The sequence below is a fragment of the Psychromonas sp. MME2 genome (assembly GCF_040566515.1).
GTDB lineage: Bacteria > Pseudomonadota > Gammaproteobacteria > Enterobacterales > Psychromonadaceae > Psychromonas.
Genome location: NZ_JBEWXI010000002.1, coordinates 634,388 through 692,058 on the forward strand (window position 1 = coordinate 634,388; position 57,671 = coordinate 692,058).

The window sequence follows — 57,671 nt, forward strand, 5'->3', positions numbered from 1 at the left end:
TGTCCGTGGTGGTCGATCATTACTCCTCCACAACTATAATGTGCAGCAGGAACGATAGGGATAGGTTGGTGAGCGATATCAATCCCAAGCGCTAAACAACGCCGATAAATAGTCGGAAAATGTTTCACGAGAAACTCTTTCGATTTATGGCTGATATCCAAATACATACAATCAGCACCAAGACGTTTCATTTCATAATCAATCGCACGAGCCACTATATCTCGTGGTGCAAGTTCACCTCTGTCATCAAAATCAAACATAAAACGGGAGCCATCAGGTCGCACAAGATGCGCCCCCTCTCCGCGCAATGCTTCGGTTAACAGAAAGTTTTTTGCATCAGCATGGAATAAACAGGTAGGGTGAAATTGGTTAAATTCCATGTTGGCTATACGACAGCCACTACGCCAAGCGAGTGCAATACCATCGCCACTTGATACATCGGGATTACTTGTATATTGGTATACTTTACTGGCGCCGCCAGTTGCGAGTGTTACAAAATGTGCTTTTATGGTTTCGACACGTTCTTCATTGCGATTCCAAACATAGGCACCAAGTATACGGTTCGCGGGTAAATTTAATTTTCGACTTGTGATTAAATCAATCGCATTATAACCTTCTAATAAGGTTATGTTTGCATGTTTTTGCACCGCTTCGAGTAAAGTTGTTTCAATTTCTTTTCCGGTTGCATCTGCTGCATGTAAAATACGACGATGCGAATGGCCCCCTTCGCGGGTAAGATGATATTGAGTTTTCCCATGGTCATCTACTTCAGTATCGAAATTAACCCCTGTGTCAATTAGCCACTGCATACTTTCTTTGGCATGACTAAGTGTAAAGCGAACCGCATCTTCATCGCATAAGCCAGCACCGGCAATGAGGGTATCTTGAACATGTGATTCAATATTATCTGAATCTGAAAACACTGCTGCAACACCGCCTTGAGCATATAGCGTTGAGCCTTCAGATAGTTTACCCTTACTAAGCACCTTTATTTTTGCAAAAGGAGCAAGTTTTAAGGCAAGAGAAAGTCCAGCTGCGCCAGCGCCAATAATTAAGACGTCACACTCTTGTTGATGTTCAGTTATTGATTTACTTTCAGTCATGACACTATATGCTCTGTTATTAATGTATATAATTGATTAAAAATTCATTATATACATAAGCGACTTGATAATAAATGTGAAGTTCATCGGAAATATAAGCTCTTTCTATATTTTCGGGAACTTTTTCTATTATTCAAAGTCTTAACTGTGAACGCCACAAGGCTCACCATGATTATAGGTAGAAAAGCTCAATGAATGAGCGTGATTTAGATTTTCAATTAATTCAGCGTATTCAAAATGGGGAGCAGCAAGCTTTTACATTGTTGGTGAAAAAGTACCAGAATAGGGTCGCCAACATTTTGACTCGTTATATTCGTAATAGCGGTGATATTGCTGATGTAACACAGGAAGTGTTTATAAAGGTATATCACTCATTAGAGACGTTTAGAGGGGATAGTGCGTTTTATACTTGGCTATATCGTATTACAGTAAACACAGCTAAAAATTATTTGACGAGCCAAAGTCGTCGGCCATCGTCATTAGATATCGATACACAGACCTTCGAAAATGAAGGGTATGATGGAGGGGAGGCGTTAAGAGAGCCTGATGATCCTGAGTCGATACTACATGCACAGGAAATAAAACATGTTATTTTAAATACAATTGAACAATTGCCTGATGAATTAAAGAGCGCAATAACGTTAAGAGAGCTCGATGGGATGAGCTATGAAGAAATTGCTAGCATTGAAAATTGCCCTATTGGTACTGTCCGTTCAGAATATTTAGGGCTCGAGAGTATATCGATAAGCAATTACAACCTTTATTAGAAAATTAGTTGGGAAGATAATGAAAGAAAATAATGAACAATTGTCAGCCATGATTGATAATGAAGCTATTGATAATAAATTAATAGACGAGCTTCTTTTGGGTGAGCAACAGCAAGCTCTTTTTTCTCGCTATCATCTAATGGGTGATGTAATACGAGGTGGTGATGACGCTTTTATCAATATTGACGTCAGCGATAAAGTGATGGCTGAAATCAACACAATTCCTTCTGTTTCGTTTGCTAAAACTAATGTTGAATCAATCTCTCCGCAAACAAAGAAGAGTAATGTGCTCTCTTTTGGTAAACGTTTTGCTCAGTATGCGATTGCAGCCTCAGTAGCTGGTGTTGTTTTACTTACAAGCTTTATCAGCTCTCAACCACAATTTAGTGATAATGGTAATGGTATAGAAGTCTTAAATACCATTCCATTTGGTGGCGGAGCTGCTCCTGTTAGTTTGCAAACTAAATATAAGTACTCTCAGGAAGAGATAAAAAAATATAATGAGCGACTCGATGCTTTATTACAAGATCATCAATTACAATTGCAAACTCAACCTTAACTATAAGCATATAAGTAAGAATTGGTGAGTGACATAAGGCAAATAATGAAGTTACGGCGTTTTATTTCAATTTATCTTGCAATTTTTTTTGTTATTAGCCATACCGTGAAGGCTGATGGTGCGAAAACTCAAAAAGAAGAGCTAACGGCTATAGAGTATTTGCAACTCATGCAAAAAGCATATAAAGAGGGCAATTATGAAATTATCTATGTTAATAGTGTAAATAATAAAATTGAACCTAAGCAGCTTATACATGGTGTGGTTGATGGACAAGAAATTGCGTATTTTCGTTTTTTAAATGGTGCAATGAGGGAGTCCTTACAATATTCACAAAAAATAAGTTATTTCGAACAGGGTTCCCCATCATACACGTTACAATCGAAGCATAATCGTAGTGTATTTGCTAGTATTGCCAATTATGATTATGAAAAAGGCAAAAATAGTTATGATTATCTGATATTAGGCAAAGGAAGAATTGCAGGTAAACAAGCCGTTGCTATTCGTATGATTAGCAAAGATGAATACAGATATAGCTATATAGTCTGGTTAGATGTTGAGACATTTTTACCATTACGTTTAGATACAATCAATAACGCGAATATAATATTAGATCAAGTAATGGTTGTTTCGTTGTTAACATCAGATACAGTGAATCCCTGGTTAGAAAAATTAAGTCATCAGGAATTACCACAATTATTGGAATTACCAGTGGTAGCACAAGCAGAGCTATCTCAATGGGATTTAAATTGGCTCCCAACTGGTTTTGATATCATTAAAAGCGATTGACATAAACTCATTATGCATGAAAATGAGCCTGTATCGTATTTTATGCTAAGTGATGGAATAGTTAATGTTTCTATTTATATATCAGCTAAGCAAATCAATTTAGATGGTAAAAAACAAATAGTTAAACGTGGAGCTACTATTTTATATACCTATCAACAAGATGATTATGAAGTAAATGTAGTTGGAGAAATTCCAGTGGTAACTGCAAATAAACTCATTAAGTCAATTTCAAGGAAGCATTGATGGTTAAAGAAACAGCTCGAATAATTGCAGTTGAAGAGCATCAAACAGGTAAAGTGGCCATTTTAGAGTGTGTATCTAAATCAGCCTGCTCGGCTTGTAGCAACAAAAGCAGTTGTGGGGTCGGGGCAGTTTCAAAAGCATTTACAGATAAAACGCACCGATTTACAGTGCCATATGCAAGCGGCATGAAAATTGATGAATATATTGATTTAGAAATAAATGGACGTGATTTAATAAGTAGTGCCATTTATGTTTATTTATTACCAATCGTATGCTTCATTGCAGCAGCATTGATCGCACAATTTTTTTTCCCTACGGATGAAGGAAAGGTGATACTAAGTGCATTTTTAAGTGCAGCCACTGTTTTTATGGTTATCAAACTAGTATCTCCATTTATTTTTACAGAGAAAAAAATGAATAACGTAATAGAAGCAAAAATAAAGCAAGGTGATTAAAACTATTAATATGGATAAGTATCCGATTGCCATGTTGGTTAAATAATAGATAATAGCGCGGCATTCAATCGCAATGCCATGCTATTATTCAATCATGCACATTGCACTTCTTTGCTTTTTTCCTCGTTAGTTATGACCACAATATCATGAGTATTGTGCGAATTAGTATAACAAACGCTCATCTTGATTGGTAATCATACAAACGGTTGCTTGTTTTGAATAATCTCTCAAAAAACGCTTGCCAATGTGATCGAAACCCCTATAATGCGCATCCACGGAAACGGGCTGGCAACTGCGCCAACAGTGATTCCTAAAACAATTTAAGGTGCTTTTTAATGACTCATCGAGTTGATTAAAAAGAAATTAAAATCTTGACATTGTTTGCAGGTGGCGTAATATGCGCACCTCGCCGCAAGGCAGCTCTTTAACAATTTAATCAAACAATCTGTGTGGGCACTTATTGTTGATGTGATTTCAAATAATCAAAAAGTAACGTTTCTGCTTGCAGAAAGTTACACCTAACTTGTTTAGGTAACATCAATAGAAGTGACACACGAATTAATTCATTAATTCAGAATAACAAAAAGAACGTAAGTTCTTTAGTTTTAGTCAGTAATATTGAGTCGTATCGAAAGATACAAATTAAACTTTAAATTGAAGAGTTTGATCATGGCTCAGATTGAACGCTGGCGGCAGGCTTAACACATGCAAGTCGAACGGTAACAGAGAATAGCTTGCTATTTTGCTGACGAGTGGCGGACGGGTGAGTAATGCTTGGGAATTTACCTTGTTGTGGGGGACAACAGTTGGAAACGACTGCTAATACCGCATAATGTCTTTTGACCAAAGGTGGCCTCTATTTATAAGCTATCGCGACAAGATGAGCCCAAGTGGGATTAGCTAGTTGGTAGGGTAAAGGCCTACCAAGGCGACGATCCCTAGCTGGTCTTAGAGGATGACCAGCCACACTGGAACTGAGACACGGTCCAGACTCCTACGGGAGGCAGCAGTGGGGAATATTGCACAATGGGGGAAACCCTGATGCAGCCATGCCGCGTGTGTGAAGAAGGCTTTCGGGTTGTAAAGCACTTTCAGCGAGGAGGAAAGGGTGCAGGTTAATACCCTGTATCTGTGACGTTACTCGCAGAAGAAGCACCGGCTAACTCCGTGCCAGCAGCCGCGGTAATACGGAGGGTGCGAGCGTTAATCGGAATTACTGGGCGTAAAGCGCGCGTAGGTGGTTAATTAAGTCAGATGTGAAAGCCCAGGGCTCAACCTTGGAACTGCATTTGAAACTGGTTAACTAGAGTTTTGTAGAGGGTGGTAGAATTTCAGGTGTAGCGGTGAAATGCGTAGAGATCTGAAGGAATACCAGTGGCGAAGGCGGCCACCTGGACAGAGACTGACACTGAGGCGCGAAGGCGTGGGGAGCAAACGGGATTAGATACCCCGGTAGTCCACGCAGTAAACGATGTCTATTAGAAGTTTGTGGCTATATGCCGTGGGTTTCAAAGCTAACGCATTAAATAGACCGCCTGGGGAGTACGGCCGCAAGGTTAAAACTCAAATGAATTGACGGGGGCCCGCACAAGCGGTGGAGCATGTGGTTTAATTCGATGCAACGCGAAGAACCTTACCATCCCTTGACATCCAGAGAATCACCAAGAGATTGATGAGTGCCTTCGGGAGCTCTGAGACAGGTGCTGCATGGCTGTCGTCAGCTCGTGTTGTGAAATGTTGGGTTAAGTCCCGCAACGAGCGCAACCCCTATCCTTATTTGCCAGCGGGTCAAGCCGGGAACTCTAGGGAGACTGCCGGTGATAAACCGGAGGAAGGTGGGGACGACGTCAAGTCATCATGGCCCTTACGGGATGGGCTACACACGTGCTACAATGGCAAATACAAAGGGTTGCTAACCTGCGAGGGTATGCGAATCTCATAAAGTTTGTCGTAGTCCGGATCGGAGTCTGCAACTCGACTCCGTGAAGTTGGAATCGCTAGTAATCGTGGATCAGAATGCCACGGTGAATACGTTCCCGGGCCTTGTACACACCGCCCGTCACACCATGGGAGTGGGCTGCACCAGAAGTCATTAGCTTAACCTTCGGGATGGCGATGACCACGGTGTGGTTCATGACTGGGGTGAAGTCGTAACAAGGTAGCCCTAGGGGAACCTGGGGCTGGATCACCTCCTTACGTAAAGAAATTCACAATAATGAGTGCTCACACAGATTGTTTGATTAGACTGAAGAAGTGCAGAAGTTCTATGTCCCCATCGTCTAGAGGCCTAGGACACCGCCCTTTCACGGCGGTAACAGGGGTTCAAATCCCCTTGGGGATACCACTACGATAAAAAAGATATTCAATCTTTTTAACCATCCATTGGTAGGAACTGAGTTTACGTTTTAAGTGAAAGTCACTTTATAAACATTAAGTTTTAATGCTTATAAAGTGTTTTTTAACACTGCTCTTTAACAATTAGGAAAGCTGATAAAGTTCTGTTTGAACGTATCGATATAGATATCAATATGTTTAAACGAAACGAAATTGTTCTCAATGATTAATTTATTAATCATTGTAATCAAGCAAAAATAAAAAGTTCATTTTTCACGTAGTGAAATGTGAACAGTACGTATCTACTCAATCATATGATTGATAGGTGCACGAAAAACGAATGTTGTTTTTTGTATTGTAAAATATGAGAAATCGCAAGCGTCTTGGAAACGACATACAAAACAAAAATCAGTATTAAGTAGTGATGCCAAATGGTGTTGCCCACTCAGACATTGACAAAAAGACGTCAATCTCTTGTTGGGAACAACACCTAAAACGCGTCACTGCGTGACACTTTTTAGGTGTTGTATGGTTAAGTGAATAAGCGTGCACGGTGGATGCCTAGGCAATTAGAGGCGATGAAGGACGTGGTAATCTGCGATAAGTCCAGGGGAGTTGATAACAAGCGTTATATCCTGGAATTTCCGAATGGGGCAACCCGGCACTTAGTGTCATCGTTAAGTGAATACATAGCTTAACGAAGCGAACGAGGGGAACTGAAACATCTAAGTACCCTTAGGAAAAGAAATCAACCGAGATTCCGAAAGTAGCGGCGAGCGAAATTGGAACAGCCCTTAAGCTGTTTAGAAGTTAGTAGAATGGTCTGGAAAGTCCGACGATACAGGGTGATAGTCCCGTATATGACAACTTCTTTGCAGTGAAAACGAGTAAGACGGGACACGAGAAATCCTGTTTGAATATGGGGGGACCATCCTCCAAGGCTAAATACTCCTAATTGACCGATAGTGAACCAGTACCGTGAGGGAAAGGCGAAAAGAACCCCTGTGAGGGGAGTGAAATAGAACCTGAAACCGTGTACGTACAAGCAGTAGGAGCCGACTTAGTTCGGTGACTGCGTACCTTTTGTATAATGGGTCAACGACTTAATTTCAGTAGCAAGGTTAACCGTATAGGGGAGCCGTAGGGAAACCGAGTCTTAACTGGGCGAATAGTTGCTGGGATTAGACCCGAAACTTGGCGATTTAGCCATGAGCAGGTTGAAGGTTGAGTAACATCAACTGGAGGACCGAACCCACTAATGTTGAAAAATTAGGGGATGACTTGTGGCTGGGGGTGAAAGGCCAATCAAACCAAGAGATAGCTGGTTCTCCTCGAAAGCTATTTAGGTAGCGCCTCGTGTATCACTGTTGGGGGTAGAGCACTGTTTGGGCTAGGGGGTCATCCCGACTTACCAACCCCATGCAAACTCCGAATACCAACAAGTGCAATCACGGGAGACACACGGCGGGTGCTAACGTCCGTCGTGGAAAGGGAAACAACCCAGACCGCCAGCTAAGGTCCCAAAGTATATGTTAAGTGGGAAACGATGTGGAAGGCTTAGACAGCTAGGAAGTTGGCTTAGAAGCAGCCATCTTTTAAAGAAAGCGTAATAGCTCACTAGTCGAGTCGGCCTGCGCGGAAGATTTAACGGGGCTAAACATATCACCGAAGCTGCGGATGCTTATTTATAGGCATGGTAGAGGAGCGTTCTGTAAGCCGTCGAAGGGAAAGCTGTAAGGCATCCTGGAGGTATCAGAAGTGCGAATGTTGACATGAGTAACGATAAGGGGGGTGAAAAACCTCCCCGCCGGAAGACCAAGGGTTCCTGTCCAACGTTAATCGGGGCAGGGTGAGTCGACCCCTAAGGCGAGGCCGAAAGGCGTAGTCGATGGGAAACGGGTTAATATTCCCGTACCCTTATATTTTGCGATGGGAGGACGGAGAAGGCTAGGTGGGCCTGGCGATGGTTGTCCAGGTTTAAGTATGTAGGTGGAAGACTTAGGTAAATCCGGGTTTTCTTAACACTGAGATACGATGTCGAGTCACTAAGGTGATGAAGTCATTGATGCCATGCTTCCAGGAAAAGTCTCTAAGCTTCAGAAATATAAGGATCGTACCCCAAACCGACACAGGTGGTCAGGTAGAGAATACCAAGGCGCTTGAGAGAACTCGGGTGAAGGAACTAGGCAAAATGGTACCGTAACTTCGGGAGAAGGTACGCCGCTGACGGTGAAGTCCCTTGCGGATGGAGCTATTGGCGGCCGAAGATACCAGATGGCTGCAACTGTTTATTAAAAACACAGCACTGTGCTAAATCGCAAGATGACGTATACGGTGTGACGCCTGCCCGGTGCCGGAAGGTTAATTGATGGGGTTAGACTTAGGTCGAAGCTCTTGATCGAAGCCCCGGTAAACGGCGGCCGTAACTATAACGGTCCTAAGGTAGCGAAATTCCTTGTCGGGTAAGTTCCGACCTGCACGAATGGCGTAATGATGGCCATGCTGTCTCCACCCGAGACTCAGTGAAGTTGAAATCGCTGTGAAGATGCAGTGTACCCGCGGCTAGACGGAAAGACCCCGTGAACCTTTACTACAGCTTAGCAGTGAACTTAGAGCCTACATGTGTAGGATAGGTGGGAGGCTATGAAGCGTTGTCGCCAGATGACGTGGAGCCGACCTTGAAATACCACCCTTGTATGTTTTGAGTTCTCACCATGGCCCCTGAATCGGGGTTTGGGACATTGTTTGGTGGGTAGTTTGACTGGGGCCTCCTCCCAAAGAGTAACGGAGGAGTACGAAGGTTGGCTAATCACGGTCGGACATCGTGAGGTTAGTACAATGGTATAAGCCAGCTTAACTGCGAGACAGACACGTCGAGCAGGTACGAAAGTAGGTCATAGTGATCCGGTGGTTCTGAATGGAAGGGCCATCGCTCAACGGATAAAAGGTACTCCGGGGATAACAGGCTGATACCGCCCAAGAGTTCATATCGACGGCGGTGTTTGGCACCTCGATGTCGGCTCATCACATCCTGGGGCTGAAGTCGGTCCCAAGGGTATGGCTGTTCGCCATTTAAAGTGGTACGCGAGCTGGGTTTAGAACGTCGTGAGACAGTTCGGTCCCTATCTGCCGTGGGCGTTTGAGAATTGAGAGGAGCTGCTCCTAGTACGAGAGGACCGGAGTGGACGAACCGCTGGTGTTTGGGTTGTCATGCCAATGGCATTGCCCAGTAGCTACGTTCGGAATCGATAACCGCTGAAAGCATCTAAGCGGGAAGCGAGCCTCAAGATGAGTTCTCACTGGGACTTTAAGTCCCCTGAAGGGCCGTTGGAGACTACAACGTTGATAGGCAAGGTGTGTAAGTGCGGTAACGTATTGAGCTAACTTGTACTAATTACCCGTGAGGCTTAACCATACAACACCTAAGACGTGTTGATGTAACCAAGAAAAAGTACGTTTGCGACAATATATTTTACAACTTGCAAGATTAAAGAATAATAGACAGCTTTTCTAATTAACTTTTTGTCTAGCAACCATAGCGCTGTGGTCCCACCTGATCCCATTCCGAACTCAGAAGTGAAACGCAGCTGCGCCGATGGTAGTGTGGGGTCTCCCCATGTGAGAGTAGGTCATTGCTAGACGCCTATTTAGAAGAAGCCCTGATAGAAATATCAGGGCTTTTTTGCTTTTTAGAGACGATAAAAGTGGCCCATCAACGTCAAGTAAGGACTAACGGACCTTACTCTCCTTCCCATTCCGAACTCAGAAGTGAAACGCAGCTGCGCCGATGGTACTTAGTTGCATTGAAGTCTCTTGAACCTCGTTCAAGGGACTTCAATGCAAAAGGGTCTCCCCATGTGAGAGTAGTGCGAGTATCGCGATAGCGATGTGTCACGAGCTTCGGTTCTGCGCCGACCTTCCATCGCCAAGCGCTTAAACGAAAAATCCCTGTTGACGATGTCAGCAGGGATTTTTTCGTTTAAGCGCTTGATGATGACCACTTGAACATGGGGATTATAAAAGGCATGCCGAAGGCATTTCCTTTCATGTTAGGGCTGCGAATTTGGCGTTAGCCAAGGTCTATGAGCGGGCTAAGCGTGCTCTGGTTGTTTGCCGACAGGTAAGTGTCACGAGCAGTGTTCACTCATCGCTCAAGTAAAAAAGCCCACTATGTGGGCTTTTTGTTATTAAGGGTATATTACAACTTGCATCTATTCTTCGAAAAGCTCTTTGATATTTGCAAAATCACTTTTACCATTTTTGATCTCATCAATCGATAAGCCCGTTACTTCATGTGGAAACACTAACCACTCTTCTGATTCATGGATATAGTAATCAGGTACGATTGATACTGCTTTATTCTTGGGTTTGTAATATGGCGTTGCGATGCGTACATCTTTTGGCATATTTAAGCGCATAAGTTCATTGAGTTTTTCTGTAAGAGCAACGACACTGCGACCAGAATCAAATACATCATCAACGATTAGTAAACCATCATCCGCATTAGCATTTTCTATTATGTAGTGTAAACCATGTACTTTAATTGTTTTGCTCTGTTTACCAATTCCATAGTATGAAGAAGTTCGTACTGCAATGTGGTCTGTTTCAACTTTTTTATAATCAAAGTATTCTTGGACAGCGATGCCTATAGGTGCGCCTCCACGCCAAATTCCAACAATAAATTGTGGGCGGAAGCCGCTTTCGTAAACTTGTGCGGCAAGACGAAATGAGTCTTCTAGTAGTTGCTGAGCAGTGATAAATACTTTGTCAGACATTTTGTAACCTCTTCTAGTTAATTTAGGCGGAATTTTAGACTAACCTGTTAAAATAACAATCTTAAAGATACTTTTTTATTGTTCTTTAAAAGTAAACTATTTACCAATTTGTGGTCCATCGATAAGCTTGTGAGCAGGATAATATTGCACATTATTATCCTGAAACACGGCAATATAAATTTTAAACTCACCTTTTATAGTCATACTACTTCTATATACATGTCAGGAGGAAGAAAAGCCCCTGACAAAGTATATTGAGGTAGTGTGGCATGCATTTTAGAAATATGAGCACGACCATTTTTATTAATGTAAAGAATGAGCAGAGTAAGTTAGCAACTATAATTTATTCTATTGTAGTTGTAGCAAAAGTTTTAATTTACTTTATTACCATTATCTTTGCCTACTTTATAGCTTTCTAGATTATTGAGAGTTGTTTGCGCAATGCTTGCCAATGCCTCATGTGTTAAAAATGCTTGATGCCCCGTAAATATCACGTTATGACAAGCCGATAGGCGTCTAAATGTATCATCGCCAATAATTTCATCGGAATGGTCACCAAAAAAGAGTCTATCTTCTTCTTCGTATACGTCTAAACCTAAGCTACCAATACGCCCGCTTTTTAGTGCCAAAATCGCCTCTTCTGCATTAAGTAATGCACCGCGACTTGTATTAATAATCATCACACCATCTTTCATTTGCGCAAAGGATTTACTACATAGTATATGATGATTTTGTTCAGTAAGAGGGCAATGTAGAGTAATAATATCACTTTCTTTAAAGAGTGTTTCTGCTGTTACATACTCAGCTCCTAATGCAATAGCTTGTTCTGATGGGTAGGGGTCAAAAGCGAGTATTTTACAACCAAAACCTTTTAGTATATTCATGGTTGCAATACCGATTTTACCCGTACCAATAACGCCAACTGTCTTGCCATGCATATTGAAGCCAACTAAACCTTCTAAGGAAAAATTTGCATCGCGGGTACGTTGGTAAGCTTTATGAGTTCTGCGATTAAGCGTTAACATTAATGCGATAGCATGTTCTGCAACAGCTTCCGGTGAGTATGCGGGAACACGCATCACTGTTTGTTGCAAATTTTTGGCGGTATCAAGGTCGACATTATTAAAACCTGCACAACGCATCAGGATTAATTTTACACCGATCTCTGCTAGTGCTGTTAGTACGGGAGCGGATAAATCATCATTAACAAAAGCACAAACGGCGTCATAACCAGAGGCAAGTTGACAGGTGTGGATATTGAGTTGGGTATCGAAATATTTTATCTCTGCATCAGTCTGTTCTATATGTAGGTTAAATGAGTTGATGTCATAACTGCGTGAACTGAACATGGCTATTTTCATTGTAAGCTCCAATTTTATAAGTATATTAGCCCCATGTTACCTTAATATGCTTGGTCAGGCACTAGCTCGTATACCTGAGCAAGGCACAACGTAAGGTTATTGCTCTTGCTGATTTTCTGACTTTGCATCTTGAAGTATCATGGGTATAACATCTTATAAACATTTTTGTTTCAATGAGCAATCCATTGCTATATAAGCCGCAATTATGGAAACTTACGGCTTCGGTTCACTTAGTTGTTATAGACAACAGGTCTCTTTCAGTTGTGGTCCAGCAGCAACTAACGCTTGCCCTTCGCTTTTATCGGTATAACGCGCAAAGTTTTCAATAAATAGTGTGGCTAGCTGCTCAGCTTTACTTTCCCATTCCGCCTCACTAGCATAGGTATCTCGCGGATCTAATATGTTGCTATCTACGTTTGGTAAAGCTAATGGCACTTCCAGATTAAAATAAGGGATTTGCTTGGTGTTGGCTTGCTCAATTGAACCGTCTAATATGGCATTGATTATGCCGCGTGTGTCTTGAATTGATATACGTTTACCTGATCCATTCCAACCAGTATTCACTAAATATGCTTCTGCACCACACGCTTCCATCCGTTTTACTAGTTGTTCAGAATATTGAGTGGGGTGTAATGTAAGAAAAGCAGCACCAAAACAGGCTGAAAATGTTGGTGTTGGTTTCGTAATGCCTCGCTCAGTACCGGCAAGTTTGGCTGTAAATCCTGAAAGGAAATGGTACTGCGTTTGTGCTTTAGTCAGTTTCGCTACTGGTGGTAAGACGCCAAATGCATCGGCGGTTAAAAAGATAACTTTTTGTGCGTGCCCACCCTTTGAAATGGGTTTGACGATATTTGTAATGTGATTGATTGGATATGAGACTCGTGCATTTTCTGTTTTGCTGGCATCATCGTAATCGACCACACCGTCCTCATCTATCACCACATTTTCCAATAGCGCATTACGTTTGATTGCATTATAGATATCGGGCTCAGCTTCTGGGCTTAATCGGATTGTTTTCGCATAGCAGCCACCTTCAAAGTTAAATACGCCTTCATCGTCCCAACCATGTTCATCATCACCTATTAAAGCGCGCTTTGAATCGGTTGAAAGGGTTGTTTTACCGGTTCCTGATAAGCCGAAGAAAATCGCGGTATCACCAGCTTCCCCCATATTCGCCGAGCAATGCATCGATGCCATGCCATTAATCGGTAACAGATAATTCATCACTGAAAATAGCCCTTTTTTCATCTCACCACCATACCAGGTACCACCGATGACTTGAATTTTTTCAGTGAGATTAAAGGCCACAAAGTTCTCTGAATTCAGGCCCTGTAGTTGCCACTGCGAATTAGTGGTTTTAGCGCCATTGATAACAACAAAATCCGGTTCAAAATCGATAAGTTCTTCTGCTGTTGGGCGAATAAACATATTTGTTACAAAATGCGCTTGCCATGCAACTTCCATGATAAATCGTACTTTTAAACGTGAATTTTCGTTGGCACCACAAAAAGCATCAACAACGAATAGGCGTTTATTACAAAGGTCTTCTGTAACGATTTTTTTTAAATAATTCCAAGTTAATTGATCAATTGCTTTATTGTCATTTTTGCCTTGATAGCTCCACCAAATAGTGTCGCGAGTTGTATCGTCTTTAACGATATATTTATCCTTTGGAGAGCGACCTGTGAATATGCCTGTATCGACTGCGACAGCCCCGCTTTGAGTAATGATTCCTTTCTCAAAACCTTCTAAGTTAGGGCTCATCTCTTCGGTGAATAGTGTTTCATAGCTTGGGTTGTATACAATTTCTGATACACCCGTGATGCCATATTTACTTAACGCATTGCTAGATAAAATTGCCGCTTTTGTCATATTCAGTTCCTCTTAAATGATTAATAATTTTTAAAGATCCTACATAATGCCAATATTTAGAGTAGGGGATTAATAAAATCACATCGGAGATCTAGTTCAAATAATCGAAGTAAAGGTATAAAATATGTCATTGCTGTGCGCATTGTCATGAAATTTATTGCTGGTTGCTATTATGTTAACCAAGAGATTATGCTAATAACTAGGCGGTATAGGTACACTTGCGTGTACCTGATTGTGGCACTAATGTTCGGTATTGTGTTGATCGTTTAGCAATATTTGTAAGTCATTTAGTTCAAAATGGTAATCGCTGCCGCAGTATTCACAGTGCATATCAATGGCGCCATTTTCATGTAACATCTCGCGTATCTCTTCTGGCGCAATAGAAGCAAGCGATGATAAACAACGTTCCTGTGAACAGTTACATTTAAAAGAGATACTGTCAGGTTCAAATAAGCGCACTTTTTCTTCATGGTATAAACGATATAGTAGCGCTTCATTGTTTAAGTTAAATAACTCTTCGGCTGTTATTGTTGCTGCTAATGTTGTGACATGCTGGAATTGTGCTTGGTGATTTTCATCCACCGCAGGTAGTGTTTGAATTAATAGTCCGGCAGCTTTTGTTTCATCAGTATTGCTTGCATGGAGAATAATACAGGTTGGTAATTGTTCAGATTGTTTAAAGTACGCTTCTAGGCAACTACTAAGCGAATCATTATTAAGCTCTACAATGCCTTGATAGCGTTCGCCATTATCCGGTGTAATTGTTATCACCAAATGGCCTTTACCCACTAATTCTTTAAAGGAAAGACCTGTCGTTTCACCTTCAACTCGTGCTGCACCGCGTAACTGTAAATCTTTATTGCCATTCACCACTGCAAACTTTAAGGGGCCATCGCCTTGTATTTGTACTGCGATTACACCTTCAAATTTTAATGTTGCCGTCAATAGGCTGGTTGCAATTGCAAGCTCACCAATAATGTTTTCTACTTCTGCGCCGTAGTGGTGGTTTTTGATTATTTCATGGAAGCTATTATCTGCATGGGCAATTTCGCCGCGAATTTGGTAATCATCAAAAATGAATCGTTGTAATTGATCACTCATATCTTTATCTCTCTGCTCTATTTAATTTAATCGTAATTTGCGCTATTACGCTGTGTTTTTGCCTGTATTAACTCTCTACGCTCTTTCTTGTTTGGTTTACGATCCGGATGAGGGGCATTTTGTAAACTTAGTTTACGTAGTGTTTGGTATTGTTCTCGTTTGCTGATACTTTCTTGAGTTTCATTATACAGCGTCTCCGCAATAGGGGCACCGCAGCGCTGCTCAGATAAAACCTCAATGCGGACTTGTTTGATTATATCGCCCTGACGAATAGATAGAATTGCACCTATTTCGACTATTTTACTCGCTTTACTGCGTTGACCGTTATAATGAACTTTACCACCTTGAACCATTTCTCGGGCGATACTACGTGTCTTATAAAAACGAGCAGCCCATAACCATTTATCTAAGCGAATCTTTTTATCTGTCATTTTCACTCTTCTTTTTATGCGTTTGAATTAAGTTTGATATTTTGATGAAGACAAACGATGTTTATTTATGACAACATGGTAGCGAGTATAGCAAATTGCCTTGCCAAACCCGCAGTAAATATCGAATCAAATGTTTTGCTTGGGTTGTTTTTGATTCGTGTTTTTTCTTTAATGTCAATCCTCAAGGGGGTTTATTGTTCACTCACGAGCGATATAGCGCAGAATTGTAACTCTATACTTGTCGCAATTAGATGGCTATTGTAGCATGCTCAAATACTTCGTTAATATGCTTACTGAGTTTAGTGGCATATTGAACTAAAATTAAGCAGGCAGCATGGTCGTTCCATTATCAATTATATTACAAAAGGCATTTAAGCCCGTACTGATTATTTTATCTGCATTGATTGCGTATCAAATTGCGCTATTAACATGGTCGCTATTGCCACAAAAAGAGCCGCAATCGCAATGGATTGCGCCGCTGGTAACAAGCGCAACTGTGGATAATAAAGTTTCAACCGTTCAACTACAAGGGCTGCACCTTTTTGGTAAGGTGGCGATTGCAGAAGAAAAGATCAAACCTACAGAAGAAGTCCGGGATGCGCCTAAAACCAAGTTAAATTTAACATTAGTCGGCGTGGTTTCAGCCAGTAACCCATTATATTCCAGTGCAATTATTGTTTATCAGAATGCACAAGATAGTTATTTTATTGACTCTATTATTGAGGGGACGAAAGCTAAAATTTCTAAGATACATCAAGACCGGGTTTTGCTTGATGTTGATGGCGAATTACAAACGTTAATGTTAGATGGCGTCGAAATGTTAGAGCAAAAACAGCAAGAGCATGGGGCCGTGGTATCTGCGCCTTCTGCTAAAATTTCCAGTAATCGTAGTAAGTCTGAAGTGAAAACGATTTCCATCGATAGGGAGGCTCTGCTAAAAGATCCTGGGAAAATAACAGACTATATTCAAATATCTCCCGTTCGTGAAGATAATGAAATTAAAGGGTACCGTGTTTCTCCTGGTAAAGACAAAGATTTATTTGAAGAAGCTGGTTTACAAAGTGGCAATCTTGCAGTTGAAGTAAATGGTGTTGATTTAACGGATATGCAAGAAGCTTTGGGGCTAATGAAAATGCTTCCTACAATGAGTGAAATCACCCTAACAGTAGAAAGAGGGGGCGAGTTGCATGAAATATATTTCACTGTTCCATAGTTATGCCCATATAACCTCAAGCTGCATTGTCAGATGCTAGTTCAGATAGCAGAGCAAGACGTAATATGGGTATATGAAATAATATTGATCTGTCGCATTATGAATAATCATTCAGATTCATCACAGAAAATCATGGAGTGTTAGTTAATATGATGTTTTTAAGGATAAAAAAGCAGTTAAGCAAACTTCTGCAAATTAGTTTGTGTGCTTTTATGATTCACGGCTTGGTGAGTGAATCGGTATTAGCAACAGAATATTCTGCGAGCTTTAAAAATGCTGATATTAAAGAATTTATTAATATCGTTGGTAAAAATTTAAATAAGACGATTATCTTAGATCCTGCGGTACGAGGTAATATCAATGTACGTAGTTATGATTTATTGAACGAACAGCAATATTATCACTTTTTCTTAAATGTGTTAGAAGTGTATGGTTTTGCCGTTGTAACTATGCCAAACAATATTATCAAAGTTATCAAATCAAAGGATGCGAAAACATCGGCCATTCCCGTTGTTGATGACGGTATGCTTAGTGGCGATGAGATGGTGACGCGTGTTGTACCTGTTCTTAATGTTTCCGTGCGTGAGTTAGCCCCTTTGTTGCGTCAACTTAACGATAATGCCGGTGGTGGTAATGTTGTGCATTATGATCCCTCTAATATAATTATGCTCACTGGCCGTGCTGCAGTGGTCAATCGTTTAGTGAAAATCATTCAGCGGGTTGATAAAGCGGGCGACCAAGAAGTTGATATTGTTAGGTTAAAATACGCCAGTGCATTAGAAATGGTAAAAACAATTACCGCCATTCAAAAGCCTGCAGCGGGTTCGAAAAGTAACACGCCGAGTATTTTAGAGCCGCGCTTAGTGGCTGATGAACGAACCAACTCACTGATAATAAGCGGAACCCCAAACTCGGACACGCATTGTGGCATTGGTTAAATCGCTCGATGAAGAGTTGAAAAATGACGGTAATACGCGTGTTTTTTATCTCAAATACGCGAAAGCCAAAGAGGTGGTTGATGTATTAAAAGGGGTAAGTAAAAACCTTGAAAAGGCAACGGGACAATCGAATAGTAAAACTGGAACGGATTTGAGTATTGAATCTCATGAAGGCACCAATGCCATTGTTGTCTCTGCGCAACCTGCATTAATGGCATCCTTGGGGAGCATTATTCGTCAACTTGATATTCGCCGTGCACAGGTTTTAGTTGAGGCGATTATTGTGGAAGTCTCGGAGGCTGACGGTATCAAGCTTAGTACACAATTTGCGACGAGTTCTGGTGGCACATCATTTAATGACAATGGCGTGAGTACAGGCGAAGTGATTGCTGCAATCAATGATGATAGTAGTGATAATGAGGCTGCACTAAACGTACTCAACAAACTATCAGGTGGAATCATCGGCATTACCGGTTCTGATTGGGGGGTTTTATTGCAGGCTATCAGTACGAGTAGCAACTCTAACATTCTTGCAACACCGAGCCTGACAACCTTAGATAACCAAGAAGCGAGCTTTATTGTTGGTGATGAAGTACCTGTTCTTACTGGCTCTGCTGCTAGTTCAAACAATGATAATCCATTCCAAACCATTGAACGTAAAGAGATTGGTGTAAAACTGAATGTAACACCGCAAATCAATGAAGGTGATGCAGTGCAAATGGTGATTGAGCAAGAGGTTTCAAACATCAAAGGGCAAACCTCGGTCGATGTTATATTCGCAACACGAGCCGTAAAAACAACGGTGCTCGCTAAATCAGGGGAAACGGTCATTATTGGTGGTTTAATAAATGAATCCGTTAATGAAACTGTTGATAAAGTACCATTACTGGGTGATATCCCCTACTTGGGGCAACTATTTCGTTCAACTAAAAGTAGTACCGAGAAACGTAACTTAATGATCTTTATACGTGCAACGATTATACGTGATGATCAAACGATGAATAATTTGAGTACTCGTAAATATAGTCTAATCCGTGAAGTGCAAATGGGGGAGCGAGATCGCGGTATTAATTTAATGCCAAACAGCTTAGCGCCAGTATTACCTGCGTGGGGGAAAGTCATGAAATTAATATTGAGAGTTTTATGAATAAAGAAGGTTTACGTAAAGTTAAAAAAGAGCTACAAGAAATGGACAGGTCGGCGCAGGAAGATAAGTAATGGATGAGCTGAATGTAAATGCACCAGTGACTGATGAAGAGGCGGTTGAGTTTACACCTCGAGGGCAGTTACCTTTTACTTTCTCTAAAAAGTATGGGTTAGTAATGGGATTTTCAGACCATGCAACGGAGCTTTGTTATAAACTTCTTCCTAGCGCGGATCTATTATTAGAAGTGCGTCGTGTCATTGGGCATCCGTTTACCTTAAAAAAAGTGGATAATGAACACTTTGAAAGTTTAGTGACCATTGCCTATCAGTCTTCTTCATCGGAAGCACAGCAATTAATGGAAGACATTGGTAGCGATGACTTTTTTACCCTGGCGGAGGAGTTGCCTAAGGATGAAGATCTTTTAGAGACGGAAGATGATGCCCCCATCATTAAATTGATCAATGCGATGTTGGGGGAGGCGATTAAAGAGGAAGCCTCAGACATTCATATAGAAACCTTTGAAAATTCACTGGTTATTCGTTTTCGTATCGATGGTGTATTACGTGAGATTTTAAAACCGCAGCGTAAACTCGCTGCATTATTAGTGTCGCGTATTAAAGTAATGGCGAAGCTTGATATTGCAGAAAAACGTGTCCCTCAAGATGGTCGTATTTCACTTCGAATCGGTGGGCGAGCAGTAGATGTACGTGTATCAACGATGCCTGCAAGCCATGGTGAACGTGTGGTGCTACGTCTATTGGATAAAAATGCGATAAAATTAGACCTTGCTACACTGGGTATGACCAACAAAAATCATAAACTACTACAAGAGCTTATCCACAAACCCCATGGTATTGTTTTAGTCACTGGGCCAACGGGGTCGGGTAAAAGTACGACTTTATATGCCGGATTATTAGAAATCAACTCTAAAGATCGCAACATTCTCACCGTAGAAGATCCAATTGAATACGCTATTAGTGGTATTGGACAAACACAGGTAAACAGCAAAGTCGATATGACCTTTGCGCGAGGTTTGCGTGCCATTTTACGTCAGGATCCTGATGTGGTAATGATAGGTGAAATTCGTGATCTAGAAACTGCGGAAATAGCAGTACAGGCAAGTTTAACAGGGCATCTCGTTTTTTCAACATTACATACGAATAGTGCCGTTGGTGCGGTAACGCGTTTGCGAGATATGGGAGTCGAGCCATTTTTGCTCTCATCGAGTCTGTTGGGAGTGCTCGCACAACGTTTAGTGCGTCGTCTATGCTCAAGCTGTAAAGTGCCGCATAATTGCACCGATAGAGAGAAACAGATCTTAGGCCTTGGCGAAAATGAGCAAGCAGTTGTTTATCGCCCGGTTGGATGTCCGCAGTGCAATCAAACAGGTTACAAAGGAAGAACGGGAATACATGAACTGTTAGTCGTTGACGATAATGTTAGAGAATTAATTCATACGGGAGCTGGTGAGCAGGCCGTTGAAAAAGTGATTCGTCAGCATACGGCGAGTATTCGAGATGATGGTTTAGCTAAAGTATTGCGTGGTGAAACGACCCTTGAAGAGATTTTACGTGTGACCAGAGGAGATTAGCGTGGCGACTTTCTCTTATAAAGCAATTGATGCACGGGGAAAACCCAAAAAAGGGACATTAGAAGCGGATTCAGCGCGTTTGCTTCGTCAACAATTACGTCAGTCAGGTTTAACCCCTTTGACGGTTGAAGCTGTTGCAAATAAAAGCTCCAAAAATTCAACATCATTATTTAGTAGTAAAATTAAAACTGCTGATTTGGCATTAATCACTCGTCAACTATCTACATTAGTTGCTTCCGCTATTCCCATTGAAGAGTGTTTGTATGCGGTTGCAGAGCAATGTGACAAGCCGAAAATAAAAGCCATGTTAGCCGCGGTTCGTGGTGGTGTTATTGAGGGGCATAATTTAGCAGATAGTATGCGCGCTTTTCCGCTTATTTTTGATGATTTATTTTGTGCTATGGTTGCCGCTGGCGAAAAATCGGGGCACCTTGATAAGGTCTTAGAGCGTTTGGCGGATTACGCCGAGCAACGCCAAGAGATGAAAAGCAAAATGATGCAGGCTTTAATTTATCCTACAGTATTAACCTTAGTGGCCATTTCAGTAGTGGCTATTTTGCTAACCTCCGTGGTACCTCAAGTTGTCGGACAGTTTGAACATATGGGCGCGGATTTACCGGCTTCTACACGATTTTTAATCGCCAGTAGCGATTTATTAAGTGCCTATGGCCTCTATTTGGTGTTATTTATTATTGTGGCTCTGTTTGCCTTTAAGCAATGGTTAAAGAAACCCGCTAATCAACTTCTATTTGATAAGAAACTGCTTACCATTCCTGTTATTGGAAATGTTGCCAATGAACTCAATACAGCCCGCTTTGCGCGCACTTTGAGTATTTTAAATAGCAGTGCTGTACCGCTTCTTGAAGCATTAACCATTGCCGGACAGGTATTAAGTAACCTTTATATTCGCCAACAAGTCGGTGAAGCAAGTGAACGAGTGCGAGAGGGGGTTAGTCTTGGGCGGGCATTAGAAAGTACTAAGCTATTCCCTCCGATGATGTTACATATGATAAGCAGTGGCGAACGTAGTGGGGAATTGGGTAATATGCTGGAACGCTCAGCGGATAACCAAGATAAACAGTTCTCGGCACAGGTAACCATTGCATTAGGGGTGTTTGAACCCGCATTAGTTATCTCAATGGCAGGCGTTGTTTTGTTTATTGTTGCCGCTATTTTACAACCTATTTTAGAGCTTAATAATATCGTTGCTGGTTAACATCAAGGTGATATGCTTAAGTGTCTCAAACAAGAAAAATTTATAATTAGAAACTTAAGGGGAATATAATGAAAAGTTCACTGCAAAAAGGTTTTACCTTACTAGAAATCATGGTGGTAATTGTTATTTTAGGTGTATTAGCTTCAATGGTTGTGCCGAACTTAATGGGCAATAAAGATAAAGCTGATCGCCAAAAAGTAATCTCAGATGTTATTGCTTTAGAGAACGCCTTGGATATGTATCGATTAGATAACAGTGTTTATCCAACGACAGAGCAAGGGTTAGAAGCATTGCGAGAAAAACCAACTAGTTCTCCTGAGCCACGTAACTATCGTGAAGATGGTTATATCAAACGTTTACCACAGGATCCATGGGGTAATGATTACATCTTAAATAGCCCTGGTGAAAACGGTAAAATTGATATTTTATCCGTTGGGCCTGATGGTGAAGAGGGGACTGATGATGATATTGGTAACTGGAATCTTGATGGTAAAGAATAGACTGTAACTCAGTGTTTATTGGTGTGAATAAGAAGAATAACCAGCAAGGCTTCACGTTACTCGAAGTGATGCTGGTTTTATTACTAATGGGAATGATATCGGTTGGCGTTGTCATGACCATACCGAGTAATTTAACTTCAGAACAGAGCGTCCAATGGCAAGCACAACGTTTTAGTACCCTATTACAGTTTGCTGAAGATGAAGCGATGATTTCCGGTGTCGAATTGGGTTTGTTGTTTACGGATAATAATCGCTATCAATTTGCTTTCTATGATTATCAAAGCAAAAAGTGGTTACCGATTGTAAGTAAACAGATCCAGAGCATTTTTTCTCTGCCTGAATCGATAGAGATTGAGTATGCCTTATCGGGATCCGTTTGGGATGAAGTGGAAACGCAAGATAACGATGATTTTATAGACGATACATATCTAGTCGATGTTGATATAGGAGAGCCGAGCGTCGTTTCCTTGAATCCTCAGGTTTATGTTATGTCTAGTGGTGAGGTTACCCCCTTTACATTGACTTTTTCTGCCTACGATGGAGAGCATAAAAAAGAGACGTTAACTGTTTCAGTTAGCATGAGTGGTGCGATTACTTTTTCCGAGTTAGTCAAGCCATGAAAAAAGTAAATCGAGGAATGACCTTACTAGAAGTGATGCTCGCCCTAGTGATTTTGGCAACGGCAGGTTTAGCGGTGATGAAATCGGCTTCGGAATCATTAAATAACCAAGCCTATCTTCAGGATAAAACCTTTGCACTGTGGGCTGCAAGCAACTATTTAGTCGAGCTTAAATTACAAAAAAAATGGCCCTCAAGTAGTTGGCAATCCGATACGCAAGAGCTTGCCGATTGCACTTGGTATATCCGTTATCAGGGTGTACAAACTGGTGATAGCAATTTTATTGCTTTAGATATCGAGGCGAGTGAAAAATTAGATGGCCCCGTATTAGCAGATATTAGGACTTACCTTGCAAAATAAGCGACATATTTTATCTCGCAGAGTAAATCAAGGCTTTACATTACTCGAGGTCTTAATTGCTATTGCCATTTTTGCACTGTTAAGTCTAACCGCATACCAAGTGCTGAAAGGCGTGATTGAAAGCGGACAAATTAGCAAAGAACACAGCGATTCATTAACACAATTGCAACGGGCAATGTTAATTATTGAGCAGGATTTTAGTCAGATAGTGGCTCGCACTTCCCGAGATGATGGAAATATAGAGGAGACGTTATATGTCATTCGAGCTGCTAAATCGTTATTTGAATCCGATGATCAAGGTATCGAATTCAATCGTTTAGGGTGGCAGAATCCGCTGGGGTTATTGCCCCGTTCAAATATTTTACGCGTACGCTATCGCTTGCAAGAGGGGCAATTACAACGTTTATACTTTCTTCATCCCGATATCGTTGCAGGACAGGAGCCGGAAGTACAAGTTTTATTAGAGGATATTGAAACACTTAGCTTTCGTTTTTGGCTCTCTGGTTGGCAAAACAGTTGGAATGATAGTAAGAAGCTACCCCAAGGGATTGAAATTAGCTTTACTAGCAAGCATTACGGGGAACTTCACCGAACATTTATTATCGCAGCTGGGGAGGTGTTGTGATCATGACGGCTGTTGGTAAGGGAAAGCAAAATGGCATTGCGTTGATTACCGTCTTGTTGATTTTAGCGATAATGGTGACCATCGCAGCAACAATGACAGGTCGCTTAACATTAAGTTTGAAACGCACCGAAGGGCTCGCTTTTTCACAAAAAGCCTACTGGTATGGGCAATCCGCCATTAGCTTAGGGACGATGATTTTAAATCAAGATATTGGTGACAGTGACGTTATTAGTCTCGATCAAATTTGGGCGACGCCCGGTATGATATTTCCACTTGAAAACGGTAATTTTGCTGGAGAAATTAAAGATTTACGTAGCTGTTTCAATATTAATTCACTTGCAGAACAGGATAAAAACAACATCACTGCTTTAGGAGTGCGCCAGTTTCAATCATTATTAGAGGCGATTGGCTTAAATGATTATAGTGCCGAGATGATAGCTCAATCAACACGTGATTGGATTGATAGTGATGATCAAGCGAGTGCTTTACAGGGGGCGGAGGATAGTCATTATCAAGGACTTGCCGTTCCACTTTTGGCGGCTAATAATTTTATGGTCGACCTTACTGAGCTTCGCTCTGTACAGGGGGTGAGTAAAAATATCTATGAAAAAATTGCACCTTATTTATGCGCAATTCCAGCAAATGAACAAAATATAAATGTGAATACGGTTAGTCTTGACCATCCTGAAATTTTATATGCGCTATTTAAACCAGATCATGATTTTACCATTTCTGATTTTAAGCAGCTCTTAGAAGATAGACCAATCAGTGGCTGGAATAATATTAGTGATTTTTTCGCGATGGATCTATTTAATGGGGTTGCCATCTCTGAAAAACAAAAAGGTCAACTTTCAGTTTCCAGTGATTTTTTTCAACTGAATGGGGTGGTTGAATATGAAGAGCGACTTTTGGCGATTAAAATTTTATTTCAGATGAAAGATAAAAAAGCAAACGTGATCCGTTACCAGTCCGGCGGCTTTAGTGGGGGTAATATTAGTGATTAAGGCAAGTGTAATTAAAAGAGATGGAGATTGTCAGTGACGGAACGATTAATTATTCGCTTAGCAAGTACAGCTTCGCAAAAAAATCATTGGCTAATATGGTCTGACAGTGAAAATGAGATTATTGCCTCTGGGCAAGTCGACACCGCTAAGCAGCTAGATTTATTAACGGAGAAAGCACAACAGCGCAAAGTTATCTGTTTATTACCAAGCGTTGATGTGTATATCAAGGACATTAAGATTAATGGTACTTTTAATCGTCAAATGCAGCAGGCGTTGCCCTATATTGTTGAAGAAGAATTGGCGACAGATGTTGAGCGTTTGCATTTTTCCGTGCTCGCGAAGCAAACGGATTTAGTCACCGTTGCTATCTGTAATAAACGCAAAATAGAGGATTGGTTAAGTTGGTTATCCGCCGCGCAAATTAATTGCCAACAATTTATTCCTGAGGGGTTAGCATTGCCGATTGGTAATGACCAAACATGGCAAGCGCTGCAATTAGATGATCAATGGTTAATACGAGAGGACCCATATCACGCATGGGCTTGTGACAGCAGTATGCTTGAGATCCTTTTAGAGAGTAAATGCCAAGCAGCAAGTCAACAAATTACCAGTTATAGCCCTCGACCTGAAATAACATTAGCAGAGTGGCTTGAGGCTCCGCCGATGTTACCCATGGAACTGCTTGTAAATGGAACTTTAAACAATAAGATTAATTTGCTCAGTGGGGAATTCTCACCTAAAAAGCCACCGAATAAACATTTAAAAAAATGGCGAATAGCAGCCATTATGGCAGGATTTTTATTTGTCTTGGTGGCGACGAATCGTTATTTGCACTATCTACACATAGAAAAACAGATACAAAATGTGAAGCAGCAGGTTGAAGTGGTCTACCAAAAAGCATTCCCTTTACAAAATAAATTGCAATATACCCGTATCAAGAAAAAAATTAAGAGCATGCTTAATGAAACTCAGGGTGGCAGTGACGATTCTCAATTCTTACTCATGCTTAATGAATTGGTGCCAGCATTTGCTGCAAATTCAGAGCTTCAAACCAATAGTTTGAAGTTTGATGCGAGTAAAAATGAGCTTCATTTACAAATATCAGCGAATAATTTCCAAGCATTCGAAAAATTTAGTAACTCATTGCCGAAACATTTTGATGTTCAGCAGGGCGCATTAAATAGTAGCAAAGATCGTGTTAGCGGTTTGCTGACCATAAGGAAAAAATAATGTTAGAAAGATTTCAAGCATGGTGGCAGAGCATTTCTCAACGCGAACAACAATTATCATTGTTAAGTGCCGTGTTTTTACTCGTTGCCATGGTCTATTGGGGCGGGTGGCAGCCATTAAATAAACAATTAGATGAAAGTGAAATGCAGTTGCAGCGTACCCAGCAGACACTACGTTGGGTGGAAGACAAGTCCTCGGAATTAGTGCAAGCAGGGATGGGTGAAAGCAGTAAGCCCCTGCGTAAAGCAAGTTTAAGCAATGTGCTTAATGTGAGCGCTAAGCAATATGGCATTGAATTTTCGCGTATAGTAAATAAAAAGGATGAAGTCGAAGTGTGGATTGATGATGTAGCATTTGATCGCTTCATTGCTTGGCTAACTGAGTTAAATAACCGCTATGGGGTAGTCGTTATGAAAAGCGATGTCACCAGTTTGGATGATTCAGGTAAAGTTAAAATCAACCGTTTATTAGTAAGTTATTAGGGCAAGCAAAGAGACGTTTCCATCTATGAAAATTAAACTTATTTTATTATTTATTTTTTTCTATGTACTTTCCCTATTGCTAACTCTCCCAGCGGCAACGGTTGCGAATTTTATTCCGACCAATGCAAACGTGACGGTTGATAATGCACAGGGGGCGATTTGGCATGGTAAAGCGAAGCAAATTTTAGTACAAAAAAAATATAAGCTAGAAAATGTAAAATGGCAGTTTGACTGGGCTGCGTTACTTAAACTGCAGGTGAAAGTCGCGCTACAATTTTATAACCCAAATGGTGTCTCTGGCGAGGGAATGATTGGTTGGGGTGTTGGTGGATTGTTTGCTGAAAATCTAATGGTAGATTTAACCGCCCCTGAATTGCTTTCATATATCTCCTTACCTGTTCCAGTGGATATTAATGGTTCGATCTCTTTATTGATTAATCATGCCACACAAGGTAATGCCTATTGTGAGCAACTTGATGGCTATCTGATTTGGCGAGATGCCAATATAATTAGCAAGGCAGGCAATGTTGATCTGCAAACGGTAGATGTCAATTTAAGCTGTGTTGATGGCAATATTAATGCAGATTTAAAACAACTGTCAAAACAGATGAATAGCTCGCTGAACTTTTTATTACAGGAGGGGAACGCTTACCATTTGCAAGGTTCAATAAAAGAGTCACCATCCGTTGCCCCTGCTATTAAAAATGCTTTATCTTGGCTTGGCGGTAAAAATAGTGAAGGTGCAACCATTATTAACTTTAAGGGCAAGTTGTAATACCAATTCGGATAATACTATGGTCATAGCTTGTTGAGGAAAAATGATGGAGAACAAGGCGCATGATTGAGTAATAGCGCGCTATTACGATTGAATGCAACGCTGTTATCTATTATTTTACTGGTTAAAATAACTTACTTTTTTGTTGTAAGTTTCGCAAAGGTAACAACCATTTGCGTCAACTTTCGCCTCAAATTAAGCCATTTTTCTGCGCAAAATTTAGATAACATATTTAATCCGATTGGTATAAATTATTTTTGCATGAAAAATAATGAGACTTCAATTGTATGCCTCGCATCTCGCTACGCTTGTTCTTATTGACTTTGCTTCTTGAAGTATCATGGGTATAGATATACACTGTTATTATTTACAGTTCATAGGTGATTTATGAAAGAGCTAACTAAACGTCAGAGCGAAGTTTTGGCGGTTATTAAAGATTGTATCAATAAAACGGGTATGCCTCCGACGCGTGTTGAATTAGCTAAAATGCTGGGATTTCGCAGTGCAAATGCCGCAGAAGAGCATCTCAAAGCCCTCGCTCGTAAAGGGGCTATTGAAATATTATCGGGAACTTCTCGGGGTATTCGCATTTTAGGCGAAGATAAAGCCGACCCCACCGAGTACGAAGTCAGGGATTACCTTTAATCGGTCTAGTTGCCGCGGGTGAACCTATTCTTGCACAGGAGCACGTTGAAGCGCATTACAATGTAGATCCTTCTTTGTTTCATCCTCAGGCCAATTTCCTGTTGCGGGTACAAGGTGAGAGTATGAAAGACATTGGCATTATGGATGGTGATCTACTGGCTGTGCATAAAACGCAAGATATTAAAAATGGCCAAGTCGTCGTTGCCCGGGTGGAAGACGATGTTACTGTAAAGCGTTTTTATCGTGAAGGAGATCAAGTGCTATTAAAAGCGGAAAATAGCTTATTTGATCCCATTAAAGTAGATTTACAATATCAGCCGTTTGCAATCGAAGGTATCGCTGTAGGCGTGATCCGTAATAGTGACTGGATGTAGAAAATGAAATTAGGGATGATTTTTTTTGTAGCGGTTTTGTTGATTGCTAGCTGTATTGCTGGTGGTCTTCAAAGTTATTTAATAACGACATCTAATGCAGATGTTGAGTTGCAGGAAAAAGGAAAACGAGTTCCTCCCTTTTCATTTACTGCTTCATCGGGTGGATTTTTTTCTAATAACGAGTTAGCGGATAAATGGACGCTTTTTTTTATCGGTTATACTTTTTGTCCCGACATTTGTCCGACAACATTAGCAGACCTCGATCGTATCTATCCTAAATTGGTCGAAGCGCAAGGTAGTCAGACTCAAATTGTTTTTATTTCCGTTGATCCCAATCGCGATAAAGCGGCCCACCTCGCTGATTATATTCATTATTTTAATCCGAACTTTATCGCATTAAGTAGCACTCATGAACAACTTATCCCCTTTACACAAGCGCTTGGTTTAGTCTATAGCATAGTTGATGAAGGATATGAAGGTCCCTTTTATTTGATTGACCATAGTGCTTCTTTGGTACTTATTAACCCCAATGGCGAGCATCATGCGACCTTTAAGGCGGGGGTGAATGAGCAAGGGATTGCGCACGTTGATATGGATGCAATGGTTGACCATATTCATCGCTTTCAGCAACAGTGGTAGTCACCTTTTTACATAACGAATAACAAAGTAAATGTCTTTATTTGATTTTTCGATACATAAAAAAATATTCGCTATCGCTCTGCCGATGATGCTTTCAAATATTAGTGTGCCACTGCTTGGACTGGTGGATACTATGGTTATAGGGCATCTGCCTGAATCATATTATTTGGCGGGGGTTGCTGTCGGCTCCATGATTGTTACGCTGCTGTTTTGGATATTAGTATTTTTACGAATGTCGACGACAGGTTTAGTTGCACAGGCCTATGGGGCAAATGATTTTTCACTTATTTTACGTTTATTAATGCAATCAATAGCCATCGCATTACTATTAGCGATGGTAATTCTATTATTACAGTTTCCCATTGCTGAACTTGCTTTTTATTTTGTTGATGGCAGTGAGCAAGTGCTGCGCTATGCGCGCCAATATTTTGATATCCGAGTTTGGAGTGCGCCTGCGGCATTAGTTAATATGGTGCTATTGGGGTGGTTATTAGGCATGCAGAATGCGAAAGTCCCCATGTTTTTATTGATTGTTACCAACCTGGTTAATATGCTGCTAAGTGTCTTATTCGTTGTCGTTTTTAAATGGCAAGTCGCAGGGGTTGCCTGGGCATCATTAAGTGCTGATTATATCGCCTTAATGTGTGGTTGTTATTTTGTTTTTAAGCGACTTAGACCGCACTACCAAAAGGGAGATCTTACAAAATCCTACCATCTATTAATGCAATTCACCTCCTTAAAACGCTTTATCACATTAAACATGGATATATTTATTCGCACACTATGTTTGCAGATAACCTTTGCCTTTATGACGATGCAAGGGGTGAAGTTAGGTGATGATATTGTCTCTGCGAATGCTGTTTTAATGCAATTTTTACTAATCATCTCATTTTCTATGGATGGCTTGGCCTATGCCGTAGAGGCATTGATAGGCAAAAGTATTGGTCAGCGTAATTTATCGTCATTAAAACAGAGTATCAATGCGACCTTATTTTGGGCCTTTCTATTTTGTCTCATTCAATTTGTTGCTTTTTATAGCTATGGTGATTGGATTATTGCGCAAATAACATCCATTAAACATGTGCAAGATGAAGCAAATCACTACTTGCCATGGTTGATTATTGTTCCAATAACGGCGATGTTAGGATTTGTTTTTGATGGTGTCTTCATCGGTATGACACGCGCTAAAGAGATGCGCAATAGCATGATATTTTCCTTGGTCGTAGTATATTTCCCCTTTTGGTTGCTTTTTTCAGGGCAAGGTAATCACGCGCTTTGGATCGCGATGAATGCTTTTATGTTATCGCGAGGGGTAAGCTTGTTGTGGATATATAGACGTATTGATAGGCAGGGAAGGCTTTTGCTTCCCACCTAAATTTATTTGTTGAGAGATTTAGTCCAAAAAATAGCACTTCCATAAGCGGGATCTAATTGATAACCTGAAAAGCCTTGTTTTTCATAGGCTTTCTTTGCTATCTCGTTTCCTTCTAGTACTTCTAAAGTAATTTTGCAGCAATCTCGAGAATGGGCAATGCGCTCTATTTCAGAAAAAAGCAGTGAGGTTAACCCTTGACCGCGAAAATCATTATGCACTACGACATCATGGATATTAAATAGCGGTTTGCAGGCAAATGTTGAAAATCCTTCGATAGCTGTTAATAGTGCCGCGGGCGTTTTATCCTTAAAGACTAAAACAATAAAAATATCAGACCGTTTTAATAGTGCAGCAACCAGATTCTGTTTGGCAAAATCAGATAGATCTTCACCGCCACCCATAGGATCAGAGGCATAGTGAGACATCAGTGTTAAATAAGCTTGTGCATGGTCAGCATTGCTCAAATCAGCTTGCATAGTGGTAAACATTGACAATCCTTTACTAATAAATAGGTTAAATAGTTTTTCATAATATCATTAAATTTAAAGCTTTGTTGTATTGGTCATATTGAGTTAGACTTCTAGATGTCTAAAACTATTACATCTATTCTGTGGAGGTTATATGCCTATTCGTATTCCTGATGATTTGCCGGCGGCGGGCATTTTAAAGTCTGAAAATATTTTTACTATGTCTGAATCACGTGCAAGTCACCAGAATATTCGTCCATTGCGTGTGCTGATTTTAAATTTGATGCCAAAGAAAATTGAAACCGAAACACAGTTGATGCGTTTGCTCTGAACACACCATTACAGGTTAATATCGAGCTTATTCGTGTCGATGCGCGCGCATCAAGAAATACACCGACAGAGCATTTAAATAAATTTTATAGTGATTTTGAGCGAGTCAAAAATCAGAAATGGGATGGTTTTATTATCACAGGTGCGCCCTTGGGTAGCGTTCCCTTTGAAGAGGTTTACTACTGGGATAAATTTAAAGAGATAGTTGAATGGTCTCGCCATAATGTAACCTCAACCATGTTTTTATGTTGGGCGGCACAAGCTGCACTTAACTATTTATATAATTTAGAAAAAGTAACGCGTAAAACAAAGCTTTCTGGTATTTATCAACATACGACTTATAACCATCACCATCCTTTAGTACGAGGATTTGACGACCAGTTTTGGGCGCCATTATCACGTGTTGCTGAATTTGATTCGGAGTATATTTCAGATCATACTGATTTAACGATATTTGCTGATGCCCCCGGTGCTGGTGTCTATTTAGCGGCGAGTCCAAAATGTCAGCAAGTGTTTATTACAGGCCATCCAGAATATGATGCCAATACCTTAAATAATGAATATTTACGAGATCTGGATGAGGGATTGAACCCTAATTTACCCGTTAATTATTACCCTAATGATGACGAAAATGAATTACCACGGGCGACTTGGAGAAGTCATGGTAATTTACTTTATAGCAACTGGTTAAATTACTGTGTTTATCAAGTGACCCCTTACGATTTTGGTAAACACAATAGCGATTAAATTAATTGTGATCTTGCTTTGGAAATTTTAATTAAAGTTACTTGAAATAGTAGCAATAGAGAAAATCAAGACTACACTTACAATGTTAGAGTAGAGGAAAAAAGAGTACCTTTAGCGCAACAAGCGTGAGAGTTTGTTGATTATCTTAAAACAGTTTTGGAGGGATTATTATTACTTCATATCGTTTTTTGGTGAGATTGTTATCCAATCAGGAGTTGCGTTAGGTAGCTCGTAGGCCTGAGGGCAATAGGATAAAATCTTTTATTTTGACGCTTTTATAACAGTGATAAGGTGGAAAGTAAGAGTAGAACGCTAGTTGTAGATTTTTTCATAAATAGGGAGGAATTAAATATTATTACTTCGTATCAGTTTATTAAAGATGGTAATCAAATCAGGAGCTTGTGATTAACAACAGCTCATTGCCAGAATGGCGCCTAGGTTAACCGTCTTTTACAACGTGATAGTCGATGGCATGTTAAGTTTATTTTTTATTATCTGTTTAGGTTGTTAAAGCTCTTTTTGATTGAAAGTCTGTTTCTTAATAAGCCGTTGTTGTTTGTATTTTAGGTTTATACAGATAATGGAGTAGCAAGCTGATGGATGGCGGAAGAGTCAGTCCGATGATATTAAATAATATTTATAGTCATGACATTACAATGCTCTTTTAAGTTAAAAGCGAGCCCCTGCGGTTCGCTTTTTTTATGTTGATAGAAAATAACTCATAGAACTATTTTGTTAATACCAATTGGATTAAGTATGTGATCTAAATTTTGCGCAGGAAAAATGGCTTAATTTGAGGCGTAAGTTGATGTAAATGGTTGCTCCCTTTACGAAACTTACAACAAAAAAGTAAGTTATTTTAACTAGAAAAATAGATCAGCCATTTACTCCGGCGGGTATAACCATTTGATTTTATGTTGTAAATTATCTCCGTTATCTCTTTCGATAAATATAACCGTATTTCCCCACAATTAATTCTTCGGTTTTTGGCTTGATGTTGCTGCCACTCTGTATTACTTCTAATAATTTATTCATTATTTATAACAAAAAATTTCAATTAGTTATTACTTTTATGGCGTAAATCCAGACGGCTTTTATGTTAACATGCTGTTCAATTATTGTTGTTGCAGGGAAATATATGTCAATTAGTGATCGCAGTGCGCTTATAAAAGCGCAATTACAAAAACAGATTCTTCTTATTGATGGTGGCATGGGCACCATGATCCAAGATTATAAATTTGCAGAAGAAGATTATCGTGGTGAACGCTTTGCTGATTGGCCCTGTGATGTTAAGGGAAATAACGATCTTCTCGTCTTGTCGCAACCTGATGTAATTGCAGACATTCACCGACAATATCTTGATGCCGGTGCAGATATTTTGGAAACAAACACCTTTAATGCTACGACGATTGCGATGGCTGATTATGAGATGGAATCTCTTTCGGCTGAAATTAATCGTGAAGCCGCACGTATCGCTCGCCAAGTGGCAGACCAAAAAACAGCAGAAACGCCAGAGCGGCCGCGCTTTGTCGCTGGCGTACTTGGGCCTACAAATCGCACTTGTTCTATCTCTCCCGATGTTAATGACCCCGGTTTTCGTAATGTTAGCTTTGATGAGTTAGTCGTTGCTTATACTGAATCGACACTGGCGTTAATTGAGGGGGGGTGTGATCTGCTGTTAGTGGAAACCATTTTTGATACCCTTAATGCCAAAGCGGCTGTTTTTGCGATTAGTGGTGTTTTTGAAAAGATAGGTTATAAATTACCAGTAATGATCTCTGGGACGATTACCGATGCCTCTGGACGCACGCTTTCTGGGCAAACGACAGAAGCTTTTTACAACTCATTACGTCATATTGAACCTCTCTCATTTGGCTTGAATTGCGCTTTAGGGCCCGATGAATTGCGCCAGTATGTGCAAGAAATGTCTCGCATCTCAGAAACCTACGTGTCGGCACACCCTAATGCAGGTTTACCTAATGCCTTCGGTGAATATGATTTAGAAGCTGATGAAATGGCTGAGCATATTAAAGAGTGGGCTGAAAGTGGTTTTTTAAATCTAGTCGGTGGTTGTTGTGGTACGACTCCTGCGCATATTAAAGCAATGGCTGATGCGGTTGCAGGTGTCAAGCCTCGCGAAATTCCTGAAATTGAAGTTGCTTGTCGTTTAAGTGGTTTAGAAGCATTAACCATTAAAAAGAGTTCATTATTTCAAAATGTGGGTGAACGGACCAATGTGACCGGTTCGGCACGTTTTAAGCGTTTAATCAAAGATGAACTCTATGATGAAGCGTTAGAGGTTGCGCTACAGCAAGTGGTTGCGGGTGCTGATATTATTGATATCAACATGGATGAAGCGATGCTTGATTCATTGTATGCGATGCAGCGTTTCCTTAATTTATGTGCTTCTGAGCCAGATATTTCTCGTGTACCCATTATGGTCGATTCGTCAAAATGGGAAATATTAGAAGCGGGTTTAAAGTGTGTGCAAGGTAAAGGAATTGTCAACTCCATTAGTATGAAAGAGGGGGTTGATAAGTTTATCGAACAGGCAACATTGATACGTCGTTATGGTTTTGCTGTGATTGTCATGGCCTTTGATGAAGTGGGGCAGGCCGATACGCGTGCTCGTAAATTTGAAATTTGTCAGCGCTCCTATGATATTTTGGTGAATCAAGTTGGTTTCCCGCCTGAAGATATTATTTTCGATCCTAATATATTCGCCGTAGCGACTGGGATTGAAGAACATAATAATTATGCCGTTGATTTTATCGAAGCGGTTAAGGATATTAAAGATAACCTGCCCCATGCGATGATTTCCGGTGGTGTTTCGAATGTCTCTTTCTCATTCCGTGGTAATAATCCGGTGCGTGAGGCTATTCATGCCGTCTTCCTTTACTACTGTTGTAAAAACGGGATGGATATGGGGATCGTTAATGCTGAGCAGTTAGCAATTTATGATGATATTCCCAAAGAGTTAAAAGATGCCGTTGAAGCAGTGGTGCTTAATACTAGCCCCGATGCTACCGATGCACTACTCGACATTGCTGAAAAATATCGAGATTCCGGTGTCGAAAAAGTGGACGATGGCAAGGCGTTAGAGTGGCGTACACTCCCTGTTAATGAACGTATTGCCCATGCCCTAGTCAAAGGGATCACTGAATTCATCGAACAAGATACCGAAGAAGCTCGTCTCTCGTTTGCTATGCCGATTGAGGTTATTGAAGGTCCTTTGATGGATGGCATGAATATTGTGGGGGATTTATTCGGTGCGGGTAAAATGTTCCTCCCTCAGGTTGTTAAATCCGCTCGCGTAATGAAACAAGCGGTTGCCTACCTCAATCCCTATATTGAATTGACTAAACAGGCTGGAGAGAGTAACGGTAAAATAGTCATGGCAACGGTCAAAGGCGATGTCCACGATATTGGTAAAAATATTGTGGGGGTTATTTTGCAGTGTAATAACTATGAGATCATTGACTTGGGTGTGATGGTGCCGACGGACAAAATAATCAAAACGGCGATCGCGGAAAATGCCGATATTATTGGATTGTCGGGCTTGATCACTCCTTCTCTTGATGAAATGGTTTATGTTGCCAAAGAGATGCAACGTCAAGGATTAACATTACCTCTACTCATTGGTGGTGCAACAACTTCCAAAGCCCATACCGCAGTGAAAATAGAGCAAAATTATGACCACCCTGTTGTCTATGTTTCGAATGCTTCGCGAGCAGTAGGGGTATGTCAAAAGCTATTAACGCCGAAACATAAAGAAGAGTTTGTTGCCAAATTAGATGAAGATTATCGCCGTGTACGCGAGCAGCATGCAAATAAACGGCCACGTAGTGCGCCTATTTCACTACAACGCGCGCGTGCCAATAGCGCTAAAATTGATTGGGCAAATTACCAACCACCTGTACCGAATAAACTTGGTGTACAAGTGATCACTAAAATGCCGATCGCGGTACTGCGTGACTATATTGACTGGACACCTTTCTTTATGACTTGGGGCTTAGCGGGAAAATATCCGCGTATTCTACAGGATGACGTTGTTGGTGAAGAGGCTACGCGTCTGTTTAACGATGCGTTAGCGATGTTAGATACTATTGCACAACAAGGTGAGATTTCTGCGAGTGGTATTGTTGGTATTTTTCCTGCCAATAGTAATGGTGACAGTATTGAAATATATAGTGATGAATCGCGTCGTGAAATATTACAGGTGAGTCATCAATTACGTCAACAAAACGAGAAAAAACCGCCTTTTGTTAATCACTGTTTAGCTGACTATATTGCGCCAAAATCATCGGGTATCGCCGATTACTTTGCAGCCTTTGCCGTAACCGGGGGGATAGGTGAAAAAGAGGTGGCGAATCGTTATAAAGAAGCACATGACGATTACAATGCAATTTTAGTACAAGCGGTCTGCGATCGCTTAGCCGAAGCATTTGCCGAGTATTTGCATCAAAAAACGCGCAAAGAGTACTGGGGCTTTGCTGCCGATGAGACTTTGCAAAACGATGATTTAATTAGAGAAAAATACCAGGGAATTAGGCCCGCGCCTGGTTACCCTGCTTGCCCTGAACACAGTGAAAAGCAGGTTATTTGGGATCTGCTTGATGTTGAGGAGCAGATCGGTATGCAGTTAACCTCCAGTTATGCGATGTATCCGGGAGCGGCTGTATCTGGGTGGATATTCTCGCATCCAGAGAGTAAATATTTTGCAGTTGCACAAATCCAGCAGGATCAACTTGAAGATTATGCGACTCGTAAAGGTTGGGATTTGGCGACCGCTGAACGTTGGCTTGGTCCTAATTTATCGTAAAGATTAAACTTCGATTTAGCTACGCTTACTTATCGACAGTAAGCGTAGCTTTGTTGTTATACCCATACTACTTCGTTAATTTCCCTTATCGCCTTTGCTGTTTAATCATTTCTCGACAAATTTTAGAATTATCCTTCCCTTATTGAGTTGACCTCTTTATCATTAACGATCCATTTTTTAGAGTTGAGTAGACAAATGCCCAAGATAACCGCGCAAGATATTTCTACAAGTTTTGGTCGTAATATTATTGACCGTGGCACACGCTATTTTAAAGAGAGCCGAGTGTTATCTTGTGAGTATGATGAAGTATCTAATAAATTAAGTGGTTATGTAAAAGGCAGCTCAGAAACTCCATACCAAACCAGCGCATCGATTAAGCCATCTAACAAAGGTGGTTTCATTATTCATAGTAATTGCACCTGCCCGGTGGGGTGGAATTGTAAACATGCTGTTGCTCTATTGTTGGCCTACCAAGCAGATACGCCCAATTATAATATTGAAAATAGTTACCAAACTTGGTTTGAAGTGCTGCAGCAACAATTACAGAAAAAACAGAAGAAAAGTGACCCCAGTGCCTACGAAGGCTATTTTCGCCTCTCCTTTAATAAAAATAGTTATAACCATAAATTCCAATATTTGCAGGTTGAGTATGGTGCGGCTCGTTTTTTAAAAAGTGAAGATGCGCTGGTTTTTACAGAAAAAGATCTCGTTGCCGTAGCCGAAAATGAATTATGGATGGAGAGTTATAAATGGGTGACTGCCGAAGATGTTAGTATCTTACAGCTGCTGTTGGCGAAAGAAGGTCGCGTCACTAAACTCGCCAAAACAACCATTTTTAATGAGCATGACCAGCTTGCTTTACAAAAAATATTAGCAACAGGACGCTGTTTTTGGGAAGATATTTCCCTTCCTTTAACTAAGGCCGTAAAAAAATCACTTTCATTACAATGGCTTGAAAAGGATGATGAGTTAAAACAACTACAAGTTTCATTACAGGATAGCCTGCATTGGTTACTGATCCCCACGCCTACCCCTTATTTTATTGATACTGATAGTGGAGAAGTCGGTGAAATAGAGAGCGAGTTTGACCGGGACTGGATTTTATCACTTTTACAAACGCCACCTTTAGCCGCGAAACAATGTCAGCATTTTACAGAAAAAGTATCGTTGCGTTTTCCGCAAGCCATTTTTCCAAATCCGATCATTTATCCGACACATACTATTAATGATAAGTTACAGGTGGTCTTTTCTCTGAGCGATAAACAGATCAAAGGTCAGTCACTATTCATTGCCCGTTTAACATTTCATTACGGTGATTTAACGCTTGATCCTGATGTACTCAGTGAGCCTTCGCGTAACCAGTTTATGCTAAACAATGAAATTGTCACAATATCGAGAGACCTTGCTTATGAAACCGAGGCGTTGCGGCAGTTTGATAATTTGTGTTTATTGGATCTGCGGATGTACGATTCCAGTCAACCTGCAACGACCGCCATGCTTGGCATTTTACCTCCAGAATTAGGGGAACTCAGCAGTTTCAGTGGCTATCTTTACTCACCGCCCATAAAGCACGACTAGAGGTACTCGGGTGGCGTTTTGACATTGCACCAGAGTTGGCATTAGAGAGTGAGCAGATTGACAGTATTGATATTGCCGTTGAAGAGCAGGGGCATTGGTTTGACCTTGGGGTATCAATTGAAATAGAAGGTCAACGTATCGAGTTATTGCCGCTATTATTAGAGTGGTTACGTAATAATGAAGATTGGCAACAACATGATCACGATATTCTTTTGGCGCAGGCCAACGGTCGCCCTTTGCGAGTCAAACGAGAATCGATTCAGCCTATTCTCTCTATTTTGCAAGAGCTAGGGGAAGTCAATCATGACACCATTCATCTTCCACAGAGTCAGGCGGCTTTACTAGCACAACTACCGGAAATCAACCGTTGGGTCGGTGGTGAGCATGTTAAGGCGCTGGCGGACAAGTTGAGCAATTTTACGGGTATCAAAGAGGTTGTGCTGCCCGAAGGCTTGCAGGCAACACTGCGAGATTATCAGCTTAGTGGTTTAAATTGGTTGGTATTTTTAAATGAATATGGCTTTTCTGGCGTGCTGGCAGACGATATGGGACTAGGAAAAACTATCCAAACACTAGCCTATCTGCTCTATAAAAAACAGATTCAACAGCTTGAGCAACCTGCATTGGTTATTTGCCCAACGTCACTGGTTGGCAACTGGTTAAATGAGGCGACCAAATTTACGCCTAGTTTGAAGGTGTTGCTTTTGCATGGCGCAGATCGTAAACAATATTTTTCTGCCATTTCGGATTTTGACTTGGTGATAACGACCTATCCCTTAATCGGGCGCGATTTTAGTGAATTAGAGCCATTGCATTTCTCTGATATTATTCTCGATGAAGCGCAAACGATTAAAAATCCATTGGCAAAAATGACCAAAAGTATCAAACAGCTTAACGGCAAGCAGCGACTGTGTTTAACGGGCACACCGATGGAAAATCATTTGGGCGAGCTCTGGTCTCTATTTGACTTTCTAATGCCTGGTTTTCTCGGGACAAATAGTACTTTTAATCGCTTTTATCGCAAAGGGATTGAAGGGGAAGGAAATGTGCAAATACAAAATTGGCTATTGCAAAAAACCCAGCCATTCCTGTTGCGTCGTACTAAAGATGAAGTCGCAAAGGAGTTACCAGCTAAAACGGAAATAGTACATAAAGTTGTCTTACCTAATGACCAGCGCACGCTTTACGAAAGCATCCGTATTACCATGGAAGCTAAAGTACGGGATCTGCTGAAAGAGAAAGGTATGGCACGCAGTCGTATTGAGTTTTTAGATGCTTTATTAAAGTTACGCCAAGCTTGTTGTGACCCGCGCTTAGTGAAGCTTGAACATGCTCAAGGGATTAAGAGTTCCGCTAAATTAGACTTCTTGATGGAAATTGTTCCCGAGATGGTTGAAGAGGGTCGCCGGATTTTGATTTTCTCACAATTTGCCCAAATGTTAGGGTTAATTGAACAATCACTGCAAGAGCGTGGACTCGATTTTGTTAAATTAACCGGACAAACTCGTAATCGCAGTGAAATTATTGATAAGTTTCAAGCTGGTGAAGTACCTATCTTTCTTATCTCCTTAAAAGCGGGGGGGTGGGGCTGAATCTAACGGCCGCAGATACTGTTATTCACTATGATCCTTGGTGGAACCCTGCTGTTGAAAATCAAGCAACCGATAGGGCTTATCGTATCGGCCAAGATAAACCCGTTTTTGTTTATAAGTTGATTTGTGAGCATACCGTAGAAGAGCGGGTTTTGGCTCTACAAGCACATAAGCAAAAACTCGCTGATAGTATTTATGGTCTTGATAAAGAAGATAAACTTATCCCTGACAATAGCGATGCCCTATTGAAACTATTTGAGCGTTATTGAGCGTCTTCTAGTTTGTCTTGCTTAATCAGCTTTAAAAATAGCGGCGTGACCTCTTTATAGAGAGGATCCATTTTTATCATGCTGCTATTTTTGTTCATTTTGCCGATGCATTTCATGGTCGGACGAAAAATCAATTGATAATATTTGTCGTCTTGCTCGACACAAAACTCATCATCAATATAGAGATGATCGTTTTTCTTAGTGTAGGTATCAAAAATATCGACCAGTGCCTTCATACTGGAGCCAGAGACTTTATGCTGAGCCAAGGTCATTCCCGCAGCGTTAGAGAGAATTATTTCAAAGGGATTGGAGCGATAAGCTAAAACACTATAGATTTTGCGTAATTGTTGTGAAGTTGGTTTACAGGCTGTGTGGATTTTACCATCAATACAAAAGCGAACTAATTGCTCTTTAGCCATAAAAGCTATCATATCGGTATCGATTATGGAGTGCTCTTGGCCAATAAAATCGGGTAACAGTTTTAATACATCAAGGTGATTTTTACGTTTAAAGCAGTTGCTACGATCTAGGTGTAACAAACGACCATCGGGAAGAATATATCCAGCTTCGTTTATATTATTGGTGATACCTAATAAGGCTATCAATTTATCCGTATCATTTTCGGGTATGGTTGCATGGTCATCTGTTGTCATTATCATCTTCTCAGCGGTTAATACTAATGTCTGATAACGGAATAGTACTGCAAGCTAATACATAGCCTTGCTCTATCTCTGTGTCCGTTAACCCCTCTTGATTAAGCGTTGTTACCTCTCCTGCAAGTAATTGTACCTTGCAGCGTCCGCATTTTCCGCCTCGACATGAGTGGGGAATATTAATTCCCGCCTGCTCTGCCTGATTCTAATAGTAGTTGCTGATTATCACCATGGGCAACAAAATCGGAGCCTTGAAAATGAATATTGAGCTCTTTTTTGTTATTAACAGCATTATCCTTTAAGGAGCTATAGAAAGGAGCGGCCTGCGTGGCTAATACTTTTACTTCATCGCCTGCGCGAATCATACCGCTATTCAAAGGAATAAGGTTTTGACCGAAGTCGATATCGCCTTGGTGGTAGCGAAATGTGGATAATGTCGCCAATGGTTCATTGTCCGCTGAGTGACCGGTTTTAGGGTCAACATTGGTAAAGGGGCAGCGTGAGCAGGGTTTACTAACCTCAAATTCTACCTCGCCGATTTTAATACGAGCCCAACTATCTTCAACAAAGGGGAAATCCCCTTTCACAACAATATTAGGACGAAAATGTAATGCTGTAACTGGTTTTTGTAAACGAGCATTGAGTTGCTCAACGGAGGCTTGGTTGACCAGTAATAGTGGATAACCATCGGCAAAAGAGACAGAGGTTTCACGGTTTTTTACTAATCGTCTGGTCTGCTCCGAAAAGAACAGTAATTGGCAAGGTTGTTGTAAATATTCAGAAAACCATTGATCGTAACGAACATTACAATGTTGCGCCTGGACATGATCGGACCAAATTTGAGCTCGTTGCATTTTGTCATCAAAGTCATCGGGGGTGATGACTGAAGTTTTCCATGTTTGCTGCCGAGACCAGCAATGATTGTCGAGTAAATTGTATGGTTATTTGTGTGAGCTGAGGGTGGGTACGTCCAGTGATAAATTGGCCTTGCAGATCGACTAGCATATAGCGACGATCAAAGCAAAGTCCAGACTCTTCAACCTCTGCTGCAGGTTGACTGATCGCTTTTACCGATTTAATTGGATAAATATAGATGTCAGTGAGAGTCTGCAAGCTTTATTCCTTTGATCAATGAGTTATTGAGTTCGTTCTGCTAAGTAGCCTTTATAGTCTGGAATGCGCGTTTGGTAACTGTTGTTCATATGTATTGAATCTAGGATAAAGTCCGCGGTCGATATATTTGTCGCAACAGGAATATTCCAGACCGTTGCTAAACGGAGTAGGGCTTTCACATCAGGGTCATGTGGGACTGCATTCATTGGATCCCAGAAGAAAATTAACAAATCAATTTCACCTTCTGCTATTTTCGCGCCAAGTTGTTGGTCTCCCCCCATTGGCCCGGAAAATAGGCATTTAATGGGTAAACCTAGCTCTTTAGACAATAGGCTACCTGTTGTGCCAGTTGCATAGAGGTGGTGTGATTTTAGTATATCAATTCGTCTGCCTGACCATGCTAAAAGTTGTGTCTTCATATTATCATGTGCAACCAAGGCAACATTTTTATGCTTGGCAAGTTCGCGTGTTGTGTATTCCATTGTTATTCCTTTAGGGTTCTCAAGTGACATATCATCTGGTATTTGCCATTAAATCTCAAATCTATTTTTAGATTTTTTTACTAAAAAAGTCAGTTAACAGCTAAAGGTCGATGAGGAGGTAGAGAAGGTTTGTGCTAATCTCGATAAAGTCGTACAAAAAAACAGCGTAAAATATGCAGGTTGTTGCTCTTCAATAGATTTTTATTTTACTTTTATTGGGGTTGTATTGTTGTAAATCGACTTAATGCGTACTACGAATTAAGTCGATTTGCAACAATATAAGATCAGATAACGTGCAAAATGTGAGCTATGTAGAGCTTATTTAAGTTAGTGGAAATGTTTACATATAGTGCTGGTAATCGATTGATTCTAGATCATATAATCAAGTGGTACTTTAGTATTACGTATCATTAAAATGAATACTGTCGTGTCTCCAACGCCTTAAGTGAGCTTATTTACGAGCTAAGATAGTGAAGAAGTTATAGATCAATTAGTTTACAGTTATTAATTGGAAGCGATTACTTCTCTGTTATCCTAGTCGGTGCTCAAATATTATCCTTACTAATTGTAGTTGGAATTTAGGAACGAATTACAGAATTTAATGGAACCGATAGTATTTGCTAATACTTAATATCTATACCAATAAACTGATGAATTTTTTATAAATTAGGACCATTCATCCTCAACCATTAGGATCTGTTTTATGACGAACAATACTGATAGACATATTAGTCACCTTACTAAAGATACTTACGCATTAATTCTCGCTGGTGGTCGTGGTAGTCGATTGTTTGAATTAACAGATGAGCGTGCCAAACCTGCCGTCTATTTTGGTGGTAAGTTCCGTATCATCGATTTCCCGTTATCAAACTGTATCAACTCTGGTATTAACCGTGTTGGTGTCGCCACACAATATAAGTCACACTCTTTAATCCGACACATTAATTGTGGTTGGGGAAGTTTCAAAGCAAATTTATCTGAATTTGTGGAGATATTGCCTGCGTCACAACGTTATGGTGATGATTGGTATATGGGTACTGCCGACGCCGTTTATCAAAATATGGATATCATTCTGACTGAGCGCCCTAAGTATATTTTGATTTTATCCGGTGACCATGTTTACCGAATGGATTATGGCCCTCTGATTGCTCAACATGTTGCCAATAATGCCGATATGACAGTGTGCTGTCTTGAAGTGCCAACACAAGAGGCGGCGGGTAGTTTCGGTGTAATGACCGTTAATGATGAAGGGCGAATAGTTGCCTTTGATGAAAAGCCTGCTAATCCGAATGACATACCGAATAAGCCGGGTCAGTGTCTAGCTTCAATGGGTAATTATCTATTTAATACAGACTTTTTATTCGACCATCTATTGAAAGATCGTGAAAATGACGATTCCACGCGTGATTTTGGACATGATATTATTCCGTCTATTATTAAACACAATAATATTTTTGCTTATGCATTTAAAGATCCCGACAGTGATAACCAGCCTTATTGGCGTGATGTGGGTACACTAGATTCCTTTTGGGAAGCTAATATGGAGCTAGTTGCACCAGCCCCTCAGCTTGATTTATACGATACATCTTGGCCTATTTGGACCTATCAACAGCAGTTACCACCGGCAAAATTTATCTTTGATAATGACGAACGTCGTGGTATGGCGGTTGACTCAACGGTATCAGGTGGTTGTATTATCTCTGGTTCAACGGTGCGTAAATCATTGTTATATTCAAGTGTTCATACGCACTCTCATAGTGTCATTGAAGAGTCGGTGATCTTGCATGGCAGCGATGTGGGCGAGTATTGTAAATTAAAACGCGTTATCGTTGATAGTAACTGTAAGATCCCTGCCGGATTGACTATCGGTTACGATAGAGAGCAAGATATAGCGAATGGTTTCCGTGTTACGGATAAAGGTATTACGTTGGTTACTCGCCATATGTTAAAAGCATTAACGAAAAAAACACAATAATATCAAGTTAGCCATTAACCCCATTCATTTTTGTGGGTTGTGAACAGTTGAAATAGAATCAGGGTAACTCTGTTTACCCTGATTTTTTTTTATTAGTTGCTTTTTAAACGATTCCCTAGGCGATAAAAAAGCAGTGCGAAAAAAAGTAAAGCACATCCTAGCACCTTGTTAATCGGCATTGATTCTTCATAAATCAGCACACTTAATAATAAAGTCCAAATGGGTTCAAGTAACATCAGAATAGCCGCATTGGCTGGTGTTGCATGCTTTTGCCCAACGGTTTGCATTAAATAACGTAAACTGGTTGCAAGTAATACACTCAGCGCGAACCATTGCCACGTAATCAGGCTCACCTGCGTGGGTATCGTTTCAAACAATAACGATAATAATATGCCCAATATGCCACCGACAAATAACTGTAAGGTCGTTAGTAACATGGGAGGTAATTTCGAAGAGTACTTACTATTAAAGTTGAAATGCAGGGCTAACCCAAAGGCGGAGATTAAGTACCAAAATTGACTGCGAGAGACCACCCATTGGCCATTCCAAGAGAGTAAAAATAAGCCGATAATAGCGATGGGTAGTGATATCCAAAAGAGGCGGGCAGGTTTAGTGCCAAAAAGAGGCCAAGCGAGTAATGGAACCAAGAGCATGGATAAGCTCATGATAAAAGCGCCTTCTCCTAGTGTATCACTAATGGAGATAGCATATATCCAGCAGAAAATAGCTCCTCCCAGAAGAACGCCAACTCGCATTGCTTTAAAACAATCTGACCAGGAGGCTTCTTTTAATGCTTTAATACAAAATGGGAGTAAACAGAGTGATGCTAACAAAAAACGCATGCCAATAAAGCCAAAGGGGGGTAAACCTTGAATAGCTTGTTTAGAAAATACCCAGCCAGCCGCTGCGAGTAAAGTGGTGGCAACTAAAATCAGTTCAGCTTGTCGATTAGAGTTCATTGATAGACCTATAGGATGGGGAAGTCTGATCCTTATTAACTTTGTAGATAGTCCTTTAGTGAGTTGCAGGCACAATATACTAATGGCGCATAAAAACAAGCCAATATTATCAATAAATAAGCAGAAAAAATGAGAGGCGTTGTAGCTATGGCTGTATTTTTGTTACTGGCTAGCAACAAATATTATCGTTGATATTCACAAAGAGATAGCTGGCGTTATATTTCGTCATGCTAGTTTATGCCTCTGGTGTTTGCAGATAAATTTTAACTCGGTTTTCATAGTTAAGTCGTTTAAAAGCATCTCCCCAGTACTTATTGACTAGGCGATCTATCAAGCCACTTTTTTGGGCGTTTTTTATTGCTAACTCAATAATTTGTTGATATTTCTCACCTGAATTTACACCATTTTTACTGAGGTAGAACTGAAAATCGCGGTTATAAATAAGTACTAATTTACTCTCTATTTGTAAGTCATCATATTCTTCTGCCTCAACAAGTATTTCATTTATCCCCCTTGAAATGTAATTATAATCACGCCCATAGGGGATCATTTTAAAAATAGATTTCCAATTTCCATGCGCCTCTTTATAGAGTAGCTTGTTGGCTTTCCAAACACTGATATCAAACCAATCTTTGCCCATTCCAGCGACAAGCCCCAACTCACGAAATGAATCTAAGTCATCTACTTTGCTGTAAATATTTTGATCGCCATTTTTTATGAGAAGTATACGTTGGCCAATTAAACCCGCCGTTAGCCCAACTTTAATCGGAATGTATTTTTTGTCTTCTTCATCGTGTTCTATTGCCCAATAGATAGATATGAGGCCTTGATCTAAATAACTTTTTATTCTGCGTTGGGGTAATCTCGTACTGATGAGTTGTGGTGTCTGGCCAATTTCTGTAATCGCGGTTTCTAAAAGTTCATGAAAAAATAGATGTAATTGGGGGCTTTCATCGACAATGGGCACATGTAATGTGATTTCGTCGGAATAAGCCTTTGTTATTAAACATGGTAATAACATTATGGAAAAAAATAAGGAATGTATTTTTCTGTAATATAGCTTCAAAATATTTTTACCCGTTAAATAAGGGGCTCGCAGCGTAACATAGATTGTACATTACTGTATTGTAATCTAATTTATGATTTTGTCGTTTGTTCATCTTAAGATATTAGATTTTGATTTGATATTTTAACGAGGCTGAGTTGCGCTTGAATAAAAGAGATGAACGCCTTTAATTTAGCAGATGGGTAGATTAATTGCGGATGAAGTAGATAGATACTTTGCCCATGGATATACTCATTTTCTAATATTTTTTGTAGGCTTCCTGACTGGATCTCTTTATCTACATAATAGTTAGCCACTCGAATGATCCCTTTGCCTGCGATTGCTTGCTGCTTGAGTAAATAATGGTCATTAATTGTTAACCAACCTTTGATCGGAAGTTCGTTTGATTGCAAAGGCCAGCTCTGTGTTTCAACTGCCGATAAACATTCATGTGAAGCGAGCTCGGTTAAATTTTCTGGGATGCCATATTTCGATAAATATTGAGGTGAAGCGCATAAACAGTGTTGGTAGACAAATAACTCTTTTGCGACCATGTTTTGTGGTGGAGACAAGGTTGCACGAAAGGCTAAATCAAAGTCATCTTGGCTTAAATCGTAATTGGTATAACTAGAGTCGATAATAAAATTGATATTTGGATGGATAAGCTTGAACGCATGGCAAATGTCTAAGAGAAAGCGTTCGGTAAACATTTTCGGCGCGGTGATCTTCAATGTGCCTGACAATGCATTATGTTGTTGATGAACATTACGCTCTAAATCCAACATAGTTGCTTTGATTTTTTTACCCTGTTCTAAAATTTTTTCGCCCTCTGGCGTCAGGCGCACTGAACGAGTGGTTCGAACGAGCAAAGGGCATTTGAGTTCTTTTTCTAGTTTTTTTATTTGATCCGATAGATAGCCTCGCGAAATGGATAAATTTTCTGCCGCCTTACTAAAACTAAGTTGCTGTGCCGTCTCAACAAAGAGCATTAAACATTCAATTTTTTTATGTTGCTGCATGGTAACTATCCAAGGAGAAAGAGGGTATTATTTTACGACATAACTAAAAATAACGGTAGATTGTTCTTTATATCTAACAATGTTTTCATTTTTGTCATCTTAAACTTTGTTTATTTACCCATTACAATACCTGACTATTAATATTCCCGTGGAGATGACAATGCAAAACCAACAATCTAAGCTTCCTTTAACGCACTATTTAGCAAACGCGAATTCTATCGCATACGGTTGTATGGGGTTAGGTGGCGAATGGGATCAAAATCCCGTTACACGCGAGAATATTCAACAAGTGCATCAGGTCGTTGATACTGTTTTAGAGGCGGGCATTCATCTCTTCGATCACGCCGATATATACACCTTTGGCAAGGCGGAAAAAGCCTTTGGGCAGGTGCTATTAGAGCGTCCTGATTTACGAGACCGCATTTATATTCAATCTAAGTGTGGCATTCGCTTTGCGGATGAACATGGTCCTAAACGTTATGACTTTTCCAGAGAATGGGTAACGTCTTCGGTTGATAATATTCTCACTCGATTAAATAGCGAATATTTAGATTTGTTAATGCTGCATCGTCCAGATCCCTTAATGGAGTTGGAAGAAATTGCGGACACACTAATAAAGATAAAAAATAGCGGCAAAGTGCGTCACTTTGGTGTCTCGAATATGAACCATCATCAAATCGCTTATCTGCAATCAGCGCTTGATTTTCCTCTCGTTGCCAATCAAATCGAAATTAGTCTGGCTAAATTAGATTGGTTGGAAGATGGCATAATGACTGGCAACCCCGACGGTCGAGACATTAATTTTACTTCGGGCACGTTAGAATATTGCCGTCAACATGGTATGCAGATTCAGTCATGGGGGAGCCTCTGCCAAGGGCTATTTTCGGGTCGAGATGTTTCTAGTCAAGCACAGCATATTCAACAAACAGCTAATTTGGTTGCGCAATTAGCTCATCAATATCAAGTCAGCAATGAGGCTATCGTGCTGGCTTGGTTAATGCGTCACCCTGCAAAAATTCAACCTGTGATTGGTACTACGCATCTTGATAGGATCAAAGCGAGTGCGCAGGCGATGCAGGTAACCCTTAGTAGAGAAGATTGGTACGCTCTGTATGCAACAGCTCGTGGTCAAGAGATGCCATAGGTTAGTTGTAAATGAAGGTAGTGGGTATTTACTTTGATGAATCGAGAAGGGCAGCGTAGAGAGTCACAGTTAGCATTTTTACAATCGGGTCAGGATATTCTCATCGGTGATGCGAAGCAGCTACCTCTTTCGATCGCGCAATTACAGAATAGCAGCATCGATAGTGATTATGTGCGCAATTATTTTTCTGATGGTTTAACGGCGCAGGTCTTTAAACTGCAGGCTGGCGGCTCTGCGTGGACGCTAAAGTTAAAACGTGAGCAGAGCTTAGTTAAAAATGTCGATGGTCAAACCTCTTTCTTAAACGAAGTGCAGCGACGTCGTGATTTTCAGCTGCTGAAAAATGACCAGAGCAAGGCTGCATTTTTCCATCACGTAGTCGATACCGAGTATGCATCCTTTCAGCAGGGAATTCTGTTATCTCCGTGGATTGAGGGAGAAATATTACAGACATTTAATGAACGTGTTTTAACGCAATTATTTAGCACATTAGTACAATTCGAATTACACGGTTTCATGGAGTGGGATCTCTGTCCTGGCAATATTCTCGATGATGGAAAAAGTGTTCACCTATTTGATTTCGGCTACTGTTATCGCTTTGATCCCTTAACTGAATTTAATAGCAATGGCATTAAAGACCCGTTATTTCATTGTGCGGAACGATTAGAGACTCGCAATTTTTTTGCTCATTTATTGAATCTACAATCGACTAGTGGTGAAAATGCAGTGTTCGCTTTATTTGAATTAGAGAAAAGGCTAGCTTTACAGGCATATCAATTTAAATATAGTGAGCTAAAAAGACGAGGGGCAAGTCAAACGATATTGGCTTGGACTCAAGGAATAATCAAGCGTTGGCAAGAGGCGTTGCAATCACGCGTTACCTTAGAAGATTTATTGGTGATAGAAGGGTATCGATCTCATCTTATCGACCTTTACGATGATCTACATGGGCAGTCGTGTACCGAGATGACCTTAAAAAGAGTTGATGTGATTGAGTCTATATTGACTGAGCAGTTTGATTTATTAGTAAAAAACAAAGGTCTCTTTTTTGGTGATGAAGAGAAAACACAGCAGCAGCTATTAGCGAGGGTCAGAGAGCATCGCCAACAGGCAATACAGTTTCAACTTTCAGCACAGAGATAAATTAACATTGCGTTAAAATAGAAAAACCCAGCGACTTGCTGGGTTTTTTATTGCAGTGGGTAATTGATTAAGCTGTCGCTACTTTCTTATTATCACTTCTTTTTAGGAAGGCATAACTAAAGCCTGTTACTAGCGTACCAGCAACGATGGCCAGCAAGTAGGGGAGTACCGGGGTGATCGCACCAGGAATAAAGAGTACGAATAAGCCCCCGTGAGGCGCTAATAGATGTGCACCAAATACCATAGATAGCGCACCAGTTAATGCTCCACCAGCCATACAGCATGGGATCACACGTAATGGATCGTGTGCCGCAAAGGGAATTGCCCCTTCAGAGATAAAACAGAGTCCCAATACAAAAGAGGCTTTACCCGCTTCCGCTTCACTAGCCACGAATTTAGATTTTGCTAAGAAGGTCGCTAGTCCCATCCCTAACGCTGGCACCATACCTGCAGCCATAATGGCTGCCATTGGTGCATAGGATTGTGATGCTAATAGACCAACACCGAACGCATAGGCCGTTTTATTAACTGGGCCACCAAGGTCGAAACACATCATCGCACCCAGCAAAATACCTAAAAAGATTGCATTAGCTGAACCCATGTTACTGAGGAAATTAGTTAACCCTGACATGATTGCAGAAACCGGTGTACCGACAACATAAATCATAATCAAACCGGTAATTAAAGTTGCGAATAAGGGGATGATTAAGATTGGTTTAAGTGCCGCCATTGAGTCTGGAATTTTTACTTTATCAGCAATGAATTTAGCGGTGTAACCTGCGATAAAGCCGGCAAGAATACCACCAAGAAAACCCGCGCCAGTAGAGCTTGCTAACATACCGCCAATTAAACCTGGGGCAAGTCCCGGTCTATCGGCAATAGAGAAGGCGATGAAGCCTGATAATACGGGGATCATTAATGCAAACGCGGATGCGCCACCGATAGTCATTAATGCTGCGGCAAGTGTGCCCTCTTCTTTAAAGGCTTCAATACCAAATACAAAAGAGAGTGCAATTAATAGGCCGCCAGCAACAACGACGGGTAGCATATAAGATACCCCCGTCATAAGATGCTTATAAATCGCCGAACCGTGTGATTGAGGCTCCTCTTTTTTACTGCATGTGGTGCTTTCGCTATGTTGATAAATAGTTGCTTCGGAAAATGCTTTGTTAATTTCTTGATCTGTTTTTTTCAATGCTAGACCCGTGCTTGTTTTATATAGTTTTTTACCATTAAAACGAGCTAAATCAACTTCTATATCTGCAGCAATAATAACCATGTCAGCGGCTTTAATATCGTCTTCTGTGAGTTGATTTTTAGCACCCACTGAGCCGCGAGTTTCAACTTTGACTTCATAACCTAAAGCTTTACCATGGTCTTCTAGTGCGGCAGCAGCCATAAAAGTATGGGCAACACCCGTTGGGCAGGCTGTGATAGCGACGATTTTTTGTTGTACCGAGGTTGCTGCAACCGTGTTAACGGTCGTTACTTCGGTTAGTAGCGTTGCTTTATCAACGGCGTTTTGTAAATAGCTTTTACTACCAGTTAAACATTCGCTGATATTGGATTGGTAAACTTTTTTACCTTTAAAACGACTGTTATCGACGGGCGTATTCGTCGCAATAATAATGCACTCTGCCTCTTCAATCTGCTCTGTAGTGAGTGACTGCACAGGCATGATACTCGAGTGGCACTCAATATTGACTTGCCAATTTAACTCCTTGCTCGCTTTTTCTAATAGACCAGCAGCAATGATGCTATTGGCTATGCCACTAGGGCAGGCTGTTACGATAGCTAATTTCATGTTATATCCCTCTTGGTGATTGTTCTGTACGGACATTGTTTTGTGCTGCTAGTACGGCGTTAATATCATTAACACCAACGCCGACTTGACTAACTGCAAGCGAAGCAAGTGCGGTGGCAAAACTAAGAGTTTGCGTTTTTGGCCACTGTTGTAATTCTCCCCAACATAGCCCCGCGACTAGGGTGTCCCCTGCGCCAACGGTACTCACAACTTCACTTAGGGGTGGTTGTGCGGTTATCCAGCCATCTTGATGAACCCATAAAGCACCTTTTTCGCCTAATGAGATAACCACATTGCTACAGCCTTGCCGTTGTAATTTTTGTGCCGCTTGTTGAATATCACTGTCGTTAGTCAGTGGCGCATCGGTTAAAATAGTTAGCTCATGGTCATTAGGTTTGATTAGGTAAGGGTTACTTTTAACGCCAGCAACAAGAGCTTCATTACTGCTATCAAAAAAGACTTTTTTACCCTTTTTCTGTAATGTTTCTATCCATTTTGCGCAGCGTTCAGGTGCAATTCCTATCGGTAAGCTACCTGCTATCACAAAAATATCGTGATCTAGAGAGAGTGCTAACAACTTATCTTCAAAGGCTTGTAAATGTGCTTCTGTCACGCTAATTCCCGGGAAATTAAGATCACTTACTTGCCCCGAATTTTCGACAATTTTTACATTGGTGCGTGTATTGCCAGCAACGCGGATGAATTGATCATTCATATTCAGTGAATCAAATAATTGTGTAAATGGTGCTTGATTGTCACTACCTAGAAATCCACTTACCGTCACTGCTGCGCCTAGTTCAGCTAACACTTTTGCGACATTGATTCCTTTACCTGCGGCATGTAAATCAGCCGATTCAATGAGGTTGACGTGACCAATCGCTAACTGTTGTAGTGAACCTGTTAGGTCTAAAGCGGGATTCAGGGTCACTGTGACGACTTTTAATTGTGCCTTCATACTGTAGTCTCCCCTAAACCTTGCGCAATGGCTTTACCAATTGCTTCTAGTGCCTGTGCGGCATCTTCACCTTCAGCGCTGAACTGTAATTGATGGCCAACTTGTACACCTAGCGTCATTACTTTCATCAAACTCTTGGCATTCACTGATTTGCCACTACCATTGAGGTTGATCATCTGAATTTGTGAGGTAAATTGTTTCGCGGTATGAACCAGCATTGCGCCGGGGCGAGCATGCAAACCATGTGGGTTTTTAATGGTAAAGACCTGTTGCATTCCTGTAGGCTGTTGTTGCGTCAATAGAGAGATGATCTCGGTTGCAGAGGCGCTGAATAGCGACTCAATTTTTTCTGTTTGCAACAATGTAATTAATATTTCCAGATTATTTAAATGGAGTTTGTTGTTGCTAGCAATAGATAATAAACCTTTAACTGGTTTGTCTTGATAGGTAAATGGCGTTGCCACTGTAACTAAAGCGAGTGCACTTTTTTTGATACCTTGATTGCTACTTGTTAGCCATAAACCTTGACCTAAGTAGGTTGCCTCTTTATTGATTAGAGCGGCAATAAAATCGTTTTCTACCGCATCTTGGTTTTTGATGAGGCCAGCGACTACTGCGGTGAGTTGTAATATATCGGTTGCTGGAAAAGCGCATTGGATAAGGTCGCTAGTGAATAGAATTTCCGTTTGTAGTTTGCTATTGAGTAGATTCGACGATCTCTTCTGCACTGTTCGCTTCCTGTAGTTGTTGCTCAACGCCATCGGCGGATAACACTTTTGTTAGCTGTTTCAAAATCGCTAAATGTTGATCTGATTGTGCAGCAATACCAATTGCTAAGTAAACCTTATTACCATCGCCCCAATCGACACCTTGAGGAAAGTGATGTACCACAATGGCCGTTTTTTTTACTTGGTCACGCGTATCTGTGGTGCCGTGCGGAATCGCAATGCCGCTACCTAAAAAGGTCGAGTTTTGTGCTTCGCGAGCGAGCATCCCGTCTAGGTAACCGGATCCGACATAACCTTTATCAATTAAGTTATTGGCAATAGATTTGATTGCCTGCTGTTTATCATTCGCGACTTGGGCAAGTACGATATCGTTGTTGCTAATGGTTAACATATTCGGACCTCTATCATATTGGCTGAAATTACAATAAGCGTAGTTTTGTAATTCAAAAAATTCACTGTAGTGACTATTTGCTTGTTTGCTGAAACGATTCAGTTGATATACTGAATCGTTTCAGCTAGGATTGCAATCAGTTTTTAAACAATTATTTATTGGTTAGTAAAAAAATTGCGATAAACTTCACGATTTTGTACTGAACAACTGCGAGTTAACGATGAAATTAGAAGAAATAGCTAAATTAGCGGGTGTCTCTCGTACTACTGCAAGTTATGTGATCAATGGCAAGGCAGAGCAATATCGAATCAGCGAGAAAACGCGTCTAAAAGTGATGGCGGTGGTCGAGGAACATAATTACAAACCGAATTATACAGCAAGCTCATTGCGTGCGGGTAATAGCCATACATTCGGTTTAATTATTCCTGATTTAGAAAACTCAAGTTATGCAAAGTTAGCGAAATTATTAGAGCGAGATGCGCGTAAAGCAGGGTTTCAATTGATCATTTGTTGCTCCGATGACCAGCCTGAAACAGAAAAGAGCGTGGCGGAAAGTTTACTTAGTCGTCGTATTGATGTGCTACTTGTGGCGAGTGCGTTAGCTGCGAACGATAGCTTTTATCGTAACATTCAAGCGAAGGGGGTTCCCGTTGTCGCCCTTGACCGAAGTATGGATGACCAATTTTTTGCCAATGTTATTAGCGAAGATTTAGAGGGGGCGCTAAGCCTAACCTCCTCGTTATTGAGTAAAAATCCGGCTTCTATTGGGTTGATTGGTGCCATGCCTAATTTTAACGTTTCGCAGGAGCGTGAACAGGGCTTTAAGAGTGCCGTTAGCAAACATCAATATCCCTTGCGTGTACAATATGCCTACGGTGACCATTTTAGTATTGAGCAAGGAAAGTATTTAGCGCAGAAGTGGATAGATCAAGGATGCTTTCCCGATGCCTTACTCATCACCTCTTATACCCTCTTTGAAGGGGTATTAGATTGTCTCTCTGCGTATCCTGATTTGTTACAAACAACCGCTTTAGGAACCTTTGGTGACAATCGTTTATTAGATTTTTTACCCATAAAGATACAATCACTGCCACAGCAATACGAAATAATTGCCGATAAAGCTTTACAGCTCGCATTAGCTGCGGCTAACGGTGACTATCAAGCTGGTGTGGACGTTGTTTCGCGTAAATTAATTAAACGGTAAATATTTCGCTAATTAGTAAAGGCATCAATAATCGGGCAATCTGGTTTATCGTCACCACAGCATTTTTCGGTGATCGCTTTTAAACTATTTAAGACCGCCTGTTGCCGTTCAATTTTTCCTTGTAGCTCAGCGATTTTTTCTGACAACAGCGCTTTGACATCGGCGCTGCGTCTAGCTTCATTCGCTGATAAGGTTAATAACGCCTTGCTCTCTTTTAAATTAAACCCCGCCTCTTTGGTTTTTTTAATAAAGTGCAATTGTTGAATTAAATTGGGGGGATAATAGCGATATTCATTGTCACCCCGCGGCGCCGGTGAAATTAATCCAATCTCTTCATAGTGACGAATAGACTTTACCGATAAGCCCGTCTCTTTTGCTGCTTGGCTAATAGTTAGCATGGTTGTTCCTCTTTATCTATTTGATGCGTCGTTTTTATTGAAACGCTGTTGCAACTTTTCTTAATCCGTTTTGGCTTTAAAAAAACGTAAGCGATTCGCATTGCTGACCACGGTGAGTGATGACAATGCCATCGCACATCCAGCAATAACCGGGTTAAGTAATAGGCCAAAAAAGGGGAATAACACCCCCGCAGCAATGGGAACACCTGCGACATTGTAAATAAATGCGCCGACCAAATTTTGTTTGATATTACGCAGCGTGGCTTTACTCACGGCAATCGCATCGGCAAGGCTATGCAGCGATCCGCGCATTAAAGTGATATCGGCGCTCTCTATCGCAATATCGGTGCCCGTACCAATGGCAAAGCCGACATTGGCCAGTGCCAGTGCAGGCGCATCGTTAATGCCATCTCCCGTCATACCGACAATTTCACCCTGCGCTTGTAATTCCGCCACCTTTTTCGCTTTATCTTCGGGGGGACTTGTGCAAAAAACTCACTGATGCCAACGTCATCGGCAACCGCTTGTGCTGTCTCCTGATTATCCCCCGTTAACATGATCACGCGGATACCACGTTTTTGCAAACGTTTGATGGCGGCGAGGGAATCCTCTTTGATCGGGTCAGCAACGGCAATCACGGAGGCTAATTGACCATCAATGGCGAAGAAGATCGGCGTTTTCGCGGCTTTAGCCATCTTTTTGCTGACCTTGAGACTGTTATCATCAATGGCGATACCTTGGCTGACCATCAGTTGCTGATTGCCCAAAAGGAGCTGCCTGTTTTGCACTTTTCCTTCGACACCTTGAGCAACGATGGCATTAAAATCGCTGACCCTGTTAATCGTTATCTTGCGCGCTTTGGCGGACTCGACAATCGCCTCTGCAAGCGGGTGCTCAGAACCCGACTCTAAACTGGCAGCCAGTGCCAATAAACGCGCTTCATCCATATTGTTAGTGATATAAATATCGGTGACCTTAGGTTTACCCAGGGTGATGGTGCCCGTTTTATCGAGCAACATAACCGTTATTTTTGATGCATTTTGTAGCGCTTCGCCATTACGAATTAACACACCTGCTTCCGCTGCTTTGCCGACACCGACCATCACCGACATCGGCGTCGCTAGCCCTAGCGCACAGGGGCAGGCGATGATCAGCACGGTGGTCGCCGAAACAACGGCAAAGGCGATACTGGGTTGGGGGCCAAAATTTAGCCATGCTAAGGCACTACCGATAGCGATGATTATAATGGTCGGTACAAAATAGGAAGCGATAACATCGGCTAAACGTCCGATCGGTGGTTTAGCGTTTTGTGCTCGTTTAACCATGGTGATGATGCGAGCGAGTGCGGTCTCTTTACCCACGCGTAGGGTGCGAAAAATAATCGTGCCACTTTTATTGATGGTGCCTGCAGCGACTTCGTCATCGACCCCTTTCTTAACCGGCATCGGCTCGCCAGTGAGCATCGATTCATCAACGCTGGTTGTCCCTTCGCAGACTTTACCATCAACGGGGATACATTCACCGGGCGAACACGAACAAGATCGTTAACTAATACCGCAGCGATGGCAATATCAACCTCTTTACCATTGCGGATAACGCGCGCTGTTTTTGCCTGTAAGCCGATTAATCGTTGTATCGCTTCGCTCGTGCGGCCGCGCGCTTTCAATTCCAGTGCTAACCCTAAATTAACGAAGGCGATGATCATCGCACTCGCTTCAAAATAGAGATGCCTAGCCATCTCTGGTAACGCTTCTGGGGAGATAACCACGACCATAGAATAGAGCCAAGCGGTTCCTGTGCCCAAGGCGATTAAGGTATCCATACTGGCACTATGGTTAAGCAAAGCACGCCACGCTGCGATATAAAAATGTCGCCCGGCAAAGTACATCACTGCCACGCAGATAAGCCCTATCACTAGCCAAATAGTTCGCTCGATAGCGGTGTTGACGGTCATTGCTCCGCCCAACATGCCATATAGCATCAACGGGATGCCCAGCCCTAGGGCGATCCACATTTGGGTTATTAATTTCTGATAATTTATTTGTTCTGCTTGCTGTTTTTCTTCGAGCAGTTGCTGATCACTGGCATTGCCCGTGCTTTTGGCTTGATATCCAGCGGCAACAATTGTGGCTATTAATGTTTCTTTCGCCACATTACCGGTGACGGAAACGGTTCGCAGGGGGAGATTCATTTGCGCCTGTTGTACACCAGTCAGGGCATGTAATGATTTTTCGATTTTATTGACACAGCTGGCACAGGTTGCACCTTCAATCAGTAATTCTTGCGTATTACTGTGTGCGGTTAATTCAGTTGCGTCTGCTTCCGCTTTGCCG

The 57,671-nt window shown here is 41.0% G+C and carries 43 protein-coding genes, 1 tRNA gene, 3 rRNA genes and 7 pseudogenes (2 of these 54 running past the window's edge); 32 read left to right on the forward strand and 22 right to left on the reverse strand.

The genetic code is table 11. The features are described 5' to 3' along the window. A protein-coding gene (gene nadB / locus AB1A03_RS03270) for an L-aspartate oxidase (RefSeq protein ID WP_354623147.1) crosses the window boundary here: on the reverse strand, nt 1-1,103 show its 5' portion. Its footprint begins 523 nt before the window's first position; 1,103 of the gene's 1,626 nt are visible here — the first part of the coding sequence; its start codon is at nt 1,101-1,103; its stop codon lies off the left edge, out of view. A gap of 191 nt (nt 1,104-1,294) precedes the next feature. Here nadB and rpoE point away from each other — a divergent pair. The 9 genes and pseudogenes from rpoE to rrf all read left to right on the forward strand — a co-directional run bounded on the left by rpoE (nt 1,295) and on the right by rrf (nt 9,888). Next, nucleotides 1,295-1,878: pseudogene (gene rpoE / locus AB1A03_RS03275) on the forward strand (RNA polymerase sigma factor RpoE). Nucleotides 1,879-1,889: 11 nt separating this feature from the next. Further along, nucleotides 1,890-2,429, forward strand: coding sequence for a sigma-E factor negative regulatory protein (locus AB1A03_RS03280; RefSeq protein ID WP_354623148.1), 540 nt, complete (start codon nt 1,890-1,892; stop codon nt 2,427-2,429). 45 nt (nt 2,430-2,474) lie between these two features. Next, nucleotides 2,475-3,215 (forward strand): sigma-E factor regulatory protein RseB domain-containing protein, encoded by a 741-nt coding sequence (locus AB1A03_RS03285; RefSeq protein ID WP_354623149.1) that lies wholly within the window; start codon nt 2,475-2,477, stop codon nt 3,213-3,215. Nucleotides 3,216-3,227: 12 nt separating this feature from the next. Next, nucleotides 3,228-3,458 carry a MucB/RseB C-terminal domain-containing protein gene (locus tag AB1A03_RS03290; protein WP_354623150.1) on the forward strand — a complete coding sequence of 77 codons (231 nt, stop codon included), beginning with the start codon at nt 3,228-3,230 and terminating at the stop codon, nt 3,456-3,458. After that, complete coding sequence (locus AB1A03_RS03295; protein WP_354623151.1) at nt 3,458-3,913, forward strand: SoxR reducing system RseC family protein; 456 nt, start codon at nt 3,458-3,460, stop codon at nt 3,911-3,913. Before AB1A03_RS03290 ends, AB1A03_RS03295 begins: the two co-directional genes overlap by 1 nt. Nucleotides 3,914-4,564: 651 nt before the next feature. Continuing rightward, nucleotides 4,565-6,109, forward strand: a 16S ribosomal RNA gene (locus tag AB1A03_RS03300). Between the two features lie 72 nt (nt 6,110-6,181). Further along, nucleotides 6,182-6,257, forward strand: a tRNA-Glu gene (locus AB1A03_RS03305). A 520-nt stretch (nt 6,258-6,777) separates the two neighbouring features. Further along, nucleotides 6,778-9,662 (forward strand): 23S ribosomal RNA (locus AB1A03_RS03310). A 110-nt stretch (nt 9,663-9,772) separates the two neighbouring features. Continuing rightward, nucleotides 9,773-9,888: ribosomal RNA gene (gene rrf, locus AB1A03_RS03315) — 5S ribosomal RNA — on the forward strand. Together the 16S, 23S and 5S rRNA genes with 1 tRNA gene alongside form the textbook arrangement of a ribosomal RNA operon. A gap of 570 nt (nt 9,889-10,458) precedes the next feature. Here rrf and AB1A03_RS03320 read toward each other — a convergent pair. The 5 genes from AB1A03_RS03320 to hslR all read right to left on the reverse strand — a co-directional run bounded on the left by AB1A03_RS03320 (nt 10,459) and on the right by hslR (nt 15,787). Continuing rightward, nucleotides 10,459-11,022, reverse strand: coding sequence for a phosphoribosyltransferase (locus tag AB1A03_RS03320; protein ID WP_354623152.1), 564 nt, complete (start codon nt 11,020-11,022; stop codon nt 10,459-10,461). Nucleotides 11,023-11,393: 371 nt separating this feature from the next. Continuing rightward, nucleotides 11,394-12,383, reverse strand: coding sequence for a 2-hydroxyacid dehydrogenase (locus AB1A03_RS03325; protein WP_354623153.1), 990 nt, complete (start codon nt 12,381-12,383; stop codon nt 11,394-11,396). 237 nt (nt 12,384-12,620) lie between these two features. Continuing rightward, nucleotides 12,621-14,255, reverse strand: a complete 1,635-nt coding sequence (gene pckA / locus AB1A03_RS03330) for a phosphoenolpyruvate carboxykinase (ATP) (protein WP_354623154.1) — start codon at nt 14,253-14,255, stop codon at nt 12,621-12,623. A 240-nt stretch (nt 14,256-14,495) separates the two neighbouring features. After that, the gene (gene hslO, locus AB1A03_RS03335) at nt 14,496-15,356 is read right to left on the reverse strand and encodes an Hsp33 family molecular chaperone HslO (protein ID WP_354623155.1); all 861 of its coding nucleotides are present in this window, start codon (nt 15,354-15,356) and stop codon (nt 14,496-14,498) included. Between the two features lie 26 nt (nt 15,357-15,382). After that, nucleotides 15,383-15,787, reverse strand: a complete 405-nt coding sequence (hslR, locus tag AB1A03_RS03340) for a ribosome-associated heat shock protein Hsp15 (RefSeq protein WP_354623157.1) — start codon at nt 15,785-15,787, stop codon at nt 15,383-15,385. 334 nt (nt 15,788-16,121) lie between these two features. Here hslR and gspC point away from each other — a divergent pair, with 334 nt between their 5' ends. From gspC to AB1A03_RS03420, 15 genes and pseudogenes are all read left to right on the forward strand, one after another. Continuing rightward, complete coding sequence (gspC, locus tag AB1A03_RS03345) at nt 16,122-17,000, forward strand: type II secretion system protein GspC (RefSeq protein ID WP_354623158.1); 879 nt, start codon at nt 16,122-16,124, stop codon at nt 16,998-17,000. A 212-nt stretch (nt 17,001-17,212) separates the two neighbouring features. Beyond that, a pseudogene (gene gspD, locus AB1A03_RS17305) lies at nt 17,213-19,085 on the forward strand (type II secretion system secretin GspD). Nucleotides 19,086-19,155: 70 nt separating this feature from the next. Further along, nucleotides 19,156-20,676, forward strand: coding sequence for a type II secretion system ATPase GspE (gene gspE / locus AB1A03_RS03360; protein WP_354623162.1), 1,521 nt, complete (start codon nt 19,156-19,158; stop codon nt 20,674-20,676). Nucleotide 20,677: 1 nt separating this feature from the next. Beyond that, nucleotides 20,678-21,892 carry a type II secretion system inner membrane protein GspF gene (gene gspF / locus AB1A03_RS03365; protein ID WP_354623163.1) on the forward strand — a complete coding sequence of 405 codons (1,215 nt, stop codon included), beginning with the start codon at nt 20,678-20,680 and terminating at the stop codon, nt 21,890-21,892. A gap of 68 nt (nt 21,893-21,960) precedes the next feature. Then, complete coding sequence (gene gspG, locus AB1A03_RS03370; RefSeq protein WP_354623164.1) at nt 21,961-22,392, forward strand: type II secretion system major pseudopilin GspG; 432 nt, start codon at nt 21,961-21,963, stop codon at nt 22,390-22,392. Nucleotides 22,393-22,415: 23 nt separating this feature from the next. Continuing rightward, nucleotides 22,416-23,012 carry a type II secretion system minor pseudopilin GspH gene (gspH, locus tag AB1A03_RS03375; RefSeq protein ID WP_354623165.1) on the forward strand — a complete coding sequence of 199 codons (597 nt, stop codon included), beginning with the start codon at nt 22,416-22,418 and terminating at the stop codon, nt 23,010-23,012. Further along, on the forward strand, nt 23,009-23,371 hold the full coding sequence (gene gspI / locus AB1A03_RS03380; protein WP_354623166.1) for a type II secretion system minor pseudopilin GspI: 363 nt from the start codon (nt 23,009-23,011) through the stop codon (nt 23,369-23,371). Before gspH ends, gspI begins: the two co-directional genes overlap by 4 nt. Next, complete coding sequence (gene gspJ, locus AB1A03_RS03385; protein WP_354623167.1) at nt 23,361-23,996, forward strand: type II secretion system minor pseudopilin GspJ; 636 nt, start codon at nt 23,361-23,363, stop codon at nt 23,994-23,996. The genes gspI and gspJ overlap by 11 nt, the downstream gene beginning before the upstream one ends. 2 nt (nt 23,997-23,998) lie before the next feature. After that, the gene (gene gspK / locus AB1A03_RS03390; protein WP_354623471.1) at nt 23,999-25,000 is read left to right on the forward strand and encodes a type II secretion system minor pseudopilin GspK; all 1,002 of its coding nucleotides are present in this window, start codon (nt 23,999-24,001) and stop codon (nt 24,998-25,000) included. 33 nt (nt 25,001-25,033) lie between these two features. Beyond that, a complete protein-coding gene (gspL, locus tag AB1A03_RS03395) occupies nt 25,034-26,230 on the forward strand; it encodes a type II secretion system protein GspL (protein WP_354623168.1) in 1,197 nt (398 codons plus the stop codon). Then, nucleotides 26,230-26,712: a type II secretion system protein M gene (locus AB1A03_RS03400; RefSeq protein WP_354623169.1), complete on the forward strand. Its 483-nt coding sequence runs from the start codon at nt 26,230-26,232 to the stop codon at nt 26,710-26,712. The genes gspL and AB1A03_RS03400 overlap by 1 nt, the downstream gene beginning before the upstream one ends. A gap of 25 nt (nt 26,713-26,737) precedes the next feature. After that, a complete protein-coding gene (locus AB1A03_RS03405; RefSeq protein WP_354623170.1) occupies nt 26,738-27,487 on the forward strand; it encodes a type II secretion system protein N in 750 nt (249 codons plus the stop codon). Between the two features lie 387 nt (nt 27,488-27,874). After that, nucleotides 27,875-28,506: pseudogene (gene lexA, locus AB1A03_RS03410) on the forward strand (transcriptional repressor LexA). 3 nt (nt 28,507-28,509) lie between these two features. Then, on the forward strand, nt 28,510-29,145 hold the full coding sequence (locus AB1A03_RS03415) for an SCO family protein (RefSeq protein WP_354623171.1): 636 nt from the start codon (nt 28,510-28,512) through the stop codon (nt 29,143-29,145). A gap of 31 nt (nt 29,146-29,176) precedes the next feature. Then, the gene (locus tag AB1A03_RS03420) at nt 29,177-30,520 is read left to right on the forward strand and encodes an MATE family efflux transporter (RefSeq protein WP_354623172.1); all 1,344 of its coding nucleotides are present in this window, start codon (nt 29,177-29,179) and stop codon (nt 30,518-30,520) included. Nucleotides 30,521-30,522: 2 nt separating this feature from the next. On the opposite strand, the gene AB1A03_RS03425 is transcribed toward AB1A03_RS03420, so the two are convergent. Continuing rightward, nucleotides 30,523-31,008, reverse strand: coding sequence for a GNAT family N-acetyltransferase (locus AB1A03_RS03425; protein ID WP_354623173.1), 486 nt, complete (start codon nt 31,006-31,008; stop codon nt 30,523-30,525). 133 nt (nt 31,009-31,141) lie between these two features. Here AB1A03_RS03425 and metA point away from each other — a divergent pair. The 4 genes and pseudogenes from metA (at nt 31,142) to AB1A03_RS03445 (ending at nt 40,325) form a co-directional block, all read left to right on the forward strand. Then, nucleotides 31,142-32,064, forward strand: a pseudogene (gene metA / locus AB1A03_RS03430) (homoserine O-succinyltransferase MetA). A gap of 1,138 nt (nt 32,065-33,202) precedes the next feature. Beyond that, on the forward strand, nt 33,203-36,886 hold the full coding sequence (gene metH, locus AB1A03_RS03435; protein ID WP_354623174.1) for a methionine synthase: 3,684 nt from the start codon (nt 33,203-33,205) through the stop codon (nt 36,884-36,886). A 195-nt stretch (nt 36,887-37,081) separates the two neighbouring features. Further along, nucleotides 37,082-38,464: an SWIM zinc finger family protein gene (locus AB1A03_RS03440; protein ID WP_354623175.1), complete on the forward strand. Its 1,383-nt coding sequence runs from the start codon at nt 37,082-37,084 to the stop codon at nt 38,462-38,464. 437 nt (nt 38,465-38,901) lie between these two features. Next, nucleotides 38,902-40,325: pseudogene (locus tag AB1A03_RS03445) on the forward strand (DEAD/DEAH box helicase). Here the strand turns inward: AB1A03_RS03445 and AB1A03_RS03450 are convergent. Genes AB1A03_RS03450 through AB1A03_RS03470 form a run of 5 tightly spaced genes read right to left on the reverse strand, consistent with a single transcriptional unit; the run spans nt 40,319 to nt 42,573 of the window. Continuing rightward, nucleotides 40,319-40,978, reverse strand: coding sequence for a hypothetical protein (locus AB1A03_RS03450; RefSeq protein WP_354623176.1), 660 nt, complete (start codon nt 40,976-40,978; stop codon nt 40,319-40,321). The pseudogene AB1A03_RS03445 and the gene AB1A03_RS03450 overlap by 7 nt on opposite strands. Nucleotides 40,979-40,988: 10 nt before the next feature. After that, complete coding sequence (locus tag AB1A03_RS03455) at nt 40,989-41,162, reverse strand: 2Fe-2S iron-sulfur cluster-binding protein (protein WP_354623473.1); 174 nt, start codon at nt 41,160-41,162, stop codon at nt 40,989-40,991. Then, on the reverse strand, nt 41,158-41,832 hold the full coding sequence (locus tag AB1A03_RS03460; protein WP_354623177.1) for an MOSC domain-containing protein: 675 nt from the start codon (nt 41,830-41,832) through the stop codon (nt 41,158-41,160). The genes AB1A03_RS03455 and AB1A03_RS03460 overlap by 5 nt, the downstream gene beginning before the upstream one ends. A gap of 13 nt (nt 41,833-41,845) precedes the next feature. After that, entirely contained in the window at nt 41,846-42,091 is a 246-nt protein-coding gene (locus AB1A03_RS03465) for an MOSC N-terminal beta barrel domain-containing protein (RefSeq protein ID WP_354623178.1), read from the reverse strand. Between the two features lie 23 nt (nt 42,092-42,114). Beyond that, nucleotides 42,115-42,573, reverse strand: coding sequence for a methylglyoxal synthase (locus AB1A03_RS03470; protein ID WP_354623179.1), 459 nt, complete (start codon nt 42,571-42,573; stop codon nt 42,115-42,117). A gap of 703 nt (nt 42,574-43,276) precedes the next feature. On the opposite strand from AB1A03_RS03470, the gene glgC reads away from it, so the two are divergent. Continuing rightward, entirely contained in the window at nt 43,277-44,548 is a 1,272-nt protein-coding gene (gene glgC / locus AB1A03_RS03475) for a glucose-1-phosphate adenylyltransferase (RefSeq protein ID WP_354623180.1), read from the forward strand. 92 nt (nt 44,549-44,640) lie between these two features. On the opposite strand, the gene AB1A03_RS03480 is transcribed toward glgC, so the two are convergent. The 3 genes from AB1A03_RS03480 to AB1A03_RS03490 all read right to left on the reverse strand — a co-directional run bounded on the left by AB1A03_RS03480 (nt 44,641) and on the right by AB1A03_RS03490 (nt 47,571). Next, entirely contained in the window at nt 44,641-45,507 is an 867-nt protein-coding gene (locus AB1A03_RS03480; protein WP_354623181.1) for a DMT family transporter, read from the reverse strand. Between the two features lie 235 nt (nt 45,508-45,742). After that, nucleotides 45,743-46,474, reverse strand: coding sequence for a hypothetical protein (locus tag AB1A03_RS03485; protein WP_354623182.1), 732 nt, complete (start codon nt 46,472-46,474; stop codon nt 45,743-45,745). Nucleotides 46,475-46,668: 194 nt separating this feature from the next. Then, entirely contained in the window at nt 46,669-47,571 is a 903-nt protein-coding gene (locus AB1A03_RS03490; RefSeq protein ID WP_354623183.1) for a LysR family transcriptional regulator, read from the reverse strand. Between the two features lie 154 nt (nt 47,572-47,725). Between AB1A03_RS03490 and AB1A03_RS03495 the strand changes: the two genes are divergently transcribed. Both AB1A03_RS03495 and AB1A03_RS03500 read left to right on the forward strand, forming a co-directional pair. Next, nucleotides 47,726-48,715, forward strand: a complete 990-nt coding sequence (locus AB1A03_RS03495; protein WP_502945909.1) for an aldo/keto reductase — start codon at nt 47,726-47,728, stop codon at nt 48,713-48,715. 36 nt (nt 48,716-48,751) lie between these two features. Next, entirely contained in the window at nt 48,752-49,858 is a 1,107-nt protein-coding gene (locus tag AB1A03_RS03500) for a protein kinase family protein (RefSeq protein WP_502945920.1), read from the forward strand. A 67-nt stretch (nt 49,859-49,925) separates the two neighbouring features. Here the strand turns inward: AB1A03_RS03500 and fruA are convergent, their stop codons facing one another. From fruA to AB1A03_RS03520, 4 genes are read right to left on the reverse strand one after another with little or no spacing between them, the layout of a single operon-like run. Continuing rightward, nucleotides 49,926-51,662 carry a PTS fructose transporter subunit IIBC gene (gene fruA, locus AB1A03_RS03505; protein ID WP_354623186.1) on the reverse strand — a complete coding sequence of 579 codons (1,737 nt, stop codon included), beginning with the start codon at nt 51,660-51,662 and terminating at the stop codon, nt 49,926-49,928. A 1-nt stretch (nt 51,663) separates the two neighbouring features. Then, complete coding sequence (pfkB, locus tag AB1A03_RS03510; protein ID WP_354623187.1) at nt 51,664-52,617, reverse strand: 1-phosphofructokinase; 954 nt, start codon at nt 52,615-52,617, stop codon at nt 51,664-51,666. Continuing rightward, on the reverse strand, nt 52,614-53,345 hold the full coding sequence (locus AB1A03_RS03515) for an HPr family phosphocarrier protein (protein ID WP_354623188.1): 732 nt from the start codon (nt 53,343-53,345) through the stop codon (nt 52,614-52,616). The genes pfkB and AB1A03_RS03515 overlap by 4 nt, the downstream gene beginning before the upstream one ends. Then, nucleotides 53,314-53,736 (reverse strand): PTS sugar transporter subunit IIA, encoded by a 423-nt coding sequence (locus tag AB1A03_RS03520; RefSeq protein WP_354623189.1) that lies wholly within the window; start codon nt 53,734-53,736, stop codon nt 53,314-53,316. Before AB1A03_RS03520 ends, AB1A03_RS03515 begins: the two co-directional genes overlap by 32 nt. 220 nt (nt 53,737-53,956) lie before the next feature. Here AB1A03_RS03520 and cra point away from each other — a divergent pair, with 220 nt between their 5' ends. Beyond that, entirely contained in the window at nt 53,957-54,940 is a 984-nt protein-coding gene (gene cra / locus AB1A03_RS03525) for a catabolite repressor/activator (RefSeq protein ID WP_354623190.1), read from the forward strand. Nucleotides 54,941-54,948: 8 nt separating this feature from the next. On the opposite strand, the gene AB1A03_RS03530 is transcribed toward cra, so the two are convergent. The 3 genes and pseudogenes from AB1A03_RS03530 to AB1A03_RS03540 form a co-directional block, all read right to left on the reverse strand. Continuing rightward, nucleotides 54,949-55,338 (reverse strand): MerR family transcriptional regulator, encoded by a 390-nt coding sequence (locus AB1A03_RS03530; protein ID WP_354623191.1) that lies wholly within the window; start codon nt 55,336-55,338, stop codon nt 54,949-54,951. A 60-nt stretch (nt 55,339-55,398) separates the two neighbouring features. Continuing rightward, nucleotides 55,399-56,852, reverse strand: a pseudogene (locus AB1A03_RS03535) (copper-translocating P-type ATPase). Nucleotides 56,853-57,505: 653 nt separating this feature from the next. Continuing rightward, nucleotides 57,506-57,671: pseudogene (locus AB1A03_RS03540) on the reverse strand (cation transporter); its annotated part runs 275 nt beyond the window's last position; the annotation flags it as partial.

Coding starts and splice junctions, on each gene's coding strand:
- AB1A03_RS03280 (WP_354623148.1), top strand. CDS start 1,890: ATGAAAGAAAATAATGAACAATTGTCAGCCATGATTGATAATGAAGCT.
- AB1A03_RS03285 (WP_354623149.1), top strand. CDS start 2,475: ATGAAGTTACGGCGTTTTATTTCAATTTATCTTGCAATTTTTTTTGTT.
- AB1A03_RS03290 (WP_354623150.1), top strand. CDS start 3,228: ATGCATGAAAATGAGCCTGTATCGTATTTTATGCTAAGTGATGGAATA.
- AB1A03_RS03295 (WP_354623151.1), top strand. CDS start 3,458: ATGGTTAAAGAAACAGCTCGAATAATTGCAGTTGAAGAGCATCAAACA.
- AB1A03_RS03320 (WP_354623152.1), bottom strand. CDS start 11,022: ATGTCTGACAAAGTATTTATCACTGCTCAGCAACTACTAGAAGACTCA.
- AB1A03_RS03325 (WP_354623153.1), bottom strand. CDS start 12,383: ATGAAAATAGCCATGTTCAGTTCACGCAGTTATGACATCAACTCATTT.
- pckA (WP_354623154.1), bottom strand. CDS start 14,255: ATGACAAAAGCGGCAATTTTATCTAGCAATGCGTTAAGTAAATATGGC.
- hslO (WP_354623155.1), bottom strand. CDS start 15,356: ATGAGTGATCAATTACAACGATTCATTTTTGATGATTACCAAATTCGC.
- hslR (WP_354623157.1), bottom strand. CDS start 15,787: ATGACAGATAAAAAGATTCGCTTAGATAAATGGTTATGGGCTGCTCGT.
- gspC (WP_354623158.1), top strand. CDS start 16,122: ATGGTCGTTCCATTATCAATTATATTACAAAAGGCATTTAAGCCCGTA.
- gspE (WP_354623162.1), top strand. CDS start 19,156: ATGGATGAGCTGAATGTAAATGCACCAGTGACTGATGAAGAGGCGGTT.
- gspG (WP_354623164.1), top strand. CDS start 21,961: ATGAAAAGTTCACTGCAAAAAGGTTTTACCTTACTAGAAATCATGGTG.
- gspI (WP_354623166.1), top strand. CDS start 23,009: ATGAAAAAAGTAAATCGAGGAATGACCTTACTAGAAGTGATGCTCGCC.
- gspK (WP_354623471.1), top strand. CDS start 23,999: ATGACGGCTGTTGGTAAGGGAAAGCAAAATGGCATTGCGTTGATTACC.
- AB1A03_RS03400 (WP_354623169.1), top strand. CDS start 26,230: ATGTTAGAAAGATTTCAAGCATGGTGGCAGAGCATTTCTCAACGCGAA.
- AB1A03_RS03405 (WP_354623170.1), top strand. CDS start 26,738: ATGAAAATTAAACTTATTTTATTATTTATTTTTTTCTATGTACTTTCC.
- AB1A03_RS03415 (WP_354623171.1), top strand. CDS start 28,510: ATGAAATTAGGGATGATTTTTTTTGTAGCGGTTTTGTTGATTGCTAGC.
- AB1A03_RS03420 (WP_354623172.1), top strand. CDS start 29,177: ATGTCTTTATTTGATTTTTCGATACATAAAAAAATATTCGCTATCGCT.
- AB1A03_RS03425 (WP_354623173.1), bottom strand. CDS start 31,008: ATGTTTACCACTATGCAAGCTGATTTGAGCAATGCTGACCATGCACAA.
- metH (WP_354623174.1), top strand. CDS start 33,203: ATGTCAATTAGTGATCGCAGTGCGCTTATAAAAGCGCAATTACAAAAA.
- AB1A03_RS03440 (WP_354623175.1), top strand. CDS start 37,082: ATGCCCAAGATAACCGCGCAAGATATTTCTACAAGTTTTGGTCGTAAT.
- AB1A03_RS03450 (WP_354623176.1), bottom strand. CDS start 40,978: ATGACAACAGATGACCATGCAACCATACCCGAAAATGATACGGATAAA.
- AB1A03_RS03460 (WP_354623177.1), bottom strand. CDS start 41,832: ATGCAACGAGCTCAAATTTGGTCCGATCATGTCCAGGCGCAACATTGT.
- AB1A03_RS03470 (WP_354623179.1), bottom strand. CDS start 42,573: ATGGAATACACAACACGCGAACTTGCCAAGCATAAAAATGTTGCCTTG.
- glgC (WP_354623180.1), top strand. CDS start 43,277: ATGACGAACAATACTGATAGACATATTAGTCACCTTACTAAAGATACT.
- AB1A03_RS03480 (WP_354623181.1), bottom strand. CDS start 45,507: ATGAACTCTAATCGACAAGCTGAACTGATTTTAGTTGCCACCACTTTA.
- AB1A03_RS03490 (WP_354623183.1), bottom strand. CDS start 47,571: ATGCAGCAACATAAAAAAATTGAATGTTTAATGCTCTTTGTTGAGACG.
- AB1A03_RS03495 (WP_502945909.1), top strand. CDS start 47,726: ATGACAATGCAAAACCAACAATCTAAGCTTCCTTTAACGCACTATTTA.
- AB1A03_RS03500 (WP_502945920.1), top strand. CDS start 48,752: ATGAATCGAGAAGGGCAGCGTAGAGAGTCACAGTTAGCATTTTTACAA.
- fruA (WP_354623186.1), bottom strand. CDS start 51,662: ATGAAATTAGCTATCGTAACAGCCTGCCCTAGTGGCATAGCCAATAGC.
- pfkB (WP_354623187.1), bottom strand. CDS start 52,617: ATGAAGGCACAATTAAAAGTCGTCACAGTGACCCTGAATCCCGCTTTA.
- AB1A03_RS03520 (WP_354623189.1), bottom strand. CDS start 53,736: ATGTTAACCATTAGCAACAACGATATCGTACTTGCCCAAGTCGCGAAT.
- cra (WP_354623190.1), top strand. CDS start 53,957: ATGAAATTAGAAGAAATAGCTAAATTAGCGGGTGTCTCTCGTACTACT.
- AB1A03_RS03530 (WP_354623191.1), bottom strand. CDS start 55,338: ATGCTAACTATTAGCCAAGCAGCAAAAGAGACGGGCTTATCGGTAAAG.